Genomic DNA, 57,021 nt, shown 5'->3' on the forward strand with positions numbered 1-57,021 from the left:
TTAGCAGCCTTCGAGGAGCGCCTGAACAACGATGCGGCTACCGAGCGCCAAACGGCGATTGAGCAAATTATTCGCATTGCGCGCTTTCGGTTAAGGGCGCGGGCCGAGCAATAAAACGAAGCGTTGAAGACTATTCGTTGACCGGGCTATTGCATTTACTTCTTGTATACACTTTTATTAGCTAATGGATGCAAGAAGAAAACAATGTCACCCACAGCGAATAAAGGCTCTCTATGTCCACACCGCCCGATGCCAAAACGCGGCCTTCGCGTACCATTAATCAAAACCCCGATGCGATGCCGCCGTTATCAAAAGCGATCCCGCTAGGCCTCCAGCACATCATGGCCATGTTCGCTGGCAACGTGACACCGCCGATTATTATTGCTGGTGTGATCGGCGCTAACCCGGCGGAACAGATCTTTTTAATTCAGGTGGCATTGTTTGTTGCGGGGGTATCCACGCTGGTACAAACCATCGGCATCGGCCCGATAGGCGCACGCCTACCGATTGTGCAGGGCACTAGCTTTGGCTTCTTGCCGGTGGCGCTGCCACTGGCGAAAGCGTTTGGCCTGCCCGCCGTTCTGGGCGCTTCCTTTGTAGCAGGGCTGCTGCAAATTGTGCTCGGCGCGTTTTTAAAGAAGATTCGCCACTGGTTCTCTCCAGTAGTCACCGGCATTGTGGTGCTATTGATCGGGATTACATTGATGCCGGTCGGCCTCAATTACGCCGCGGGCGGTGTGGGGGCGGATGACTTTGCATCACCCAGCAACTTGTTGCTGGCGCTCTTTGTACTCAGCGTGACGATTGCCGTTCATCAATATGGGCGGGGCTTTATCAAAGCGTCCTCTATTCTATTTGGCTTATTGGCTGGCTACATAGTAGCCATTGCCCTTGGAATAGTTGATTTTACGTCACTGAGTAACGCTGCCTGGTTTGCACTCCCCAAGCCGCTGGAATACGGCATGACGTTTTCAGGCACCGCAATCATTGGCATGACGCTGATTATGTTCGTGGTTGGGTTAGAAACGATCGGCAATATCTCTGCGATTACGACCACAGGGGCTGGCCGTCCGGCGAAGGATCGCGAGCTTTCCGGCGGCGTGATGGCCGATGGTGTGGCCACTTCATTGGCAGCGGTTTTCAATACTCTACCCAACACCGCTTACGCTCAAAATGTTGGTTTGATTACCCTCACCGGCGTGGTGAGTCGCCATGTGGTTACCATCGGTGGGTTGCTATTAATTGCCATGGGGCTATTTCCCAAGTTGGGAGGGCTAGTGGCCGCCATGCCGCCTGCGGTTCTTGGCGGTGCGGGCGTCGTCATGTTCGGCATGATCGCATCGGCGGGTCTTAAAATTATCAAAGAGTGCGAGCTGGATCAGCGCAACATGCTGATAATTGCTGTCTCGCTAAGCCTGGGTATCGGTCTACCAGCCGTCGAGGCAATTTCAGAAACCATGCCGGGGCAGCTAGGGCTGCTGCTTAAGTCGGGCTTAGTGCCTGCCGCCCTCGCCGCTTTATTACTAGACGCCATTTTACCGGGCAAACCTGACAGGCGTGCCAAACTGGCCAAGGCCGAAGCGGAGTATCAAAACCGTTAATCATGCGGTGATAAGCGGGTGCAAATAAAAAACGCCGCACCCTCGGGGCGCGGCGTTTTAAAGCGGTGGTACAGTTAAATTACTGCTTGGCGGTCTCTACCGCTTTCTTAGTGGTCTCTTCTGCCATTTTTTGGCTGTCTTGAGCGAAGCTTTGGCCGATGGAAGTTACTTTTTCCGTGTCGCCCTTCACTCGTTCCATAAATTCGCCAGCCGTTTTTTGCTGGGTTTCCATGGCTTTTTTGAAGCTGTCGGGGTCTTTGACATCAAGCCAAGTGCGCGCTTGCGCAATCGCCATGTCCGAGTAGGCACGGGCTGCATCTAACTGTGCACTAACCAGCTGATCATAGTAATCGAGCGCTGTCAGCGTGTAAGAACGCATCGGTGAAACAAAAACGGACTCAAACTGCTGCGTGGTTTTCTCAGTCGCTTTGTTCATAATAGTACCTCCAAGAGTGAGCTAGCACATAAACACGCCTTGATTAGGCGGTTCTTAGCCAGGCTTTTGCCTCTGCTGTCCTTAAAGCTAGCAGTGCTTTTTGTGCAGCGCAACATGATTTTTCCTCATGCTGCGCCTGCTCACTCACAAATAGTTAGAACGGCTGACAGCAGCCTGCTACTAGCGGTTACCGAACAAGTGCTTACGCGCCTGCTCATCCATTTCCACGCCGGCTTGGGGATTGACGTCTTCGACCAATGCATAAGCTCGACGTACGGCCGGGCGTGCTTTGATCATGTCAAACCAGCGCTCCAAGTCGGGAAACTCGTCCAGGGTTTGACGCTGTTTTTCCCAGGGAACAATCCAGGGATAGATCGCCATGTCAGCAATCGAGTAGTCATCGCCACCGACATAAGTGTGATGCGCCAGGCGTTGGTCTAGCACGCTATAAAGCCGATTGGTTTCGCGCACGTAGCGCTCAATGGCGTAATCGATCTTTTGCGGCGCATAGTGGCAAAAGTGATGGTTTTGGCCTGCCATGGGCCCTAGCCCGCCCATTTGCCAGTGCAACCACTGCAATACGATATAGCGCTCGCGGCCTGCAGAGGGTAAGAAGAGGCCACTCTTATCGGCCAGGTACTCGAGGATAGCGCCCGACTCAAACATCGATAGCGGCTGGCCGCCATCCTGTGGGGAGTGATCGACAATGGCAGGAATTCGGTTATTGGGGGCGATAGTGAGAAATTCAGGATCAAACTGCTCGCCTCGGCCAATGTTAATCGGCTTCACTCGGTACGCCAGATTGGCTTCTTCGAGCATGATGGAGATTTTATGGCCGTTAGGTGTTGTCCAATAATACAGGTCAATCATTGCCATCTCCTTGATGAAAACCTTGATTCACTCGCAATGAGCCACCAAGCTTTCAAAATTTATCGAGCGGTACTTTAGCGTACCGCCCTGTTAGCCATATCGCGCCGTTGGCGTTATATATCGCGTACGGTCAGAGCATTACTGGCAGCCCCATTGTGCACGTTGAGCATACGCTTGAACCACTCATCCACCGGGTCGCCAGGCTCTACTACCGCCTGTGTCGATACAACGTGAGCCCACATCATGCTGCCAAACAGCAGGTAATCTGAGCCGCTGGGTGCGTCGCCGTCTAAAAAGGCGCTCTCCCGCAGCAGGTCACGTACCGGTGCCAGCGCCTGCTTGAGCTGCTGCTTACCCTGCTCGGGCTGATGGAACTCTTCCAGCGTGCAACCAAACCGCGCTTCGCGTGTTTCGCGGAAATAGCTACGGTCGTCTGGGTGGACGGCTGCAAATAAATCCATGGCGATAATGCGGAATAGCGCAGGGTTTATGCTGCGCTCAACAAAGTATTTGAACAGTAATACCCGCTGATAGCTGACGCCCTCACCCAACACGGGTGCCTCGGGATACGCCTTATCCAGGTAGCGCATAATCTCGAAACTGTCGGTAACGACCTGATCACCATCGCAGAGCACCGGCACTTTGTCGTAGTCGGCAAACGCCAGCGCTTTCTTATCGAGGAATCGCCACGCTACGGAGGTGAATTCCAGCCCTTTGTGGGCGAGGGCCATACGTACGCGCCAGCAGTAAGGTGAGAAGCGGAGCCGTTCGTCCCGGCCGCACAGATCATAAAGAGTCATTGCCACTGCCATAACCTCCGTGTGGTTGATCATAGTGAGTACACAGCATTTCAGCCGATAACAATGAGCGTAAGACAACTACGACGCAACTAGCGAGTTCTGTACTCATCCTTTCGCTGGCAACTGTACTGTCTATTAGTCTAATGACTCAGCGCCTTTAGACTTACCCCCGACTACCAAAAAACCATTTAAAAACATATATATAAGAAAATAAAAGCCGTGCAAAACCAGCTATCAAACAAGCACTTAAGTGGTAAGACCAATTTTCCAATGTAGTCATATGATTAGCCTAATCGTATCTTTCACCTACACCCGACTGGCGGTACGACTGCCAGACGGTTATTGCGGAGCATACCAAATCAATAACAAGGGGCAGTTCCTTCCATGAATGAAACGATACTTGCACTTCTGGCCTTCCTGCCGCTGTTGCTGGCCGGTATTTTGCTCATAGGGTTTAAAATACCTGCCAAGATAGCGATGCCGATTGTTTTCCTGACCGCGGCCATTATTGGCTTAACCGCTTGGGATATGTCCTTTAGCCGCGTGGCGGCGTCGACCATCCAAGGCCTGATTCAAACTGCGGGTCTCCTATGGATCATCTTTGGCGCCATACTGCTGCTTAATACGCTTAAGCACTCCGGCGGTATTACGGCTATCCGTAATGGTTTTTCAGGCATTAGCCCTGACCGCCGTGTACAGGCGTTGATTGTTGCCTGGCTGTTCGGCTGTTTTATCGAAGGGGCCTCAGGCTTCGGTACGCCCGCCGCGGTAGCTGCACCGCTAATGGTCGCTCTTGGCTTCCCGGCGCTTGCTGCTGTGGTCGTGGGTATGATGATTCAATCAACGCCTGTCTCGTTTGGCGCGGTGGGCACGCCTATTGTGGTCGGGGTTGGTAGTGGCCTGGATCGTGCTGGCATTAGCGCCGAACTCGACTCGGTAGGCTCAAGCTGGGATGTCTTCTTCCAACTAGTCACCAGCGAAGTGGCGATTACTCACGGCATCGTGGGCATTTTAATGCCGCTGATTCTCGTTACCGTGATGGTGCGTTTCTTCGGTGCCAACCGTTCCTGGAAAGAGGGACTGTCGATTACCCCCTTCGCCATCTTTACCGGTATCTGCTTCGTAGTGCCTTACATGCTGGTGGGCGTGCTGTTGGGCCCTGAATTCCCGTCAATGATCGGCGCGATGGTGGGCTTGGCGATTGTCGTACCCGCTGCCAAACGCGGCTTTCTGATGCCTAAAGATACCTGGGATTTCCCCGAGTCCTCTTCTTGGCCAGACGAGTGGATCGGCAACCTGCAGATCAAGCTTGACGACGTTGTCGGCAGAGCGCCGATGTCCACCTTTAAAGGCTGGGTACCCTATGTGCTGCTCGCACTGTTTTTGGTGGCCTCTCGCATTATTGAGCCCCTCAAAACAGCACTTACCTCTATTAACCTCAGTTGGAACAATATTCTTGGTGAAGCGGGCATCAGCGGTGGGGTTCAGCCGCTCTACTTGCCCGGCGGTATTATAATTGCCGTGGTCATTGTGACCTATTTCCTGCACCGCATGAATCCGCAAAAGATTAGCGCTGCGGTGTCTGAATCTACCAAAACGATTTTTGGGGCGGGTTTCGTTTTGATCTTTACCGTGCCGATGGTGCGCATCTTGATCAACTCCGGCGTTAATGGCGCGGATCTTGTCTCAATGCCGGTGATGATGGCCCAGGCGGTGGCCAGTAGCGTAGGCGGCATTTACCCCTTCTTTGCCCCAGCGGTAGGGGCGCTGGGCGCCTTTATTGCAGGTTCCAACACGGTATCCAATCTAATGCTGGCGGAGTTCCAGTTTAGTGTTGCTGAAACCCTGGGCCTCTCTACGGCCATGATGGTAGCGCTGCAGGCCGTGGGTGCGGCGGCAGGTAATATGATTGCCATCCATAACGTGGTCGCGGCGTCAGCAACGGTCGGGCTGTTAGGCCGTGAAGGCGCCACGCTGCGTAAGACGATTCTGCCCACCATCTACTACCTCATCTTTGCCGGTACCATCGCACTGATTGCGTTCTACGTTATTGGCGTCACAGATCCGTTGATGTGATGTAGTGTGAGCTAGCGCTCGTATACGCTACGCTAGAAACACAAACCCCCAGGCCTAAACCTGGGGGTTTTGTCGTTTTGGTGAGATCAATCTAGCCAGCTAGCGTCAGTCTATTCGCTTTAGCTCATGGCTGTGGCGTTTACCGCGCTCGACATAGCCCTGGGCATTCTTTTTCATACCCGCAACGGCCTCATCAGAAAGCTCCCGCACCACCCTGGCAGGCGAGCCAACGATTAACGAGTTAGGCGGAAACACCGCGCCCTCCTTAATAAAGGCACCGGCACCTACCAGGCTATTGTCACCAATCACCGCACCGTTGAGTACTACCGCCTGTATACCGATTAAGCAGCCATCGCCCACGGTGCAGCCATGCAGCATGGCCTGATGCCCGACCGTCACCCCTTTGCCTACTTTAAGCGGAAAGCCTGGGTCAGCATGGAGAACCGCACCATCCTGAACATTGCTCTCTTCGCCTATCTCCAGATGGTCACTGTCGCCGCGCAACACGGCCTGATACCAGACGCTTGAATGTGCCTTTAAGGTCACTTGGCCGATAACATCCGCCGTTTCCGCGATGTAGACCTCGTCGTGAATCTCTGGGCGATACTCACCGTATTGATAAATGGCCACATTGATCTCCTGGGTTGTTGTTGGTGTTCCGCATTCAGGCTAGCGCTTGCTCCAGCAATCGGGCAACGTGAATCGCTTCGCGGCCACTTCCATCGTGAATCTGATGGCGACAGCTCGTGCCATCGGCAATCAATACGGCGTTGCTATCCGCTTTTCGAATTGCAGGTAAAAGCGAGAGCTCCGCCATTTTCAGTGAGGCGTCGTAGTGCTCTGCTTCATAGCCGAAGCTGCCTGCCATACCACAGCATGAGGACTCGATAGTCTCGACGTTGAGGTCAGGAATCCAGCCCAGCACTTGCTCAACGGGGCGCAACGCATCAAACGCCTTTTGATGGCAGTGACCGTGCAGCAGCGCTCGATCGTAGTGCAGCGGCTTAAGTTCGAGGAGAAGCTGATCTTCGGCACGCGCCTTGACCAGAAACTCTTCAAACAGATAGGCCGATGACGACAGTGCTTTAGCCTCTTCGCCAAAGCCGTACTGAAGGAATTCATCGCGCATGGTGAGCAGGCAAGAGGGTTCCAAGCCCACTATCGCCACGCCGCGTTCGACAAACGGCATCAGGTGCTCAAGGGTGCGTTTGGCTTCCGCTTTGGCTTTATCAAACTGGCCCGACGATAAGTAGGTTCGACCACAGCAGAGTGGCCGTTGGCCTTTGGTAATATTGAGATGCACGCGGTACCCCGCGGCTTCCAGCACCCGCTTGGCTGCCTTGGCATTTTCGCCCTCCATATAGTTATTGAAGGTATCCACAAACAGCAGCACTTCGCGCTCCGAGGCAAATGACGATTGCGACGCCTCGGCACTGGCGAGAAAATTACCGTTAAACAGCGGCAACGAGCGTTGGGGCGCCAGCTTTAACGCCTGCTTGATCTGTTTGGCCAGAAACGGCACTCGCTCCACGCCATTTACCAGAGCAGAAAACTTGCTGGCCCAGGGCGCGTAGCGCGGCATCTCGCCGACCATGCGATCACGCAGTGATAACCCATTGGCACGAGCGCGTGCGGTGCGGGCTTCGATCTTGAACTTCGCCATATCGACCCCCGTGGGGCAATCCCGCTTGCAGCCCTTACAAGATACGCAGAGATCAAGCGCTTCTTTCACGTCGTCACTGGCGAGCCCTGACTTACCCAATTGGCCTGAGAGCACCAAGCGCAGCGTATTGGCTCGGCCGCGGGTCAGGTGCTGCTCGTCTCTCGTGATACGGAAGCTCGGACACATGGTGCCCGCATCAAACTTACGGCAGTGGCCGTTGTTGTTACACATCTCTACCGCCATGGCCAAGCCATGGGTCGCATCGCCGCCGCTGCCAGGCGGTGTTTGCTCACCGGTGAGTGGGACGCGCTTTACATTCCAGGCGGACCAGTCGAATACTGGGGTAAGCGGGATTGTGGTGTAGCTTTTAGGAAAACGAAAATAGCGCTCGTCGTCCATTTTGGGGGTATCGACGATTTTGCCCGGGTTGAAGAGGTTTTCCGGGTCGAACAGCTGCTTGATTTCGCGGAAGGCATTGTTGACCGTTTCGCCAAACTGCCACGCTACCCACTCGCCACGGCAAATTCCGTCGCCATGTTCCCCGGAGTAAGCGCCTTTGTATTCGCGGACTAACGCGGAGGCCAGCTCGGCGATTTCGCGCATTTTTTCTGCGCCGTCGCGGCGCATATCAAGAATCGGCCGTACGTGCAGTGTGCCAACGCCTGCATGGGCGTACCAGGTACCTTCGGTGCCGTAGCGGTTAAATACCTCGGTGAGCTTGTCGGTGTACTCGGCCAGGTGTTCAAGCGGCACCGCGCAATCTTCAATAAAGGAGACCGGCTTACCGTCGCCCTTCATGCTCATCATAATGTTGAGCCCGGCTTTGCGCACGTTCCACAGCGCTTTCTGCTTAGCCGCTTCGGGCATATCCACCACGCTGCCCGGCAGGCCTAAATCGCCCATCAATTCATTAAGCCCACTCAGCGCTTCAAGCTGCGTTACATGGTCGTGACCGGCAAACTCCACCAGCAAAATGGCTTCCGGCTTGCCAATCAGCGCCTTCTCAATGACCGGGCGGAACGCTGGGTTCTCCAGCGACAGCTCAATCATGGTGCGGTCAACCAGCTCGACCGCCGTGGGGCCGAGCTTGACGATATGCTGGGTGAAATCCATCGCCTGATAAAAGGTCGGGAAATTCACCACGCCCAGCACCTTCTGCTCGGGCAGCAGTGAAAGCCTGAGCTTAATACGCTGGCTTACTCCTAGCGTACCTTCCGAGCCTACCAGCAGATGGGCCAGGTTGGCGCGCCCATCAGGGTCGTAGGGCATAGGGTTTTGGCAATCAAATAGATCCAGGTTGTAGCCACCCACCCGACGCAGCACTTTGGGAAAGTGATCACGAATTTCAGGGCTCACACGCTCCGCAATCGCCTTCACCTGCTGGGCAAGGCGCTGCTCCTGCGAGCCTTCCGCGAATCTGTCAACGAAACCAAAACTCGCCGCGCTGCCGTCAGCCAATAGTGCTTCCACGCCCAGCACGTTGTGCACCATATTGCCGTAGAAGATTGACCGTGACCCACAGGAGTTATTGCCTGCCATGCCCCCAACGGTGCACTGTGCGCTGGTGGAAACATCTACCGGATACCAGAGCCCGTAGGGTTTGAGCCAAGCGTTGAGGTGGTCGAGAACGATGCCCGGCTCAACCACCACGGTGCGCGCCTCGGCGTCAAACTCAACCACCTGATTGAGCCAACGGGTGGTGTCGATTACCAGCGCTTCGCCGACGGTTTGGCCACATTGGCTAGTGCCCGCGCCCCGGGCCAAAATCGGCACTTTGGCATCACGGGCAATATCCAGGGCAATTTTCAGATCTTCCTGGTGGCGCGGAATGATCACACCTATCGGCGTCACCTGATAAATCGAAGCGTCGGTTGAATAGCGCCCCCGAGTGGCCCGGTCAAACAGCACCTCCCCGGCCATCTCTCGGGATAACCGCTCGGCTAGTTCGCCGAGCGGTTTAATCTTGGCATCACGGGACGGGTGTTGGTTCGTCAGAGACGTCATGTGGCTCTCCCCCGTCGTTTAGCGTTTGCCTGCGTTAAGCGGGTTGGCGGCAAAGTAGTCTAAAGCAGCCGTCACGCCACTGCCTTTAAGATCAACGCCCGCCAGCTTCATGCCTGCCTCACAGCCGCCGAGAGTGGCAATTAGGGTAAGGTCGTTGCAGTCGCCCAAATGGCCGATCCGGAACATCTTGCCCTTGGCCTTACCTAGCCCCATACCCAGTGAAAGATCAAAACGCTCATAGATAATCTTGCGTATCGCATCTGCATCGACACCTTCAGGCATCACAACGCCCGTGAGTACCGGCGAGTAAACCGAAGGATCTACACACTGAATCTCAAGCCCCCACGCTTCTACCGCCGCGCGCACCCCAGCGGCCCAGCGTTGGTGGCGAGCCAGCACGTTGTCCATGCCTTCATCCAACAGCATATCCAGCGCTTCATTCAGGCCATAAAGCAGGTTGGTGCTGGGCGTGTAGGGCCAGTAGCCGTTTTTGTTAGCCTCTAGAATTTCATCCCATGCCCAGAAGCTTTTGGGCAATTTCGCCTGCTTGCTGACCTCAATCGCTTTGGGTGAAAGCGCGTTAAAGCTGATGCCCGGCGGCAGCATCAGGCCTTTCTGGGAGCCGGAGACGGTAACATCAACACCCCATTCATCATGACGATAATCGGCACTGGCCAAACCGGAAATGGTATCGACAATCAACAGCGCGGGGTGGCCCGACGCGTCGATGGCTTTACGCACGGCGGCGATGTCACTAGTCACGCCGGTCGAAGTCTCGTTGTGTACTACACATACAGCCTTAAGCTCGTGGCCGGTATCCTCTTTCAGGCGTGCTTCGATCATGTCGGCCTGAACACCGTGGCGCCAGCCTTCGTAGCCCGGCAACCCCAGAAACTCAGGCTGTATGTCTAAACGCAGGGCCATTTTGTGCCACAGAGTGGCGAAGTGTCCGGTCTCGAACATTAGCACCTGATCGCCAGGTGATAAGGTATTGGCCAGTGCCGCTTCCCAGGCACCGGTGCCCGACGCCGGGTAAATAATCACCGGGTTCTCGGTTTTGAAGATTTTTTGAATCTTGCTCAACAGCTCAAGGCCCAGAGCGCCAAACTCAGGCCCGCGGTGATCAATCGTAGGCAGGCTCATCGCCCGTAAAATGCGGTCTGGCACCGGAGAGGGGCCAGGAATTTGCAAAAAGTGACGGCCGGATGGATGAAAATTAAGTTTTAACATGGTGACGTTCCTGTTTGTTGTTGTACGGCTCGTGGTTGGATCTGTCGATTAGCGTTATTGAAAATGGATAATGAATGCAATCACACACATCAAAAAAGCGTTATTTGATACATCCTTCAGCACGTAAAGCGTCAAGCTCCGCGCCAGAGAGCCCTAAACTATCGAGCACTTCGTCGGTGTGCTGGGCAAAGAGCGGTGCCGGGCTGCGAATTTGCGACGGAGTCTCTGAAAACTTGCTCGGAAACCCGATGGTTTTCATTTTGCCTATCACCGGGTGCTCCATCTCCTGCACCATGCCCCGCGCTAAATAGTGCTCATCCTGCATGGCCTGAGCGAAGTCATTAATAGGTCCGGCAGGCACGCCCGCGCTGTCACACAGTACTAGCCACTCATCAACGCTTTGATTCGCCATTAGTTCTTCAAGCAGCGCCTCCAGCTCTTCAACGTGCTGACCGCGATCCTGATTGGTAATAAAGCGGGGATCCTGCATTAGCTCATCGCGCTTTAGTACTTCCTGGCAGAAGCGCTCCCAGGTGCGTTGGTTGGCGCAGCCGAGCATTAAATAACCATCGCTGGCTTTAACGGCCTGATAAGGCGCGGAAACACGATGGCGCCAGCCCGTTGGCCCAGGCACGGTGCCTTCAGAGAAATAGGCCGCAGCTTCCCAGGTAAACCAGGGCAAACCACACTCGGTGATGGCGATATCGATATGCTGGCCGGCGCCGGTTTTCATCTTGTGGATACACGCCGCCAGAATCGAGTAGACCGCCGTCAGCCCACCGCCAATATCGTAAACCGCAATACCGGTTTTCAGCGGGCGTTTGCCCTCTTCCCCGGTCATCGACATCAGGCCTGTCATCCCTTGCGCCACCAGGTCAAAGCCCCCTTTGTGGCTATAGGGCCCGGTTTGACCATAGCCTGAAATGGAGCAGTAGACGATGCCAGGATTGATTGCCTTGATGGTGTCATAGTCGATCTCAAGCGACTTGGTCACCCCAGGCCGATAGTTCTCAACGATGACATCGGCATCAGCGGCTAAGCGGTAGAAGATCTGTCGCGCCCGTTCGTCTTTAAGATTCAGCGAGATACTTTTTTTGTTGCGGTTAATCTGTGAAAAGCAGGTCGATTCGCCATTCACGTAAGGGCCCATTTGGCGGCTGTCGTCTCCGCCATTAAGCTTCTCAACTTTGATAACTTCTGCGCCCATGTCGGCCAGTACCATGGTGCAGTATGGGCCGGCCATTATTTGCGACACGTCCAGTACTTTTATGTCTTGTAGGGGAAGCATGCGCTTTCCTCCCAATTAGTAGTTTTAGGCTATGTCCGAAACTAGTGGCCAGACCACTCAAACGGCGTTTTATTGACGAACTTATCCACCGCCGCGGCAAAATCTCGACTCATATAGCAAGAGGTTACCCAGTCGTCGCTGGCATCCGCTGGAAGGCGACGCTGCTCAATCGCACGGCCAATCAGGGCCTTGCTGGCCTGAAGCGTCAGTGGCGCTCGTTTAGCAAAGGCCTCAGCCAGCTCAGCCACTTCGGCGTAAATTGCATCAGCGTCAAACAGCTGATTTATCAGGCCTGCCGCATGGGCTTCTTCAGCACCAAACAGCCGCGCCATCATCAGCGCTTCCTTGGTACGTGCAACGCCAAGCATGTCGATCATGCGTGAGACGTTGCTAATCGAGAGTGTATTGCCCAGCGTTTTGGCAATCGGCACACCAAACTTCAGCGTTGGGGTCGCATAGCGAAAGTCGCACACCAGCGCAATCGCAGCACCGCCCCCCACGCAGGCCCCTTCAATCAGCGCCAGGGTTGGCTTGGGAAAGGTTTCCAGCTTGCCCACCACGCGATCAATGCGCCGTTCATAGCCAATCGCGTCTTCAGGCTGAGCAAAACCCGAAAACTGGCTGATATCGGTTCCTGCCACAAAGGCTTCACCACCGACACCGTGCAAAACCACGGCATACACAGTGTCATCCTCTGCCAATTGATCGCAGTACTTTTCCAGGGCGTCATACATCTCCCAGGTCATGGCATTGCGGCTCTGGGGCCGGTTAAAACCAATCCAGGCCACACCGTTGCGAACCTCATAAGTGACGCTGTCGATAGACGGTATTACGTTTGTGTTGCTCATCAGCTTCTCCTTTATGGTGCGCTATACCGGAGGACATCTTCCGACGAAAAACGCACACATCTCGCATACTTAGCCATAAACAAAGTTCACTAATGCCAGCGCAAACGCGGGAATATAGGTGTTAATCATTAACACGGCGAACAGAACGGCAATAAACCACAGGTTGGTTTTAGATGTGGCCCATACATCTGACTTAGCGATTGAGCAAGACGCAATGAGTACGCTGGCCACCGGTGGCGTTTGCTGACCGATTGCCAGGTTCAGGGTCACGATCAAACCGAAGTGAAGAGGGTCAATACCTACCTCTATAACCAGCGGCAACACAATGGGGACTACCAGAATAATCGCCGCTGCTGAATGCAGAAAAATACCCAAAATCAGGAAGATGACATTGAGGAGCGCCAAAATAAGATATTTATTGTTGGTTAGCTCACTGATCTGCATGGCGATTTCTTGAGGCACTCGGGTTTCAGTAAGGTAGCCACCTACCACTGCAGAGGCAGCCACCAGCAGCATAACCACCGCTGTTTGCACACCAGCACTTTTACAAGAATCAATAAAATTCCTGAGAGTGAATTCGCGATAAACCACCGCACTGATAAAGATAGCGACGCACACGGCCAGCGCCGCACCTTCGGTCGCCGTGACGAAACCACCAAAGATCCCGCCTAGAATAATGACTGGAATCAACAGCGCCCAGATCGCCTCTTTAAAGGCTACCCAAAGCTGCGATGCCCGGAAGCGCCCCTCTGAAGGGAAGTTGTGCTTGCGTGCTAGGTAGTAGCACATCGCGGCTAAACCCATCGCACCCAACAAGCCTGGCAAAATACCAGCCACAAACATCTGTACTACCGACTCACCCGACATCACCGCATAAAGAATCATCGGTATAGAGGGCGGGAGAATGATCGCAAGACTTGCCGCAGAGGATGAGATGGAGGCCGAAAACTCTTTTGAGTAGCCTTTCTTGCGCATAGCGGGGATCAGGATACTACCGATCGCCGATACACCCGCCACTGCCGACCCAGAGATTTCAGCAAAAAATACCGATGCACCAATCGTAACCATGGCGAGGCCACCCTTGATGAACCCCACCATTGCCATGGCCAGGTCGATCAAGCGCCGCGATATACTCGAGGCGTTCATTATGGCGCCAGCTAAAATAAACAGCGGTATGGCGATGAGCGGAAAATTAGTCGCCCCTTCAAACATGGTCATGCCCACCGTAGGCATTGCCATGTTGCCGTATGTCATAAAGGTGGCAATCGTTCCGACCAGCGCTAAGGCAACAGCTACCGGTACGTTAATCAGAATAAGCAGTATCAGCGCTAGAAATATGTAGAGTATGACCATGATATTTACTTATCCTCGCTGATGCGTGCTAACGGTGGCGACTTCTTCAGCGTCGATACCGGCTTCTTCAAGCTCATGGTCAATAAAGCCCCTACCCCGGGCGCTTTTGATAACGTCAGGGAGCCGCAACAGTTCAGCAATAATGAACAGTACGGAGGCAACAGGAATCGCAGAGTGAACAAGCTGCATGGAAACCTCTGGGAGGCTGACCATGCCAACGTCTTGGAGAATCAACATGACTTGGTAGCTGGCAAGCCCCAAGAAAACGAAGAACCCGATAGTGATAGCTTCAGCTAACAGTGCGAGCGGCACCCGAATAGTGGGAGGGCACATGTTCAATACACTTGGACAAGTAATGTGTGCCCCTTTGGCGGCGGCTAAAGCCGTTCCGTAGTAGGTCACCCAGGCGAGTAAAGCGGCGGCAAGCTCGTCATACCAGCTTAACGGTGAGCCCAAGTAGCGGGTCACAAAACCAAGTGTGACGACGACGGCAAGCGCGATGACCAGAAAGACCACGATGCCTTCAAGAAACGCGAAATACGCGTTCTTGAACTTTGTAAAAGTACTCATTGAGACCTCCGAAAGTCGAGGCGCCTCGCCATACAGCGACGCACCTCTGTTAGAGCGACGCTTTGCTTACTCGCGTAGAGCAGCCACGGCGTCAATCATTTCCTGGCCACCATCCACTTCGTCAGCGAACTTGTTATAAATGGTCTCAGAGGCCTCAACAAAGGCTTCGAAGTCGACTTCATTAACTTCCATGCCTTCATCGCGCATTTTCACGAGAGTTTCATCATCCAATCGCTGACCTTCTTCTAGCACGAAGTCCTCCATTTCGACGGCGACTTCTTCAAGTACCTGCTGCACTTCCTCGGGTAGGCGATTCCAGCTAGCACCTGCGGTCAGGTATGCCGGGGTATAAACGTGGTTGGAGATGGAGAGGTAGTCCTGCACTTCATGAAAACGTGAAGAGTAGGTTTGGATAAAGGGGTTTTCCTGGCCGTCCATTGCGCCTGTTTGCAGAGCAACAAACACTTCCGACAGCGACATTGGGGAAGGTGCCGCGCCATAGCTGCGGAACATATCAATGCGCCATGTGCCACCAGGAACGCGCAGTTTTATACCGTTGAGATCCTCAGGTGTGACAATGGGGCGTACGTTGTTGGTAATCTGGCGAAAGCCGTTTTCCCACACACCAATGATCTTAAAACCACGCGCTTCCGCGGCGTCATATAGGGGGCCACGAACGATTTCTTCACGCACGCGCTTCATATGCTCACGGTTTTCGATCAAATAAGGCATCTCGAACAGCGCAAACTGATCTGACTCAGAGCTCATCACCGTTGAAGGCAGCGAGAGGTCTAGAGACCCTAAGCGTAAGCGACGCATCATCGATTCATCGCCCCCCAGTTGACTATTTCCATAGACGTTAACTTCCGCCACGCCTTCCAGGCGTTCGTTGGCCAGCTCAGCAAAGCGGTTTGCACTAATTTCGAACAGTGAACCAGGACCACCCACATGGCCTAGTCGAATTTCAGTGTTTGCATTAGCAGCGGCGGCCTGCAAACCAAACGCCACAACGGCGGTTGCGAGTACTGTTTTGAGCAATTTCATAGTGAACTCCAGGTGAAGCATTTGTTGTTGTTAGCAATGTCACCACCGTGGCTCTGGCACCCGATGGCACCTGCAAAAGGAGCCGCTTGAGCAGGCCTACTTATTATTAACGGGCGCTTACTCTAGGGTTATCCTCCACTTCAATTTGAATTCAAAATTCAAAATTAGGTATTAAACTTTCGTCTCGTCGTACAAATTACTTTTCAAGCAACTGATTATTAAAGAAGTTATTAAAATTTTGCCGTAAATAAAAAACGGGCAGTGGCTGAATAAGCCAACTGCCCGCTTTTATCGGCACTTCCTGCTCATTACCTAGCTCGGCTCAAGCCCCCAGAGCAATCCAGCCAACTCAATACCAGCAATGGCTGCCTGCTGATCTTCTTCTGACGAAGCGCCGCTAACCCCCACTGCACCAATCAAGCAGCTTTGTTCATTAAGAATGGGCACCCCGCCTGCCACTGCCACAAAATGCCCTTGGGAGGCTGCTGCAACACTGGCAACAAACGCTGTACGTTCAGCGTTACGTGCGCCAATCACCCCACTGGCAATGCCTATGCCCAGTGCGGCGTAGGCCTTACCCTGGGCAACGGGGAAACGCAACGGAGCACAGCCATCTTCGCGTTCAGCGGCAACCAAGTTCCCACCGCCGTCCAGCACAACGATCGTCAGCGGAGGCAACTCCAAATCACGTGCTTGTTGCATGGCGCCATCGATTATCTTTCTGCTCTGCTCTCTGGCGAGCTGCACGCTGCAATGAAATACTTGTCCGGCCATCGGTGTTTCCTTTGTCATTGTTGTAGGCAGTGGTTGGCAAAAGTGCCACCAAAGGAATATTGAATTCATAATTACTTTTGCAGATCATATACACAATAGCCACTATACGAATACGGCATCGTGCTCAAATCGATCCAGGCGGTCTGGGTAGCTTGGCAGTAAACCGAGCGCACCACTGACAAGGAACTAACTAATGACAAAGATACTGCAACGCAATTTGTATCGTGAAGTGGCCGATAGAATTGGCGACCTGATTGAGCACGGAGAGCTTGCCCCCGGTGAACGCATTTCTGAAAAGCAGCTGTGTGACCGCTTTGGCGTATCGCGCACCCCGCTGCGCGAAGCACTGAAAGTGCTCGCCACCGAAGGGCTAATTGAGCTGCTTCCCAATCGTGGCGCACGCGTGGTACGGCTAACCCTGAAAAACGTTAAAGATACTTATGACCTGATGGCGGCACTGGAAGGCCTGTCGGGTGAGCTTGCCTGTCAGCATATTAGCGACGCTGAAATTGCTGCCATTCGGCAACTGCACAATACGATGCTAGAGCACTACCGCAACCGCGATTTAATGCCTTATTTCCAGGTTAACCGACAAATTCACGAAAGCATTCTGGCAGCCTCCAATAACGATGTACTGCAAGAAATGTATAGCAATTTAAGCCAGCGCGTTAAGCGCGTTCGTTACTCCAAGAAAATGACCGAGCGCTACTGGAGCCAGGCGGTAAAAGACCACGAAAATATGATGGCGGCACTGGAGAAGCGCGATAGCCAATTGCTCGGCCAAATTCTCCGTGACCATCTGTGCAACAAGATTGAAGCGGCCACCTTAGCGGGCGTGATTGACACAGAAGACGATAAGAGTGTGGCCAATAGCTAAAACTACTGCCACTCTTCAAGGCGCATGGAGGAGCGTTCTAGCCGTTCATGCTCCTCTTCTAAATCGCGCAGCAGTTGGCTAATGCTGGAGAGGTGCTCTAGTGCCACCTGTTCTGCCTGCTCCGCCTCGCCGTTGACTACGGCCTCATGCAACTGCGCATGCTGCTGATTGATCATCGTCCTGGGGGCTGGCAAGTGATAAAGGTGCTTGACCGAGGCAAACACCGAGCTGAGCAGTAAATCGGTCAGGCTCTGCAGTGTATGCACCAACACCGGGTTGTGGGACGCCTGGGAGACCGCCAGGTGAAAGGCGTGATCAAGTCGCGCTAGACGCTCGACATCAATGCTTTCTGCACTTTCCGCGTAGTCGGCCATTTCGCGATAGCGTCGAGTGATCAGCACCCGATCGGCGGATGTGCCGCGGCTCGCGGCTAACCGCGCCGACTCCCCTTCCAGCAGGGCGCGCACTTCTAACAGATCAAACAGCGTGCGCGGGTGATCTTTAAACAGATGCATCAATGGGCTTTGGTTACCCACCGGCAACAGCGTCGCGACCGTCGAGCCGTGGCCCTGGCGGGTATCGATAATTCCTTTACTGCGCAGAATTCTCAACCCCTCACGCAGCGAAGCACGTGAGACGCCCAGCCGATCACACAGCCGCCTCTCAGAAGGAAGCAGTTGGCCGGGCCGAAAAACGCCATCAAGAATTAAACGCTCAAGCCGGGTAGCCACCTGATCCGGCATTCGCAGCCCGGGTGACAAGGCTTGATTCTCCTCTGGCATGTTAGCTCTCCTGATGGGCTTTATGTCCAGCTTGCCAGTACTTAACCCAGTACTAAACAAAGAAGACAACACAGTCGACTAATTACTGGTCAGACCAATGCACCACAGCCTAGACAGGCGGGTAAAAAAAGCCCAAATTGAGGCCATGTTATCTACAGACCGTTTTAGCATTTACCTTTAACGATAATAAGCATGGGATGTCTTAATGAATATCCTCTTTGATGAGCGCCTGGACGGTGCACTGGTTCGGCGCGATAAAAGCGAAGTCTTAACCGACCTGCAGCAAGCCGTTCCTGATATGACGCTGCTGCATCGCGAAGAAGACCTGCGCCCCTTTGAGTGCGATGGGCTGGCGGCCTATCGCGTGCTGCCGATGCTGGTGGCGCTGCCTGAAACCTTTGATCAGGTGAAAGAGCTGCTCAAGCGCTGCCATGCGCTTGGCGTGCCTGTGGTCACTCGCGGCGCGGGTACTGGACTTTCCGGCGGTGCACTGCCGCTGGAACAGGGCGTACTTTTAGTAATGTCGCGTTTTAACCAAATTCTCAAAGTCGACCCTGAAGCCCGCTTGGCGCGGGTTCAACCCGGCGTGCGCAATCTGGCGATTTCCGAAGCCGCTGCGCCTTATGGCCTTTACTACGCGCCGGATCCCTCCTCTCAAATTGCCTGCTCTATCGGTGGTAACGTGGCCGAAAACGCTGGCGGCGTACACTGCTTAAAATATGGCCTAACGGTGCATAACGTGATGCGCGTGGATGTGCTCACAATCGAGGGCGAGCACATGACGCTGGGCGCTGAATCTTTTGATGCGCCAGGCTTTGATCTGCTGGCATTGATGAACGGCTCTGAGGGCATGCTCGGCGTGGTCACCGAAATTACCGTCAAGCTACTGCCCAAGCCGGAAACCGCCAAAGTACTGATGGCCAGCTTCGACGATGTCGAGAAAGCCGGTCGCGCCGTCGGCGATATCATTGCCGCAGGCATTATTCCTGGTGGCCTGGAGATGATGGACAAACTCGCCATCAAAGCCGCCGAGGATTTTGTCAAAGCTGGCTACCCCCTCGATGCCGAGGCGATTCTACTCTGCGAACTGGATGGCGTTGAAGCCGACGTGGACGACGACTGCGACACCGTTCGCCGCGTACTGGAAGCCGCCGGGGCCACCAATATCCAACAGGCCCGAGATGAAGCCGAGCGCGCCAAGTTCTGGGCTGGGCGTAAGAATGCCTTCCCTGCAGTGGGCCGTATGTCACCGGATTACTACTGCATGGATGGCACCATCCCCCGCCGAGAGCTCCCCCGCGTGCTGAAAGGCATTGCCGCACTTTCAGAAGAGAGTGGCCTGGCGGTGGCCAACGTGTTCCACGCCGGCGATGGCAATATGCACCCGCTGATCCTGTTTGATGCCAATAAAGAAGGCCAGTTGGCGCTTGCCGAAGAGGTGGGCGGCAAGATTCTTGAGCTATGCGTGGCCGCGGGCGGTTCGATCACCGGCGAACATGGCGTTGGGCGCGAAAAGATCAATCAAATGTGCAGCCAATTCCAGGCGGATGAAATCAGCGTTTTTCATGCCTTGAAGGCTGCCTTTGATCCACAGCGACTGCTTAACCCCGGAAAGAATATTCCGACGCTGGCCCGCTGCGCCGAGTTTGGTGCTATGCATGTGCATAACAACGAACTACCGCATCCGGAGCTACCGCGCTTCTAGCAGCGAGACAAGCCGAAGCTAAGACAATAATTAGCCAAAACGAATAATGGAAAAGACCAATAGTGGGAAAGACCATGACCGAACGAGCGATTGCTGACCGCGATATCGCTGATGCCCTGTGTGAACAGGTACGCAGCGCCTATGACGCACGCACACCGCTTCGCATTGTAGGCGGAGATACCCGCGCCTTTTATGGCCGACCGGTGGAAGGCCAAGCACTGCAGATGGCCGAACATAGTGGCATTGTGAGCTATGACCCAGTGGAACTGGTAGTGACCGTGCGCGCTGGCACTCGGCTTAGCGACCTGCAGGAAGTACTGGCAGAGAAACACCAAATGCTGGGCTTTGAGCCGCCCATGTTTGGTGAAGCGTCTACCATTGGTGGTGCCGTGGCCACCGGCCTCTCTGGCCCACGCCGTCCCTGGGCAGGCGCAGTCCGTGACTTTGTGCTGGGCACGCGAATAATCACCCAAGAGGGTAAACTCCTCCGCTTTGGCGGCGAAGTGATGAAAAATGTCGCCGGTTACGACCTGTCGCGCCTGATGGCAGGCGCTCAGGGCACGCTCGGCGTATTGACCGACATCTCCTTTAAAGTGCTGCCTATTCCCACCGCGACTCACAGCCTGCGCTTAACCATTGGGCTGGATGAGGCGCTTAAAAAACTCGCCGAACTGGGCCGAAAACCGCTACCGATTACCGCCGCCGCTTGGCACCACGGCGGACTGTTTTTGCGCTTGGAAGGCGGCAAAAGCTCTGTGGCCGCAACCCAGGCAAGTCTAGGTGGCGAGCCACTTGATGCCAGCTTCTGGCAAGAACTACGCGACCATACTCACGCATTTTTCACCTGTAGCGCCGACCAATCGCTGTGGCGGCTGTCACTACCGCCCAACACCGCGCCGCTGGCGCTGGATATTCCCGAGGCCGATATTTTTTACGACTGGGCGGGCAGCCAGCGCTGGCTGAAAACCACCTTGGATGCCAGTACCCTGCGCGATGCCTGTAGCGCAGTAGGCGGCCACGCCACTTGCTACACACCTCAGCTCCAGGGCGGCGCCGCAGATCCATTCACACCGCTCAATGCAGTGGTCGAGAAATATCATCGCAATCTAAAGGCGGAGCTGGATGCCCATGGCATTTTTAACCCCGGTCGTCTTTATGCGGCGTTTTAATCAGGAGAGCTGACATGCAGACGCACTTTACCGATGCCGACCTTCAGAAGCCGCATATTCAAGAAGCAGATCGCATACTGCGCACCTGCGTGCACTGCGGTTTTTGTAACGCCACCTGCCCGACGTACCAGTTGTTAGGCGATGAGCGCGATGGCCCTCGTGGGCGTATCTATCTAATGAAAGAGCTGCTGGAGAGCCGCGACGATGACGATCAGGTAACCGATGAGACGCGCCTTCATCTTGATCGCTGCCTTACCTGTCTTAACTGTGAAACCACCTGCCCTTCCGGCGTGGAGTACCACAAGCTGCTCAACATTGGCCGTGCCGAAATTGAGCGGCGCGTTCCTCGCCCGGCAGGTGAGCGGGCCCAGCGCTATGCGCTGCGAAAAATGATGGTCGAGCCCAAACGTTTCCAAGCGCTGCTAAAGCTGGGGCAAACCTTTAAACCACTGGTGCCTAGCAAGCTGCGTAATAAAATGCCCGCAGCGCCGATAGATGCAGGCGCACGCCCGGATGCCAACCGCCATACCCGGCGGGTATTGATACTGGAAGGCTGCGTTCAGCCGGGGCTATCACCCAATACCAATGCTGCCACCACGCGGATTCTTGATCGGCTTGGTATAAGCGTAACGCCGGTGGCTGAAGCGGGCTGCTGTGGCGCCGTTGATTTCCACCTTAATGCCCAGGACGATGGCCGTGCACGCATGCGCGCCAATATTGATGCCTGGTGGCCGTACATTGAGCAAGGCACCGAAGCCATCGTTCAAACCGCCAGTGGCTGCGGCGCCTTTGTCAAAGAGTATGGTTACATGCTCAAGGATGACCCTGACTACGCCGTTAAAGCGCAAAAGGTGAGCACTCTAGCCAAAGATATTGTCGAAATCCTACGCGATGAGCCGCTGGACGCCTTGAACGTTAACGCATCGCAACGACTGGCGTTCCACTGCCCCTGTACGCTGCAGCATGCCCAAAAACTTAACGGTGCGGTCGAAGGCGTGCTGGGCAAGCTTGGCTTCGCGCTAACTCCGGTGCAGGATGCGCATCTTTGCTGCGGTTCGGCGGGTACCTATTCAATCACCCAACCCGAACTGGCCACCCAACTGCGCGACAATAAGCTCAATGCGCTGGAGGCCGGAGACCCAGAGATGATCGTGACGGCTAATATCGGTTGCCAAACCCACTTAGCGGGCGCCAATCGCACTCCGGTACGCCACTGGGTTGAGATCGTCGATGCAGCGCTCACTTAACGCTTCACCACTAACCCTTAACCCCAAGCCGCGCAGGTTTTAACAGCGCGGCTATTTTCACTCCTCCCTTAACAAGGATTTAAACATGCAAACAAAAGCCATTCTCGCTCAGAGCGATGTGATCAACGTACTCGACGCCGCTCAGAAAGAGGCTGACAGCAACAGCTGGCCGGTGACCATCGCAGTAACCGACGACGGCGGCCACCTGTTAGCGCTGCGGCGTTTGGATGGCGCAGCCCCTTTCAGCGCCGAAGTCGCTACGCAAAAAGCGCGCAGTGCGGCTCTAGGTCGTAAAGAGACCCAGGTGTTTGAAGAGATGATTAATGGCGGCCGCACTGCGTTCGTCACCGCACCGCTGCAAGGCCTGCTTTCAGGTGGCGTGCCGATTACTGTTGACGGTCATGTGGTAGGTGCCGTGGGCATTTCCGGCGTAAAACCCGACCAGGATGTGCAGGTTGCCAAAGCAGGCGTTGCCGCGATTGCGGGCTAACAGCTGCAACTTAATATGCCGACATACGAAAAAGCCCGGATCAATGATCCGGGCTTTTTTTGAATTCGTTCGGCCAATGCCGATATATTGCTAATAACTCAAATGACTACAAAGACAAATGCTTAATGGCGGACCGGACGAGACTCGAACTCGCGACCTCCGGCGTGACAGGCCGGCATTCTAACCGACTGAACTACCGGTCCACGTTAAAGCACTTTTAAAACAACCATCGAAGCTAACATTTATAAGCGGTTCAGAGGCGCTTCCAAAGGGTAGACGATGGTGGGTGGTACTGGGTTCGAACCAGTGACCCCCAGCTTGTAAGGCTGGTGCTCTCCCAACTGAGCTAACCACCCAATCCATTGGTAAGTAATTGCTGTGCTTACCAACTTTTTCTTACCAGCTTAGCTTAGCAGTTATCGTGGCGGACCGGACGAGACTCGAACTCGCGACCTCCGGCGTGACAGGCCGGCATTCTAACCGACTGAACTACCGGTCCGAATTGCGATAACAACTATTAGCAGACGTTGATTTGATGATGGCGGACCGGACGAGACTCGAACTCGCGACCTCCGGCGTGACAGGCCGGCATTCTAACCGACTGAACTACCGGTCCGTTATGCACATCAAATACAGGTCGTACTAGGTACTACTTTCACACTTCCAGACCATCTTTCAAAAGCTTAAGATGGTGGGTGGTACTGGGTTCGAACCAGTGACCCCCAGCTTGTAAGGCTGGTGCTCTCCCAACTGAGCTAACCACCCGCTGGTCACGTGGCGCTGCATTCTACAGAAGGCTTACCGAATGTCAACATGCCGCGTTTAAAAATCGTATTCTAAACCAGCGCGTTACTCTCTTACGTAAGGCCTGTGCCATGAGCGCGGACGAAGGATGCCGCAACTTGGGTAGCCTCGTCAATCAAAACCGTTTGGGTCAGGCCAGAAAATCGCCGCGGCTTAAAGTCATGGTCGCCATCCGTCAGCCAAGCAAGCTGCGCGTTTGGCGGCAGTGTATAGCCGGCTACCTCGTCTCGAGTACCGAAAGGATCACGCTCACCCTGTAAAATCAGCATGGGGCAGGCAATCTTGGGCCAGTGATCCAAACGAAGCTTGTCAGGCGCTTTAGTAGGATGAAATGGGTAACCTGCTATCACTACACCCGGCGCAGTGCCCTTGCATGGCTGTTCACTGGCAAATAGGGTCGCCACTCGGCCGCCCATCGATTTGCCTCCAATCCATAGCGGTTCGTCAAATAGGTCAGCAAGTAGCGCATACCATTGGGCAAACTGATCAAGGGTCTGGGCGATAGGCGGCGGCGGTCGACGTTTGCCGGTTTCCTGCATCTGCTGCATATAGGGGAAATCAATACATAAAACCTGAACACCCTGAGCCGCCAGCGAGGTGACAAATTGACGCATGAAGGGTGACTGCTGACCAGCCCCTGCGCCATGGGCAAACAGCAACCGACCTAGCTTGGCGTGACCATGAACAGTTAACGGCCCCATGCCCTGCACCAGAAAGGCGCCATTTGGCTGGCGCTTAAGCGCCTCTTTTAACCCCTTGGGAGGCACCTCGATATACCCAGACAAAACGTAATGTGACACCTATCGCTCCTGATAATTCAGTCTTTAACCAATTGGTGTGTTCAGGTTAAGCCCTGGCTGCGCTAGAATCTTGGTCGGATCTTGACCTGCATCATCAAGCGGGTGGTCGCACCCGTGCAAAATGCCACGGGTTACCCCCTAACCGCGTTCGATGGGAACATGACATGAGCACAGCATTTGAACACCCGACCTACAACTACAAGGTGGTTCGGCAGTTCGCGATTATGACCGTTGTGTGGGGCATTGTGGGAATGACAGTGGGTGTCATCCTCGCCTCGCAACTGGTTTGGCCGCAACTGAACCTTGGCCTACCTTGGACTAGCTTTGGGCGCCTGCGTCCGTTACACACTAACGCCGTAATTTTCGCCTTTGGCGGTTCGGCGCTCTTTGCCACGTCGTACTACGTTGTCCAGCGTACCTGTCAGACACGGCTTTTCTCTGACAAGTTAGCGGCCTTTACCTTTTGGGGCTGGCAAGCGGTCATTATCTCAGCGGTAGTGTCCCTGCCCATGGGCTACACCACGACCAAGGAGTACGCTGAGCTTGAGTGGCCGATCAATATTTTGATCGCGGTCGTATGGATCAGCTACGCCATTGTGTTCCTAATGACGATCAAAAAACGCACCACGTCGCACATTTATGTAGCGAACTGGTTCTTCGCGGCGTTTATTTTGACCGTTGCGGTGCTGCATATCGTCAACAACGCGGCCATCCCAGTGACCCCCATGTACTCCACCTCGATCTATGCCGGAGCAGTGGACGCGATGGTGCAGTGGTGGTATGGACACAACGCGGTAGGCTTCTTCCTAACTGCAGGCTTCCTGGGCATGATGTACTACTTCGTGCCGAAGCAGGCTGAGCGTCCGATCTACTCCTACCGTCTTTCAATCGTCCACTTCTGGGCATTGATCATGATCTACATGTGGGCAGGCCCTCACCACCTGCACTACACAGCGCTGCCGAACTGGGCACAGTCGCTGGGTATGGTTATGTCGATCATCCTGCTGGCTCCCTCCTGGGGTGGCATGATCAACGGCATGATGACCCTGTCAGGAGCTTGGCATAAGCTGCGCACGGACCCCACGCTACGCTTCTTGGTGGTTGCTCTGTCGTTCTACGGCATGTCTACCTTTGAAGGCCCTATGATGGCGATTAAGACCGTCAACGCGCTTTCGCACTACACTGACTGGACCATTGGTCACGTTCACTCTGGTGCGCTCGGTTGGGTAGCGATGATCACCATCGGCTCGATGTATCACCTGATTCCGCGCGTCTTTGGTCGCACTGAAATGTACTCGATCAACCTGATCGCCGTGCACTTCTGGCTGGCCACGATCGGAACCGTGCTATACATCGCCTCCATGTGGGTTAACGGTATTCTGCAAGGCTTGATGTGGCGTGCGATCAACCCTGACGGCACCTTGATGTACACCTTTGTTGAAGCCGTTGAAGCCAGCGCACCGGGCTACTTTGTTCGCTTAATCGGCGGCCTCTTCTGGGTCACCGGCATGCTGATCATGGCGTTCAACGTTTACATGACCGTTAAGCGTCGTGAGGCCATCAGCCATTCAGCGCCACAAGCTGCTTAAACCGGGGAAGTTGAGACCAATGAAACACGAGATTGTCGAAAAGAACGTTGGCCTGCTTGCCGTGTTGATCCTTGTCGTGATCAGTTTCGGCGGCTTGGCGGAGGTGGTTCCACTGTTTTTCCAGAAGCAGACCACCGAGCCGGTTGAAGGCCTGGAGCCGCTGTCAGCCCTGGAGCTGGAAGGCCGTGACATCTATCGCCGCGAAGGTTGCGTGGGCTGTCACTCGCAAATGGTGCGCCCGTTCCGTGCGGAAACCGAGCGCTATGGCCACTACAATGTGGCGGGCGAGCAGGTATATGAGCACAACTTCCTATGGGGCTCCAAGCGCACCGGTCCAGACCTGGCGCGTGTTGGCGGCCGCTATAGCGATGACTGGCACCGTGCTCACCTCTACAACCCCCGGGATGTAGTCCCTGAATCGGTAATGCCGGCTTACCCCTGGCTGTTTGAAAACACCCTCGATGGTGATGCCACTCCCCAAAAGATGCGTACGCTGCGTCAACTGGGCGTGCCCTATACCGACGAAGATATCGCCAACGCTACTGACGACGTACGCGGCACCCAGGAAATCACGGCCCTGGTCGCGTACTTACAGCAGCTCGGAACCGTACTCGAGGGCACTCGCTAAGTTATGGATACGGGAACTTTTCGCGGTCTCATCACGCTGATCTTGATTTTCGCGTTTATCGGTATTGCCCTCTGGGCGTACTCCAAGCGACGCAAGCCAGATTTCGACGAAGCGGCTAATTTGCCCTTTGCAGACGACGATGAGCAACCGACCAGTGACAAGCACGCTTCGCGTGAACGCGACAGCGAAGCGCATTCCCGCGACGACAGGGGAGATAAGAATATATGAGTAATCTATGGGGTGACTCCCTATCCGGCTTCTGGAGCGCCTGGATCATTATCATTACGCTGGGCACGATTGCGCTGAGCGTATGGATACTGCTGGCCAACCGTCGTACCGATAAAACGCCTGACGCGGACGGTAACGTTGAAACCACCGGCCACGCCGCCGATGGCATCGAAGAGTATGACAACCCGCTGCCAAAGTGGTGGTTCCAGCTTTTCGTCATAACAGTAATTTTTGCACTGGTCTATTTGGTACTCTATCCCGGCCTGGGCAACTACGCAGGTATCTTTGGTTGGTCGCAAGAGGGTCAATGGGAAGAGGAAGTGGCTCAAGCCGAAGAGCGCTTCACACCTATTTTTGCCCAGTACCAGGAAGTACCCATTCCTGAGCTTGCCGAAGATCCGGAGGCGATGCAGGTTGCCGAGCGTGTTTACCAGAACAACTGTGCGGTGTGTCACGGCTCCAACGCTCAGGGCGGTTATGGCTTTCCCAACCTGACCGACGACGATTGGCTATACGGCGGTGAGCCAGAAAATATTTTGACCACTCTCAATAATGGCCGTAACGGCCTAATGCCCTCCTGGCAGCAACTGGGTCAGGAGAATATTGAGAACCTGACGCAATACGTACTTTCGCTGTCTAATGAAGAACATGACGAGGCGCAGGCTGAACAGGGCGAAAGCACCTTTATGGCGGTGTGTGCTGCCTGCCACGGCCCCAGCGGCACGGGTAACACGGCTCTCGGCGCACCCAACCTGACCGATAACACTTGGCTTTATTTGGCACCCGGCCAGGAAGTCGGGGACTCTATCCGTCAAACGCTGCGTAACGGCCGTAACGGTCATATGCCTGCGCAAGCGGCCTATATTGGTGAAGAGCGTGTTCATCTGGTTGCCGCCTATGTGTATAGCCTGCGCTTAGCGGACTGATTGACCGCTGACAGATAGCAGTTACCGTCAGCAACGCTAGCCAAGCAAGGGTGCGGCCCCAAACCGCACCCTTTCTTTATACCCAACCCGATACAATATTAACGAAACACCTAGACCGCGACTAAGCATCATATTTAACAAAGCACTTCCTTTAATTGAGCATTTCGTCTAGTTGAAGAAAGGTGCCACCTCTCCTGCCTTCTGAGCCGGGAATATCGCCATGGAAAAGATACCAAGCCAAGACGTCACGCCGAATCCGGTGGGACATCACGTTCCCTCTGAAACGGTTACCCAAGAAATGTACGCCAAGCGGCGACACATTTACGTGCGCGAAATTAAAGGCGTTTTCCAAAAGCTACGGCGCAGTGCCAACTGGGCGTTAATGCTGGCATTTTTTCTTTTACCGTGGATTAACATCGGTGGTCGGCCGTTAATTCTATTCGACCTGCCTAACCGTGAATTCCATATTTTTAGCGCCACCTTTTACCCGCAGGAGTTCATCCTGCTGTCATGGCTGCTGATTATCTGCGCCTTTGGGCTATTTTTTATTACCGTTTTTGCGGGTCGGGTCTGGTGTGGCTACACCTGTCCGCAAAGCGTTTGGACATTTCTATTCATTTGGCTTGAACACCGTATCGAGGGCTCGCGCAATCGGCGCATCAAACTCGATAACCAACCGATGACCGCCGACAAAGCTTGGCGCAAGGGGGCTAAACACACGGCCTGGCTGCTCATTGCCCTCGCCACCGGCATTACCTTTGTGGGTTACTTCACGCCGATTCGTGATTTAGTGACAGAGCTCCCCACCCTTGAAGCTCACGGCTGGTCCTACTTCTGGGTTGGTTTTTTCCTGGTATTTACTTACCTCAACGCGGGCTGGCTGCGCGAACAGGTGTGCATCTACATGTGCCCCTATGCGCGTTTCCAATCGGTCATGTTTGACCGCGACACATTGATCGTCTCCTACGATGAATCACGTGGCGAACCCCGTGGTCATCGCAAAAAAAACCTAAGCCATTTAGAAGCCCGCGAGGCAGGCTATGGCGACTGTATCGATTGTGACCTTTGCGTGCAGGTCTGTCCTACCGGCATCGATATCCGCGATGGACTGCAGTACGAGTGTATTACCTGCGCCGCCTGTATCGATGCCTGCGATAGCGTGATGGATAAAATGGGCTACCCGCGGGGCTTGGTGCGCTACACCACCGAAAATGCCCTGAAGGGCAAAAAGAGCCATATCATGCGCCCACGCCTGCTCGGTTATTTCGCCGCCCTGGTGCTGATGGTGGGCACCTTTGCCTGGGCCATTAACGACCGTATGCCGCTCAATTTTGATGCTGAGCGCGAGCGCACCCAGCTCTACCAAATGACCCGCGACGGTCAGATTAGCAATGTATTTAGCCTGACCATTCGCAACCTGGATGATCAAGACCACACCTACCAGCTAAGCGTTGCTGGATTGCCCAGCCTCACTCTAGACAGCAGTACTATTAGCGTACCCGCGGGGGAGTCGCGCTTCGAAGCCGTCACCGTGACCGCCGATCCCGACGATTTACAGCAACCCAGCCACCCCATTGTATTCACGCTGCAGGCTCAACAGGATGCGGATATTCGTATCGAGCGCGAAACCAGCTTCCTGGGCAATATTAGGAGATAAGCAACTATGTCATCCCTACCCTCTGGCGATAAGGTGACGCCTTGGTATAAGCAGTTTTGGCCGTGGTTTTTAATCGGCATTCTGCTCTCATCCATTATGTTTAGTATTACCTTTGCCGTTATGTCGGTTAAAAGCTTCGATGGCATGGTTGTTCAGGAGGATTATTACAAGCATGGCAAAGCCATCAATATGGTGCTTGCCAAGCAAGACCGTGCCAGAGAGTTAAACCTAAGCGCAGATTTACGCCTTGATCCGCTTACCAGCGATATCGTGATTGATTTAAGCGGCGATGCGCGTCCCGACAAACTCTATTTGGATTTTATCTTCCCTACCGAAGATGATCGTGATCAATCCTTCGTACTTGAGCATGTCCGTGACGGCCGCTATATCACACAAGGCCCTGACAACCTGCGTTACCGCTGGTATCTGCAGATTCAGCCCGCGCTGGAAAATGCCGATTGGCGCCTTACCGGTGAAGCCACATTCCCCGATGAAGACAGCGTCACACTACTGCCGGGAGGACGCAAAGCAAGCGAATGAGCAACGCCGCGCCCTGCTATCACTGTGGTAACCCGGCGCCTGCTGGGGCTCCCTGGTCGATTACCCTTGATGATCATGCCCATCCGCTCTGCTGCCCTGGCTGCGAAGCGGTGGCCCATGCCATCGTGGATGGGGGCCTTGAAAGCTACTACCGCTACCGTACCGAACTGCCCGAACGCCCTGATGAACATCAGGCTGCCAAAGCCGATACCTGGTCGGTGTTTGACGACCCCGGACTTCAGGCACAGTTTGTTCACCCCGACGGCGATGAGGGCAACGTCAAAGCGACCCTCGCCATCGAAGGCATTACCTGTGCTGCCTGCGCCTGGCTGATCGAGCACCGCCTGAATGCCTTAACGGGAATTGCCACCAGCGCAGTGAACTTAACTCACCACCGCCTGCGGGTGAGCTGGGATCCTCAGCAGCTGGAGCTTTCGCAACTGCTGGCCGAACTGGCCGCGATTGGCTACGAGGCCCAGCCCTACGAGCCAGACCAGGCCCAGGCGCGCCTGCAGCATGAAGAGCGCATGAACGTACGTCGGCTGATTATTGCCGCCGTCGGCATGATGCAGGTGATGATGTTCTCGATCCCGATCTATGTCTCCGGCCCCGGTGAAATCAGCGAAGACTTCTACGCACTGTTCCACTGGCTCTCCTTTGCCCTGGCCACGCCAGTGGTGTTTTTCTCCGCCCAGCCGTTTTTCCGCAACGCCCTGCGCGACTTGCGCACCGGCGTACTGGGCATGGATGTGCCGGTGTCAATGGCAATCGGCGGGGCGTATCTTGCCAGCAGCTATGCGGTGCTGTTTGACGTGGGCGAGGTCTATTTTGACTCAGTGACCATGTTCACCTTCTTTTTGCTGTTTGGCCGCTACGTGGAGAGTCGCGCCAGGCGCCGCAGCGGGCATAGCGGCAATGCGCTGAGCGGCGTGCTGCCGATTTCGGCCACACGGCTGGAAAGTGACGGCAGCGAGCGCATTCTGCCCGCCAGCGAACTCACTCCCGGCGATCGCGTATTGATCAAGCCCGGCCATGGCGTGCCTGCCGATGGCATCATCGAGGAGGGTGAATCGAGCCTGGACGAATCAATGCTGACCGGCGAATACCTACCAGTCACCCGCCGAGTGGGCGACCGCATTACCGGCGGTAGCCAAAACATGGAAAACCCGCTGGTGATAAGGGTTACCCACGCAGGGCGCGATGCCCGTGTAGCGGGTATCGTCGATCTTACCGACCGTGCCTTTGCCAGCCGCCCACGGCTGGCCCAGATGGCTGCGCGCATGGCGCACCTATTCGTGCTGCGCCTGCTGGTAGTAACGGCTTGCGTGACCCTCGCCTGGTGGTTTATCGACCCTTCACGGATGCTCTGGGTACTACTTTCGGTGCTAGTGGTGACCTGCCCCTGTGCCTTGGCGCTGGCCACTCCCGCGGCACTGGCAGCTGGCCATGGCCAACTGCGAAAGCGCGGTGTCTTGATCACCCGCGCCGATGCCATGGAGACGCTCTCTAACGTTACCCGGGTGATTTTTGATAAAACCGGCACCCTGACCCGCGGCGAAATGCACCTTACCCAAACCCAGCCCTTTGGTGAATTAACCGCCGAGCATGCACGGGCCATTGCCGCCGCCCTTGAGGCCCACTCGGAACACCCGATCGCCCGCGCCTTTAGGCCGTTCCGGGATGCGACCCTGCAAGCCAAAGATATTCACAGCCACACCGGGCAAGGGCTCGAAGGGAGCCTAAACGGCGCTCGTTGGCGGTTGGGCAAGCCCAGGTTTGCAATGGATAGCGCAATAGATGGCGCCGTGGATGACGTCATAGCGGCGCCTGCCAAAGGCCAGTGGCTGCTGCTTAGCGAAAACGGTGCGCCCCGCGCCTGGTTTGGCCTGCACGACGGCGTCCGCGATGATGCTGCGGCAACGATCAAAGCCCTCCAGGCCCTGGGGTTAAGCGTTGAACTGCTCTCTGGCGATACCCAGGATGCCGTGGAAAGCTTGGCCAACCAACTTGATATTACCACCTGGCATGCGGGCACCAGCCCGGAAGGCAAGCTAGCCCGGATGAAAGAGCTCCAAGCCGCAGGCGAAACCGTGGTGATGATTGGTGACGGCATTAACGACGTGCCGGTGTTAGCCGGTGCCGATGTGGCGATTGCCATGAATGGCGCAACGGATCTAGCCCGCACCCGCGCCGACGCAGTGCTGCTCAGCCCACGTCTGATGCGGATTTTTGAGGCCATCGAGATTTCCCGCGCCACCCGGCGTATCATGCGCCAGAACATGATTTGGTCAGTGTGCTACAACTTTTCGGCGCTGCCGCTGGCGGCAATGGGTCTGGTGCCGCCCTGGCTAGCTGCAATTGGAATGTCGCTTAGCTCGCTAGTAGTGGTGGGTAATGCCCTGCGACTGTCGCGCTGGCGACCTCAGCCCGCGCCAACGCTCGACACCTCAACACCGGTGGCCGCATGACGATTCTTTATCTGCTGATCCCGCTTTCCCTGATTTTGCTGGGCCTCGCCGTCTGGGCGTTTTTCTGGGCGGTGAAAAATGATCAGTTCGATGACCTAGAAGGCCCAGCGCACCGCATTCTATTTGATGAGGATGAAAACGATCTTAGCCCTGAGCAGCGCCGCCAGCATCAGCAGGCAAAGCAAAAATCTTCCGAACCATCAGCGGCAGACACACCCGACGACCAAGAGCCTCGGCCATGAATCCAACGGGGCTTGATCTGCCGCCGCTAATGGCGGCGTTTGTGTTTGGCTTGATGGGCGGCGCCCACTGCATTGGTATGTGTGGCGGCATTATGAGCGCGCTCACCTTTGCAGTCCCCCCCAGCATGCGTCATCCGGCGCGCATGGGAGGCCTGCTGCTCAGCTACAACACAGGCCGCATTGTTAGCTATATGAGCGCAGGCGCGCTGGTGGCACTGCTAGGCACGCTGTTTTCCCTTTCTGCTACGGCACGCCTGCTACTCCAGGTATTTGCCGCACTGATGCTGATCTTAATGGCACTGTATATCGCCAACTGGTGGAAAGGGCTGCTCAAAGTGGAGGCCGTTGGCCGGCGACTATGGCGCTTTATCGAACCCGTGGGGCGTCGCTTGATGCCCGTAGTGCATATTCCCCAAGCCTTCGCCCTGGGAGCGCTCTGGGGCTGGCTCCCCTGCGGGTTGGTCTACTCCATGTTGGCCTGGAGCTTAGCGATTGCCGACCCGCTTCAGGGCGCTCTACTCATGGGCGCCTTTGGGCTTGGCACCCTACCTGCGCTGCTTGCCACTGGCCTGGCTGCCCGCCAGCTCAGCCATTTGATACGTCACCCCGCGACCCGCAGCGTGGCAGCGCTGACAATTATCGCTTTTGCACTGTGGCAACTGTGGACGCTTTCGGTACACAACCTCTAATAGCATGACGTGGCTCAACATTTACCTCCTAACCACGGGTTAGGCTAGCGGCATTTCCTAACGTCGGAGCGCCCCTTCATGCCCGTTCATACCCCTGCTGCCTTACCTCTTGCACCCGCTGCTGCCGCAGCCCCTATGCAGCCGGTGTGGGACGAAGCGTTACTGCGTCGCTACGACACCAACGGCCCACGCTACACCTCCTACCCCACGGCGCTGTCGTTTCACGACCAATTTACCCCTGGCGACCTGACCCAGGCATTGGAGCGTAGCAATGCCAGTAAGCGTCCGCTCTCTCTGTACGTTCATGTGCCCTTCTGCCGCAAGATCTGCTTCTACTGCGCGTGTAATAAAATCGCTACCAAAAACACTGCCCTTGCCGAGCCCTATATAGCCCGGCTTGACCGTGAAATGGTGCTGACCGCACGCCACTTGGATACATCACGACCGGTGGAGCAGTTGCATTGGGGCGGCGGCACGCCGACATTTCTCAGTTTGAACCAGATGGGCGACCTGATTGATCGACTGGATGCACGTTTTGGTCTTTCATCGTCTGCTGATCGCGATTACGCAATTGAAATAGATCCTCGCGAAGCGGATGTGTTTACGCTGCGCCATCTCGAATCCCTCGGCTTTAATCGCATCAGCCTGGGCGTGCAGGATTTAAGCCCGCTGGTGCAGAAAGCGATTAACCGTATTCAGCCTCGGGTACTTACCGAAACGCTGATGGAGGAGGCGCATCGCCTGGGCTTTCGCTCGCTCAATCTCGACCTAATTTATGGCTTGCCATTTCAGACTGAAAAGAGCTTTGCCAACACCCTACGCCAGGTGATCGAGCTCAACCCGGCGCGCCTTTCTGTGTTTAATTACGCGCATATGCCCGAGCGTTTTGCCCCGCAGCGGCGCATTAATGTCGATGACTTGCCAGGCGGAGAAGAGAAGCTAGCGATTCTGCGCACCACCATCGAAATGCTCACCGCAGCTGGCTATGTGCATATCGGTATGGATCACTTTGCCCGCCCTGACGATAGCCTGGCTATTGCCCAGCGCGAAGGCTCGCTGCAGCGCAACTTCCAGGGCTACTCCAGCCATGCTCAGTGCGACTTAATCGGGCTTGGCGTATCGGCGATTTCCCGTATTGATGACGTCTATGCGCAGAATCCTAGCGATCTGGCCCGCTACGAAGCGGCGCTGGATCAGGGGCAGCTTGCCACCGTGCGTGGCATACGCTTAAGTGATGACGACCTGATCCGCCGGGATGTGATTGAGCGGCTGATGTGCGATATGGGCATTGATCTGACCGCCGTTAGCCAGCGCTGGAACATTGATGCCCCCCGCTACTTTGCGCCTGCGCTTGAGCGCCTGCAAAGCGCCGAGCAAGATGGCCTGCTGGCACGCAGCGGCGACCAGCTTAACGCAACGCCAATGGGTCGACTGCTGATTCGCCATATAGCAATGGCGTTTGATACCCATCTTTCCGGGCAAACGGGACAACAGTATTCTAAGATTGTTTAATCACCTTATTGCAGGCATGCTAAAGCGACTATAATAAGTAAGGATTTTCTAATTGATAAGCGGGACCCTCTCAAGGAGCAAAGCATGTTGGAACCCATGAGCCGTCGGCGCTCGCTACTCCATGAAGCTCGCTGCCAAACCTGCAGTTTGAGCTCACTGTGCCTGCCACTTGCCCTTGAGCTGGACGACGTGGGGCAGTTTGACGCCATTATTCGTCGTCGCGCGCCGCTGAAAAAAGGCGAACCGCTGTTTCGTCAGGGCGACACCTTTACCAGCGTTTACGCAGTCCGTTCGGGCAGTTTGAAACAGATCACCGCCGAAGGTAACGGCAGCGAGCAGTTGACCAATTTCTACCTGCCCAGTGAATTGGTGGGGTTGGATGGCATTGACGAAGAGCATTACCCCGGTAGCGTTATCGCCCTGGAAACGACCACCGTCTGCGAGATTCCTTTTGACCGCCTGGACTTACTCTCGGAGGAGCTGCCCGAACTGCGTGGCCAGCTTTATCGCAGCATGAGCAAAGAGTTGCGCGATGACCGGCGTATGATGCGGCTACTTTCGCGTAAAACCGCCGATCAGCGGCTGGCAAGTTTTTTGATTACCCTCTCAGATCGTTTTCGTCGCCGGGGCTACTCGCCTTACAGCTTTCGCCTCTCAATGCCCAGGGCTGATATCGGCAACTACCTGGGCTTAGCGGTGGAAACGGTCAGCCGCATACTAAGCCGCTTTCAGCAGCAGAGTGTGGTGGCGGTCTCAGGGCGAGAGGTCAACATTCTCGATATGCCGCGCTTGATTACCCTCGCCGAAGAGGAAGAGCAAACAGTTAGCTGACGTTAAAGGCTTGGATACGCCCCGCCAGTAGCTCTGCTTGCTTGGCCTCAAGGCCTTCAAAATCGAACAGGCTGCGGTCGGCCAACTGGGAAGGGGCAATGTTGGTGACGGCCTTGAACATGCTCTCCAGACGGCCAGGAAACTTTTTGTCCCACTCGGCAAGCATCTCTTTGACCACCTGACGCTGCATATTAGGCTGTGAACCGCACAGGTTGCAGGGAATAATCGGAAACGCCATCAGCCGCGAAAACTCGGCGATATCCGCCTCTTTGCAGTAGGCCAACGGCCGAATAACGATATTCTTCCCATCATCGGATAGCAGCTTTGGCGGCATCGCTTTCAGGTTGCCGCCAAAGAACATATTGAGAAACAGCGTTTCGAGAATATCTTCCCGGTGATGGCCCAGGGCTATCTTATTGGCGCCAATCTCTTCGGCAAAGCCATACAACGAGCCGCGCCGCAGCCGTGAACAAAGCGCGCAGGTGGTTTTACCTTCCGGGGTTTTCTCTTTTACCACCGAGTAAGTATCGCGCTCGACAATGTGGTACTCCACGCCCTGCTTATCCAGATACGCAGGCAATACGTGCTCGGGAAAACCCGGCTGTTTTTGATCCAGATTGACCGCTACCAGCGAAAAATTGACCGGCGCATTGCGCTGCAAATTGCGCAAAATCTCCAGCATCGTGTAGCTGTCCTTTCCACCGGAGAGGCAGACCATTACGCGATCACCTTCATTGATCATTTGGTAATCAATGATCGCATTGCCCACTTCTCGGCGCAGACGCTTTTGCAGCTTGTTAAATTCACGCTTCTGCTTCGCATCAGCCAGCTCAGGCTGGTCGTGCTCAGCGTTAGCTGGGGTGGCTCCAACCGTATCAAGGTGAGCAGGATCAAAGTGATCAAGAGTTTGCATGGTATAAGCACTGCCGAGGGTAGAAGGCGTGAGAGAAAAAAGTAATAACTATTCTAACAACACTCACCGCCTGACCCAACTAATCAGACGTAGCCACACAAGATATCGCAATTGGAAGTGACTATTTTGACCGCTGCACCATACCTCGGTGCGAGGGCAGCTTGGAGCGAGGGTCTTTTGTCATGGATGACAAAAGTAGCGCCCAGGGAGGGGTTCACAGCGCCCTCGCGGAAAGCTGTCCTCGCCACGACGAAAGAGACTACTATGCCACCTGCGCCATAATACGCTGCAGGCGCATATACAGCAGTGCGCTGGCGGTGGCCTCTCCAAGCACACTCTGCATGCCCATGACGGGTACTTGCCAGCATGCCAACGCCTGGGCGAAGCTGCTGGGCGCTTCGACCTCCGGGTGCAAACGGCGCAGTTGGCGCTGATGCAGTTTTGCCACATCGACCTGGGCGTTGGGCAGGGCAAAATTCAGCCGCTTACTGAGTAGTGCATTCAATGCTCCAATGCGCTTCTCTAACTGCCAGCCAACGATGGGCCGATTGCCGATAAATTCTACTAGCGCGCTCAAGTTATCACTGTTTGGTGGCAGTATCTCCCCCGCCTCGCACAGCAAGTGATGACGGCGCAGCGTTGCGCTCGCGGGCTGCTTCGCGCTGCCAAGGGTGATCACAAAAGCGCGGCTGGTATGCACCTGCTGATGGCTCAGCACCACTGCCGCCACGCTGATCACAGGTGATGATTGCGTGGGCGTTGCGGTGCAGGCGAGCGCCACCAGCTCTTCGCCCATATAGGGCTGAAACAGCCAGGCATAGGGGGAGTCTGCACAACGACGCCGGTCACTTTCACGCCTTAACAAGGTGCGCAGCGAGCCGCTAAATAGCGTCACATGTCGATCTAACAGCCGCATTCCGCTCACGAATACTCCAAATGGTAACGGTGGGAAAGCCGCTGCTTAAAGTCTTTGACAATATGCATCGCTTCGCGCAGTAGGTCGCGCTCCAGGGAAGAGAGGTTCTGCACCACGACACGGTTAGCGCGTCTGCTGCTTTGGGCGTTAGTTTCTTTCGCATCCGCAGAAGTTTCCAGCGTACTTAGCTGCTGCTTGAGGCGCAGCTCAGAAAAAAGCGCCAACGCTTCGCCCAGGTCATCGGCAAAACGGCGATCCAACCGGCCGTCAGTAACCAGGGCATCCAAGCGATCAAACGTCGAGGTGGCTTTGATGCGCCGCTCAAGCGCCATGGCGCGGACACCGTGCACGATAGGGAAAATACCGCCTTTCTTGATATCGATACCGTGCTGAGGCTTTTTCAGCGAACCAAACAGCGTCAGCGGCGTCGAAAAGCGCAGCGCCGTGCGGGCAAAATAGGAAAGCAGCAGCTCATCGCCCGAGCAGCGTTCAAACAGCTCATCGCGCACGCTCTCAAGCAAGCTCGGGTTGCCCGCCACGCCATGAGCATCGAGCATAATGGCCAGCTTCATCAGGCTATCGCCATCACGCTCCCTGGCCCACTTGGCAATATTACCTTTCCATTGGGATACCGTGGCCACCCACGCGGGGTTAGACACCATAATGTTGCCGGGGCACGGCGGGTAACCAAGCTGAATCAGGGTATCGGTGAGCGTTTGCATATGGCTGGCAAGATCAGGCCACTGGGTTTCATCGGCAAGAATCAAGCCGTTATCCTGATCCGTTTTTAGAATCTGCTCACCGCGCCCTTCGCTGCCCATCACCATCATGCAGCTCTGCTCGTGATAGCGCTTATCGACAGTGAACTCCCAGGCCTTGCTAATAATACGGCCGTTTAGTGCCGCAAGCAGATCCATCGCAAAGCGCAGCTTAACGCCCTGGGCCATCAGCGCTTTGACCAGCTCCGGGGTGCGCTGACTGGCAGCTGAAAGCGACTCTAAGTTGGTCGCCTGCTCGATCTGCAGGCTCACCACATAGCTGCGGCTTGAGAAGTAGCTAAGCACGTCGGTGAGCTCTACAACGCCTTTCAAGACGTTTTGCTCCATCACTACCACCCGCGCCACTTTATGGCGGGTCATCAGCACCAATACTTCAAATAAGTACTGATCCGGTGCGACGGTCACCAAGTTAAAATGGGCGATCTTATCCACCGATGATGTTACCGCGCTGCCCTTTAGCACTAAGGCGTTGAGCAGATCGGTTTTGGTCACCATGCCGAGGGTGTCGTCCTGGGTCGACACCAGCAGGCTGTCGGCGTGACTTTCGTTGAGCTGTTTTACAGCGCTAGCGATATCGGTCGTCGCTGCCATCAGCAGTGGCGCACGCATGCACTCGCTTACCTTGGCCAGCATAAAGCCTGCCATGGTGACGCCACCTTCGGCGCGCTTTTCGGTCATCAGGCGCGCCTTATGGGTCAGCGATTGGCGAAAAAAACTGCTGAAATCAGGATAGTGGCGACACAGCTGCTGAAACAGTGCTTTAGGCATTAGGTAACACAGGCACTCCTGTTCAGCCTTAAAGCGGTAGCGGCTTTTACCGTTGAGAATACTGATCGCGCCAAACAGGTCCCCTGCCGTGTAGTGACCAATACGCGCGGTAGATGAGGGCAATGTAGGATCGATTTCCGCCACTTCGCCTTTATGGATCAGATAAACGAACTCACCCGCTTGGCCAGTCTCTAAAATGATTTCGTCACGATCAAAATAGGCCAGGTCAATGCCACGACGAATATGGTCACGCCCCTCATCGTCAAGGAGCGTAAACGGCAGTTGGGATAGATCCACATCGACCATGGGGTATAACCTCATTAAACAGGCTGCGACTAACCGGGTTGTGTCTTAAGGCGCGCTAGCAGACATAAGCAAAAATAAATAAACGTCGTGACTCGATACTGGCCCACATAAATTGGCCCACACCAGCGCTTCAAAAAAACTGTTATCGATTATTATATGAAGGTGGCTGTACGGGTATAAAGGATTCACTTCCCAAGTAGCAAGTATAACCTTGTTATACCTTTAGCTATCACGCTAAAGTCGAAGCGACTTTTGATACACGACCAAAGTATCGACACTTACTAACCGTGCTTCCGGCAAAACCCAGGACATGTATTTAAAGTAGCCAATAACTGCTTTTATTTGCTCACTAGACTATCGTCCTATAGCTCTTCAAACGCCTACAAAATTCGCTTAAACAGCCTCTAAAAACTCGTATTTTCAATAACATGCATCTTACAAAAAGCCAATTCGTCGTTTATTGATACCAAAGTCTGGGATTTATTTTTTGACGTTTATTGCCCAGTATTAACAATGAGTCATGCAGGGTAATCGCACGTCACTAACTAACTCGACATTTCATATCGAATAATAAGGTGATGTGCTAACAGAAGCTGACTCACCACTCCTATCGATAGGGTGGCTTTAGACGTGCGATTGCCCTGATGGGTCACACGCTATTCCTCGTGAACTTTCCCAACCTTAAAAATCACAAGTGGAGAGCAACACAATGGCAGATGACAAAACCAACGCTGCTGAATACTGGAAAGCAAACGTCCGCTTAATTTTCGGATGCCTGGCTGTTTGGGCATTTGTTTCTTACGGATGCGCTATCCTTTTTCGCCCGCTGCTCGCCGGTATTCCGGTTGGCGGTACCGATCTTGGCTTCTGGTTTGCACAACAGGGCTCAATCCTAACGTTTATCGTGCTGATCTTCTTCTATGCCTGGAAGATGAACAAGCTCGATCAAAAATTTGGCCTTGGGGAGTAAGCCGGTATGAGCCAGTTTGCAATTAACTTACTGTTCGTCGGCGCCTCTTTTGCCTTGTATATAGGCATTGCGATTTGGGCGCGCGCCGGCTCAACGAAAGACTTCTATGTCGCGGGGGGCGGGGTTCACCCGATCACCAATGGCATGGCCACCGCAGCGGACTGGATGTCAGCTGCATCGTTCATTTCCATGGCGGGCCTGCTAGCCTCAGGCGGCTACGCCAACTCTACTTTCCTGATGGGCTGGACTGGTGGCTACGTTATCCTCGCGATGCTGCTAGCACCTTACCTGCGTAAGTTTGGTAAGTTCACCGTGCCTGACTTTATCGGCGACCGCTTCTACAGCAACACCGCTCGCTTAGTGGCTATCGTCTGCTTGATTGTGGCGTCGGTTACCTACGTTATCGGTCAAATGACCGGTGCGGGCGTAGCGTTCTCTCGCTTCCTTGAAGTCAGCAACACCTGGGGTATTTGGTTAGCCGCACTGATCGTTTTCCTCTACGCCGTATTTGGTGGTATGAAAGGCATTACCTATACCCAGGTAGCCCAGTACATCGTGCTAATCATCGCTTACACCATTCCTGCGGTGTTTATTGCCTTCCAACTAACCGGCAACCCGATTCCGATGTTCGGTATGTTCAGCACGCATACTGAATCCGGCATTCCGCTGCTGGCTAAATTGGATGACGTGGTTAGCGCACTTGGCTTCCGCGACTACACCGCCGATGTGGACAACAAACTCAACATGGTGCTGTTTACCCTGTCGCTGATGGTCGGTACTGCCGGTCTACCCCACGTTATCATTCGCTTCTTCACCGTCCCGAAAGTAGCCGATGCTCGCTGGTCTGCTGGCTGGGCGCTGGTGTTCATTGCCCTGCTTTACCTCACGGCTCCTGCGGTCGGTTCAATGGCACGTCTGAATCTGGCGACCACCGTGTACCCAGAGATGGCGGGGCAGGTTGAAAACTACGAAGAGGCTGCGCAAAACCCGATTCTGTACGAAGAACGCCCTGATTGGGTTCGTACATGGGAAGAAACAGGCCTTATCACCTTCAACGATCTCAACAATGACGGCCGTATCCAAATGTATAATGATGCTGCCGACTACTCTGATCGTGGCTGGGAAGGCAACGAGCTAACCGTCAATAATGACATACTGGTACTCGCCAACCCGGAAATTGCCAATCTTCCCGGCTGGGTTATTGGTTTGATTGCAGCGGGTGGTATCGCCGCAGCACTCTCGACAGCTGCAGGCTTGCTGCTGGCGATCTCGTCGGCGATCAGCCACGACTTGATCAAGACCATGATCAATCCCAAGATCACCGAGAAAGGCGAGATGTTGGCAGCGCGAATCTCCATGGGTGGTGCCATCCTGTTGGCCACTTACCTGGGGCTTAATCCGCCGGGGTTTGCAGCACAAACGGTGGCATTAGCCTTTGGTATCGCCGGTGCATCACTGTTCCCCGCGCTGATGATGGGTATCTTCTCCACGCGGATGAACAGCTCAGGCGCGGTCGCCGGTATGCTGGCGGGCTTGATTTGCACCCTGCTTTACATCTTTACCTACCTGGGCTGGTTCTTCGTGCCGGATACCAATATGCTGGCAAACACGCCGGATAACTGGATCTTTGGCATCTCGCCGCTCTCCTTCGGTGCCGTAGGCGCGATGATCAACTTCGCCGTTGCCTTTGCGGTTTCCAGAGTGACAGCTGCACCGCCGCAGGAAATTCAGGATCTGGTGGAAAGCGTTCGCTATCCGAAAGGTGCTGGCATGGCGATAGACCACTAAGTCATACTCCTTCCTGATGCGTTATCGCCATACGGCGATAACGCTTTGGAATCGACCTCATCATCGGGCTTCCTTAGGGAGGCCCGATGGCTTTTATAGATAGCTTTTATAGACGGCTTTTTGAAAGGATAAATTATGATTTGGCACTTGATCGCCGCCGTTTTTGCAGGCCTTGCGGCCGCCGGGATTGGCCTGATACTGCGCAATTTGAGCGGCAAACGTTTACCCAAATGGATAGTCCCGGTGTGTGGCGGACTGGGTATGCTGGGTTATCAAGTTCAGGTGGAGTACAGCTGGTTTGACCACAAGCAGGCACAACTGCCCGAGACCGCCACGGTCATTTCAACCGAAAGCAGCACGGCGGTATGGCGCCCATGGACTTTTGCCATTCCGATGATCACCAAATTCAGCATGGTGGATAGCGAGAACATCCGTATTACCGAGCAGGATGACACCCGTTTAGCGGAATTTATCCTTTATCAGTTTGAGCGCCATCACACCGATATTTTGATCACCCAGCCCTATCTACTCAACTGCGAGAGCCGTGAGCTAGTGCCCCTGGATAAAGACTCCCGCGACCCTATCCTCGAAGAGATACGCACGCTGCGCGAAACATCACCGCTACTCAACAACGTATGCGCCTAGACAAATAAACAGCCCGTGGTACAAACGGTCGTACACGACCCGTTGTTTCGCCTAGAATGAAGCCTTTTGACTGGCGCACGTTAAACACTCTGGCGGGGAGAAAGGCATGTTTCACGGCGGGCTACTGGTAGCGGTTTCGTTACTCTACATTGCCGTTCTATTTGGTATCGCTTGGTACGGTGATCGCCGCGCGCGTACCCACGGCGCCACCCGTCGGCGTCCGATCATCTATAGCTTGGCACTGGCCATTTACTGCACCTCGTGGACGTTTTACGGCGCGGTTGGCCAGGCAGCCACCGCGGGATGGTCGTTTGCGAGCATCTTCGTCGGACCGATTTTAACGTTTTTACTCTTCTGGCCGGTGCTGGCCAAAATGATCCGCGTTGCCAAACATCAAAACGTCACCTCGATTGCCGATTTTATTGCCTCCCGTTACGGCAAAACCCAGTCGCTGGCCGCCTTTGCCAGTCTGGTTGCCCTGGTCGGTACCCTGCCCTACATTGCCCTGCAGCTAAAAGCAGTTTCCACTACTTTTAGCGTTCTTACCGATGCCACCGATGTGACCCATACGCCGTTGTTTGGCGACACGGCCTTCTATGTGGCCATTGTGATGGCAATTTTCGCGATTCTATTCGGCACCCGCCACACCGATGCCACCGAACACCACGAAGGCTTAATCCACGCCGTGGCATTCGAATCGCTGGTCAAGCTGCTCGCCTTCGTGGTGCTTGGCGCCTTTGTTACCTGGGGTATGTTTGATGGCCTGGGTGAGCTGATGGGGCATGCCGAAAGCCAGCTCGAACTCCAGCGCCAGCTGGCCAACCAGGATTTTGGCCAAAGTTTCTGGGCCCAAACGCTGCTCGCGATGCTGGCGATTCTGTGTCTTCCCCGCCAGTTCCATGTGGCAGTGGTGGAAAACATTCACCCTGACGACGCCACGAAAGCGCGCTGGCTGTTTCCACTTTACCTGTTGGCCATTGCCTTTTTTGTGGTGCCCTTAGCCGCCGCTGGTCTGCTGCTGTTTTCCGAAAGCGGCGTAGAGCCCGATACCTACGTACTGGCTCTATCCATGGCCTCGGGCCACCAATGGTTAACGCTACTCACCTTTATCGGCGGTTTCTCGGCGGCCACGGGCATGGTGATTGTCGCCGCTGTGGCCGTGTCGATCATGATCTCCAACGAAATCGTTATCCCGGCGCTGTTCCGGCTGCGCTGGTTTGATACCAAGGCACGGGATTATGGGCGCTTGGTGCTACGTGCGCGGCGTTTAACCATTGTTGCCGTACTGGCCATGGCCTACGGCTTCTACCAGCTAATTGCCGAATTTACCTCGCTGGCCTCGATTGGCATGCTCTCGTTTGCCGCTGCCTCGCAATTTGCCCCAGCGCTGATTGGCGGCCTCTACTGGAAGCGCGGCAACCGGCTTGGGGTGATTGTCGGTATGAATGCGGGCTTCGCCATCTGGGCCTATAGCCTGCTTATGCCCGCGATGATCAATGCTGGTGTGCTGCCGACTGGCTGGCTTGACGGAGGCCCGTTGGGGCTCAATTGGCTATCGCCCACGACGCTGTTCGGCCTCAACTTAGGTGACAGCTTTACCCACGGCGTGATGCTGTCACTCGGGGTAAACCTGTTCTGCTACATTTTCGTTTCCCAAGTTACCTCACAGCGAGTGGTCGAGCGTATTCAGGCCTCACTGTTCGTGGATAGCGTGGAAACACGCCAGACCTCGGTCAACCGCCCCTGGACCGGGGCGACCACCGTGGGCGATTTAAAAGTCCTTTGTGAACGTTTTCTAGGCGCGGGACAGGTCGATCGCGCCTTTGAAGACTACGCCCGCCGGGTGGGTAAACCACTGGACGACGGCACTCGTGCCTCAATCGATATTATTCAGTTCACCGAACGCTTTCTGGCCTCGGTGCTAGGCGCTTCATCGGCACGCATTGTAGTCAACTCGGCACTTCAGGGGCGCGGTATCGGCATATCGGATGTGATTTCGATTGTCGATGAAGCCTCCCAAGTGCTGGAGTTCAACCGGGCGCTGCTTCAGGCCACCATTGAAAACATTAACCAGGGCATCAGCGTGGTCGATCAGAACCTTCGCCTGGTGGTGTGGAACCAGCGCTATCTTGAGCTCTTCCGCTTCCCTGACCACCTGATTCGTGTTGGCGCCCCCATAGACCGTATCTTCCGCTACAACGCCCACAACGGCGAGTATGGCCCGGGTGACCCGGAAGAGCACGTGCAGCTACTGCTCGACAATATTCGCGAAGGCCAACCCCACCGCTATGTGCGCTACCGCCAGGATGGCAGCGTGCTGGAAGTGCAGGGCAACCCAATGCCTGGCGGCGGTTTTGTGTATACCTACCAGGATATTACCCAGCAAAAGCGCATCGAAGAGGCGCTGATTCGCTCGGAAAACAATATCCGTATCTATACCGATAACGTGCCCGCGTTGATTGCCTACTTCGACAAAGAGTGCCGCTACCTATTTACCAACCGAGCCTACGAGCAGGCGTTCAATATTGACCGCAACGCAGTCATTGGTCGCCGCTTTGAAGACGTGCTGCCAATTAAGCAGGCGGAGGAGCGCGCGCCATGGGTCGCACGAGCCTTGAACGGCGAACGGGTCAGCTTTGAAGTCTCGCTGCGGGTGAATGAAGCCATGCGCTATATGCTGGTCACTTACACGCCGCACTTTGGTGACAGCCAGGCGATCCTGGGCTTCTTTGCGCTCTATCAGGATATTACCGAACGCCGTCAGGCTGAAATTGCCCTTAAAGAGACCAATGAAACCCTGGAAGAGCGCGTGCGTGAGCGTACCCAGGCGCTCTCTGAAGCCAACGCGGCGTTGCGCCAGGAGAACCGGGTACGCGCCGAGGCAGAGCTCGCCCTGCGCCAGGCTAAGCAGCTCGCAGAAGATGCCAACGCTTCCAAAACGCGCTTTTTGGCCGCGGCCAGCCACGACTTGCTGCAGCCGCTTAACGCGGCACGGCTATTTACCTCCGCGCTGATGCAGAACGTGACTACGACCGACACCCAGCGCATCGTTGGCCATATCGATAACTCGCTGCAGGCCGCCGAGGAACTGCTAAGCACCCTGCTGGATATCTCCAAGCTGGACGCAGGCGCCCTAACGCCCCGCCGCAGTCACTTTGCCCTAGCGGATATCTTCCGCCCGTTACGCGCCGAATTTGAGGTGATGGCGGACGATCGCGGATTAGATTTAGAAGTCGTGCCTACCCAGCTTTGGGTCGACTCAGATCCTCAAATGCTGCGCCGTATCGTGCAAAACTTCTTATCCAATGCGATTCGCTACACTCAAGAGGGGCGCGTGCTGTTGGGCTGCCGTCGCCAAAATGGCTGGCTCTCTATTGAAGTGTGGGACAGCGGCCCCGGCATTCCCGAGTCTAAATTGAGCGAAATTTTTCAGGAATTCCGCCGATTGGATCAGGTCTCCCGCCACAAAGAGAGCGAGAAAGGGCTGGGGCTAGGGCTCTCCATTGCCGACCGTATGAGCCGGGTGCTGGATCATCCTATCAAGGTACGCTCGACGGTAGGCAAAGGCGCGGTTTTCTCGGTTAGCGTACCGATTGTCACCGCCCACGAGTCAACCAGCACCGAGCTTGAGCCGCATGCACGGCGCGGCAGCCATAAGCTGAGCGGTACGCGGATTGTATGCATCGACAACGAGACGCTGATTCTGGAAGGCATGACCGCCATGCTTAGCGGCTGGGGCTGCGAGGTGTTTACCGCCACCAGTATCGGCGGGGCCAAATCGATCCTACGCAATATGGATGGCGACCCTGACGCTATTCTGGCGGACTACCACCTGGATAACGAAGTCACCGGCTTAATGGCGCTGGAAGCACTCAGCGAACGTTTTGAGGGGGCGGTACCGGGGATTGTGATTACCGCTGACCGTACCGAAGCGGTAGCTGAAGAGATCAAGCGGGCGGGCTATCAACTGCTGCTGAAGCCCGTTAAACCGGCGGCACTACGGGCGCTACTAACGCGCACGCTGCAGGCCAATCGTGCGGCGCGCTAAGCGCGCCGCGGTTAACACAGTCGTTGTTTGCTACTTGCTTAGGAAACGACTTTCGGCGGCTCGACTTCAAGCTTCTGAGCCGCGATAACCGCCTGGGTACGTGAGTGTACGCCCAGCTTGCGTAGAATCGCAGTCACGTGGGCTTTGATCGTGGCTTCAGAGACGCTCAGTTCATAAGCGATCTGTTTATTCAGCAGGCCTTCGGTCAGCATATTCAAGACGCGGAATTGCTGGGGCGTTAGCGAAGCAATCGCCTCGGCAAAACGCGACTCCTCTTCGCTGGTCTCTTCCAGCACGTTGGCCAACGCCTCAGGTAACCACACCTCGCCCTGCAGAATTTCGCCGACGGCTTCAGCAATTAGTTGTAGAGACGATGATTTAGGGATAAAACCCGACGCGCCGTAGTCAATAGCACGACGAACCACGTAGGGTTCATCACTACCAGACACTACCGCAACGGGGATATCAGGCATTTGACCACGCAGTTGGATCAAACCAGAGAAGCCATGGGCTCCCGGCATATGCAGATCCAGCAGAATCAAATCGGCATCTGGGTGGCGATTCACCACGTCAGTGGTGGCTTCCATGGTGTCCGCTTCGACAATTTCCGCCTGGGGGGCCAACTGGCGTAACGCTTGGGTCAGCGCTGCACGAAACAGCGGGTGATCGTCAGCGACGATAAACTTATGAGCTACTGCCATGGATATTCCTCCGGTTCCTCGAGCAGCGGGGTTGTCTGCCGCCGCGACGCTAGGCTCTTACGGTTGTGAAGCATGGTACCCCATGGGCTTCATCATGCCCAAGCATCACATGCACAATTTATAATAGATCGTTCACACAAGCGAAACACGTGTCCATAAACGCTTATCTATAAACGCGCCTCTATAAACACAACCGTGCCGACCTACTCAGGTCGGCACGGCTTTGAGTCGGCACACAAGCTCTATTGGGCTAAACAGCCTATCGCGTTGTCGCCATTATTGGTTGGCGCGATGCTCAATCAGCTCATCGACCACCGACGGGTCGGCCAGCGTACTGGTATCACCCAAACCATCACACTCATTGGCGGCAATCTTGCGCAAAATGCGGCGCATGATTTTACCCGAGCGGGTTTTCGGCAAACCTGGCGCCCACTGGATGACATCCGGCGAAGCAATCGGGCCAATATCTTTGCGCACCCACTGGGTCAGCTCTTTTTTGAGTTCGTCTGTCGCCTCGATACCGTCACTCAGGGTGACATAGATATAGATGCCTTGTCCCTTAATATCGTGCGGGAAACCAACAACGGCTGCTTCTGCAACGGCGCTGTGCGCTACCAGAGAGGACTCTATCTCGGCGGTGCCCATGCGGTGACCCGAAACGTTCAGCACGTCGTCCACACGCCCGGTGATCCAGTAGTAGCCATCCTCATCGCGGCGACAGCCGTCACCCGTGAAGTACATACCGTCGTAGGTCGAGAAATAAGTCTGAACATAGCGCTCGTGGTCACCCCAAATAGAGCGCGCCTGTCCCGGCCAGGCGTCAAGGATCACCAGGTTGCCTTCAGTGGCGCCTTCCAGTTGATTGCCTTCGTTATCGACCAGCGCGGGCTTCACACCGAAGAACGGTACGGTCGCAGAGCCAGGTTTAAGCGGCGTAGCGCCCGGCAGCGGCGCAATCATGATGCCGCCGGTTTCGGTTTGCCACCAGGTATCCACAATCGGGCATTTTTCGTTGCCGATAACGCGGTAGAACCACTCCCAGGCTTCCGGGTTAATCGGTTCGCCCACGGAGCCCAACAGCCGCAGGCTATCGCGCTTGCTGGAGTCCATGACGTTTTCGCCATGGGCCATCAGAGCACGCACCGCGGTGGGCGCAGTATAGAGAATATTAACGTTGTGCTTATCAACGATATCACCCATACGGCCATGGGTGGGATAGCTGGGAACACCCTCAAACATCAGGGTAGTCGCACCGTTGGCCAAGGGGCCATAAACGATATAGCTGTGCCCGGTAACCCAGCCAACGTCCGCGGTGCACCAGTAGATTTCACCCTCTTGATAGTCAAACACGTACTGGTGGGTCATGGCGGCGTAGGTCAGGTAGCCGCCGGTGGTGTGCTTCAAGCCTTTAGGCGCACCGGTAGAACCCGAGGTGTAGAGAATGAATAGCGGGTCTTCGGCGCCCATGGCTTCCGGTTCACACTCGTTGGACTGCTTGTCGACCAGCTCGTCAAACCAGACATCGCGACCCTCTTTCCACTCGATCTCACCGCCGGTGCGCTTCACCACCAGGACGTTTTTGCACACATCAGTGCCGTCACGGGTCAGCGCGGCGTCCACGTTCTCTTTCAGCGGTACGTGCTTACCACCGCGCACCGACTCATCAGCGGTAATCACCAGCTTGGAGTCGGCGCCAATAACCCGCTGGGCAACGGCGTCCGGCGAGAAGCCACCAAAGACAACCGAGTGAACGGCCCCGATGCGCGAACAGGCCAACATAGCCATGGCGGCTTCGGGAATCATCGGCATATACAGCGTAACGGTATCGCCTTTACCGATACCCAGCTCTTTCAGCGCGTTGGCTAGCTGGTTCGTGCGTGCATAGAGTTCGCGATAAGTAATGTGTTTGGACTCATCGGGGTTGTCGCCTTCCCAAATGATCGCTGTCTGGTCACCGCGCTTATCCAGATGGCGGTCAAGGCAGTTGGCGCTGACGTTAAGCAGGCCATCCTCAAACCAACGAATATCGACATTGTCACGCGCAAAGGAGGTGTTTTTGATTTTGCTGGGCGCTTTAATCCAGTCGAGGCGTTTGGCTTGCTCAGCCCAGAAGCCTTCCGGGTCGTCTATCGACTGCTGATACATGGCCTCATATTTGGCTTTATCGGCCCAGGCATTGGCGGCGAAATCGTCGCGCACCGGATAGACCTTCTGTTGATCGCTCATAAAATTGCCTCTGTCCGTGAAAATGCACTCTCTAAGAAACTGTAGTCGATACGATTATTTATGGGCTTATTGACCATTATCGGGCGTATCGGCTGCCATTAATGTTCCCCTAGCATAAACCTCCTCGCGCAGGCTTCCCTTTAGACATTGGTATTATCATTTTTTATTTAAAAAACAAACATTTATAAACAAATCACGAGACGACTTCCGGCCTGTAGACCAAGGTCTTAGCGCAGTGTCGGCAACGATAATGACGCCCGTTTACCACTAAAGCATGACGTCTTGGGGTAAATTGATGAAAGCGGCAATCGCATTGGTAACGATAAGGTGCGGACTGCGCCTGCTTAATATCAAACCGATGGGTAACACTGGGAACTAAACCAAAAAGGTCGCGCATGACCGTTTTCCACTCGCGGCCGTGGGGTTTTAAACGCGGGCCGTTGTCCAAATGAAACACCAGCCAGTGAGCCATTTCGTGGGGAATCACCTCATCAAAAAACGCCGTGCGGTTCTCTCTCAGTAACACCGGGTTTAAGCGTAACCCGCCGTGACCAAGATGCGCCTGGCCGGCCGAAGCGCCGCGCAGGTTAAACCACACATTTGGGGCTGGCAGCGCTGGGCACACTTCACAGCAGCGCTGCCACGCTTGTTCGACGCGAACTCGCGCGGCCTGATGCAACTCTGTTTCCGACATAGCCGCCAATTCAGTGGCAGGCCAAGGAGGCAGTGGTGACGTCTTCATTAGTGATAAACTAGCCGTTATAGGTAACCATTGATGAACGTTTGTATTAACGAGGCTTTACTCATGGCAGAGCGCAGCGATACGCCTGAAACGAACACGCCACCGCAGCCACTGCTCGAGGATGAGCAGTTGGATAGATTGGACGACTTCCTTGACTCGGATCAAGTGGATGAAGACGCCCTGGATCTTATTTCCACCCATGGCTTTTTAGTGGCCCTTGCCGTGGCACCCAGCGAAGTACCGGCGACCCAGTGGCTGACTGAGCTGTTTCAGGGTGAGCCTCGCTACGCCGATGACGCCGAGCGTGATGAGATTATTACCCTGCTCACACTGTTACGCGACAACGCGGTGGCGGTACTCGAGCAAGGCGGCTTACCGGAACTGCCGTTTGAACTAACGTTGGGAGGAGAACCCGCCGAGGAAACCCCTATAGGCGACTGGTGTGCGGGCTTTATGGAAGGCGTCTTCAGCGACGAGAGCGCTTGGTTCCAGGACGATGAAGAGGCCGCCGCCGCCCTGCTGCTGCCGTTTATGCTGCTCTCCGGGCTGTTCGACGATGAGCCGGACTTGGCCGAGCTGGCTAAAGATCAAGAACGCCAGGAGTCGCTGGTAGTGCAGTTGCCGGAACTGGTTTTGGATCTTTACCTGCATTACCGCGTGCCACCGGAAACGCCCAAACCCAAACCGCGTAAAAAAACGCCTGCAAAAGGTAAAAAGCGCTAGGTGCTTAGGCTAAATACTTAGCGTAGACACTATTTAAGCCGCGTTACCATGGCATCCAGCACGCCATAGATCCACTCACGGGCGCGCTGCCTCCAGGGGCGCGCCGCCCAAGCCGCGGCGTCTACCTCCTGGCTGGCGGCAAAGTTTCGCTCGAACAGTTCGCGCACGTCCGCCGCGAGCTTCGGATCCATTGCTTCCTGGTTTGCCTCTAGGTTCCAGTGCAGATTCCAGTGGTCAAAGTTACACGAACCAATGCTCACCCACTCATCGGCGAGCACAAATTTGGCGTGGATAAAGGTCGGCTGAAACTCAAAAATGCGCACCCCAGCCTTGAGCATGGTGTGATAAAAGCGCTGACCGGCAAAGCGAACGCTGGGATGATCATGCTTTGCCCCCGGTAGCAGTAAGCGTACGTCTATCCCTCTGCGAGCCGCCCGAACCAAACGCCGACGCAGGGCAAAGGTGGGCACAAAATAGGGTGTGCATAACCAGAGTCGTTCATTTACCTGGCTGACCCGATAATGCAATGAGTGGCGAATCGCTTGATAACGATAGCCACGCGCCGACATCGCCCGTCCAGGCACGCCATTGGCAAGCGCCTGAGGCTCACGACGCTCTGGGAGAGCCGCCGCGCGTCTATCGCCCTTCTCGACGCGGGTCAGCCGCGAATGCCATAGGCGCCGAAACAGCAGTTCCCAATCGGCCACCACCGGCCCTTCAATACGCAGGGCAATTTCGTACCAGGCATTCAAAAACTCATCCACCGCGCCAAAGCCACCGGTGAACGCCAGCTCGCCGTCAATAACCATTATTTTGCGATGGTCACGACTCAGGTTCAGCGCTAAAGAGTGGAAACCAATGGGGTTAAAAAAGCGCAGCTGAACATCGCCCTGCTTCAGGCGCTGGCGATCACTCCCGGAGAGGCCCATCGAGCCATAGCCATCCAGCAGTAAACAGACGCGAACACCGCGCTGCGCTGCATCAGTCAATACCTCAATGACTTGATCTGCAAGCTCCCCTGATTCCATCAAGTAGAGCTCTACCAGCACATAGTGCCGCGCATTATGCACCGCTTCAAACATAGCGGGCAGAAAGCGTGAGGCCTCCGGCAGCAGCGTAAATCGATTACCTTCTCGCCACGCGTTCTGCATGGGTGCTCCTTGCTTAGCCACTGATAAGTACACTAACGAGCTACCGTGCTAATGAGCGATGTACATACAGATCGTAGCGGCTGGTTTTACCCTCAAGGGTATGTTGCGGCACTGGCCCCGCAATAGGCGGCGCCTTACGGGGGCGCTTAACCACCACGCGATGAGTGGCCACATCCAACGCCGCTTCTAGTAATCGCGGGGCATCGTTATCATCACCAGCCAACTCGCGGAACAGACGCATCTCTTTTTTCACCAACGCTGATTTCTCACGATGGGGAAACATCGGATCCAGGTGTATCACCTGCGGTGAAAAGTGAGCACTGGCAACCAATTCAGCCAGGGATTGAGCCGCATCCCCATGACGCAGTGTCATGCGGGCAACAATATCCACTGTATCGCTATGCCTGGAGGCACGTTTCAGGCCATCCTCCAGCAGCGCTGCAATCGCTGCAACCCGCTCAATTAACAACACCTGGGCACCTAGGCTGGCCAATACAAACGCATCCCGCCCCAACCCTGCCGTAGCATCAACGATGCAGGGCGTCACGCCCTTGGAAAGCCCACAGGCCTTTGCGACCAGCTGACCACGCCCACCACCAAAGCGGCGCCGATGGGCCGCTTTGCCCGCCACAAAATCAACGCTGAGCGGCTTGCCGTAGCGTTTTTCATCACCGACCAGCGCCAACCCCTCATCGCCCTGCACCAAGCGCAGGCCGTCAGGCAGAACGATGCTCTCAACATCGGCCTCAACATCGCTCATGCGGGCTTTTTCCAGGCAACGTCGTTGCGCAGATAAACCGGCTGAACCAAGTGCGCGGCCTGCCCCAACCCAGCGGCAAAATCACGCGCCGCCAGCCACGCCATCTCTTCGGCGCGGGGCTCTAAATCATCCAAATGTTGGGGCATGCTGAGCTGTACATCGACAGTGAAGCGCTCCCACAGCGTAAAGCCGCTGCCTACACCTACCCAGTCGGTTTCGTCGCCTGGCAGGCGAAGTGCTTCAGGGGCCAGCACCGCCTCGGCGCTCATCGGTGTGATGGTATCTTTAAGGCAGTGCCACGTCGCGGCGTATACCTCGCCCATGCGGGCATCTAAGGCAGTCACCACGTGGCGGAGGTGATAGCGACGATGGGCCTGAAGGGCCAGCGCCTCCAAAGTAGACACCCCCAGCAACGGGCAATCCAAACCAAACGCCAACCCCTGGGCTGCCCCCGCCGCGATACGCAGTCCGGTAAACGAACCCGGCCCTCGGCCAAACGCTACGGCATCAAGCTGGGAAGGGGTTACCTGCGCTTCGGCAAGCACTTCGTCCACCATAGGTAACAACCGACGGGTATGGGCGCGAGGCGTCATCTCGAAGCGCGCCAGGCACTCAGTGCCCGAATCGCCCTGGCGCAGTAAGGCTGCAGAACAGGCGCTTGAAGAGGCGTCCAGGGCAAGCAGATGTAACGGCATAGCAAGTGGCCACTCGAAAGAAAGGTTGCGGCATTATACCTTTGTCACGCTAATACGACGATGACCCGCATTAGGCGGGCCATCGGCAAAGGCGTAAAATCAGTTAAGGGTTATTATCAACTGAGGGCCCTTATCAGCTAAGGGCTTCTTTAACCTGGCGGGTAATATCCGTCACACTGCCAACACCTTCAATGCGGTGGTACTGGGGCGCGCTCTGGGGATCCTGCTCGGCCCACTGCTGATAGTAATCAACCAGAGGGGCCGTTTGATCGTGGTAAACGGATAGGCGATTACGCACCGTGGACTCTTGGTCGTCTTCACGCTGAATAAGTGTTTCACCGGTCACATCATCTTTGCCTGGTTCTTTGGGCGGATTGTGCTCAACGTGATAAACCCGACCCGATGCCTGATGCACACGGCGTCCCGCCAAGCGACTAACGATCTCTTCATCGGGTACGGCAATTTCCACCACGTGATCCAGCTTAACGCCGCCCTCTTTCATGGCGTCGGCCTGGGGGATCGTGCGTGGGAAACCATCGAACAGAAAGCCGTTCTCGCAGTCGGGCTGACTGATGCGCTCTTTGACCAAGTCAATGATGATGTCATCAGACACCAGGCCACCACTGTTCATGATCTCTTTTACTTTCAAGCCCAGCTCTGTGCCATCTTTAATGGCCGTGCGCAGCATATCCCCGGTGGAAATCTGAGGAATCTTAAATTGCTCACAAATAAACTGAGCTTGAGTCCCCTTCCCCGCGCCGGGGGCACCCAACAGGATTAAACGCATGGCACTGCTCCTTGAAGTTCTTGGTATGAAAAAAGAGTTCGAAAAATGAGTATGTGAATTCTGTTAACTGACAATAACCGCGCCTCTCAAGCGACACAACTCCCCAAAAGCCTGAGAAACCCGCTTTTGTTTCAATTTTTTTAAATTAAAACAGCCAAATGCCCTAAATCTACCACTTTGGTCGCCCTGCGAGAGGTTTAGGCAGCATTTACGTTTAGTAAACACAAGCGGCGCCCCTAGGGGCGCCGCTTGTGAAAGCACATCGCTACCAATTACAGCAGTAAGCGACGAATGTCGGTGAGCACATCGGCCAGGAAGGCGGTAAAGCGTGCCGCATCGGCGCCGTTGATCGCACGGTGATCGTAGGAGAGCGACAGCGGCATCATCAGGCGCGGCTGGAAGGCGCTGCCATCCCAAACCGGCTTCATCTGTGCTTTGGACACGCCCAGAATGGCCACTTCCGGCGCGTTAACGATCGGTGTAAACGCCGTGCCACCAATCGAACCGAGGCTCGAAATGGTGAAGCAGCCACCGGTCATCTCGTCGCGCTTGAGCTTTTTGGTCTGGGCTTTCTTGCCTAGCTCCGCCATCTCCTTGGCAATCTCGATCAAGGATTTGTTATCGGCGTCATCTCGTCGCGCTTGAGCTTTTTGGTCTGGGCTTTCTTGCCTAGCTCCGCCATCTCCTTGGCAATCTCGATCAAGGATTTGTTATCGGCGTTGCGCACTACTGGCACCATCAGACCGTCAGGCGTATCCACGGCAATACCGATATGGACGTAGTTCTTCCATACCAGGGTTTCACCGTCACCCTTCAGACTGACATTGAACTGCGGGAATTTACGCAGCGCAAAGGCGCAGGCCTTGACCATAAACGGCAGCGGCGTCAGTTTGGCGCCCTGGGCTTCAGCCTCTGCTTTCATCGCCTTACGGAAAGCTTCCAGCTCGGTGATGTCCGCTTCATCGAACTGCGTGACATGGGGCACATTGAGCCAACTGCGGTGCAGGTTGGTCGCGCCCATCTTGAGCAGACGCCCCATCGGCTTCTCTTCCACTTCACCAAACTGGCTGAAGTCGACTTCCGGAATGGGCGGANGCGGTGCAGGTTGGTCGCGCCCATCTTGAGCAGACGCCCCATCGGCTTCTCTTCCACTTCACCAAACTGGCTGAAGTCGACTTCCGGAATGGGCGGAATCCCCGCGCCGCCAGTAGCCGCGGCTGCCGCGCCGGGCTGGGCTTTGCCCTGATTGGCAATCGCCTGCTTCACGTAGGACTGTACGTCCTCTTTGAGCACGCGATCTTTCGGGCCGCTGGGTTTAACGAGTCCCAAGTCGACGCCTAGTTCACGAGCCAGCATGCGTACCGCAGGGCCGGCGTGCACCAGCTTGCCATCCCGGGGCTTATGGGCAGCCATCTGTGCTTCCGGGCTGGGGGTACCGGCCGGAGATTCAGACGGTTTAGCGCTGTCCTTGCTGTCACTGCTCTGCGAGGCTTTTTCTGGTGCGGCCTTTTTCGGTGCCGCTTTTTTGGCACCCGCCACTTCCATATAGCCGATCACATCGCCTTCAGAGACGGTGTCGCCCTCTTTAACGGTCAGCTCAAGAAGCTTGCCTTTGTAGGGGCTGGGCACGTCCATAGAGGCTTTATCAGACTCTAGGGTAACCAACGGGTCTTCTTCATTGACTTCGTCACCCGCCGCTACGCCGATCTCGATAATCGGCACGTCAGAGGAGCCAGAAAGATCCGGTACGCGAATCTCTTTGCGCTCCGGCTCGCCACTGGCGGCCTCTTCCTGATCATCTTCAGCCATTTCTTCCGGCTCGCTACTGGCTTGGCTAGAGGACGGTTCTGGAGAAGAGCTCTCTTCCGATGCGTCTTCGCTGTCGCCGCCTTCGCCGACGATCTCCATCTGGCCGATCACATCGCCTTCAGACACCGTGTCGCCCTCTTTCACGGTAAAGCTGACGATCTTACCGCTATAGGGGCTAGGTACGTCCATGGAGGCTTTGTCAGACTCCAACGTGATCAAGGTGTCTTCGGCCTCAACCTCATCGCCTTCGCTGACCGCGACGTCGATAATTTCGACGCTGTCCGAGCCGCCGAGATCGGGCACTTTGATATCCACCGTCTGCTTACCGCCGGCTGACTTTTTAGCCGCAGGCTTCTGCTCTTGAGACGGCTCTTTGGGTTTTTCTTGCTTCGCTGGGGCCTCTTCAGGCTGGCTGTCAGACGAGCTCTCTTGTTTCTCGTCGCCGCCACCTTCGACTTCCAGCTCAACGATATCGTCCCCTTCCGAGACGCTATCGCCTTCTTTGACCAGCACTTTGAGTACCTTGCCGCCTTTCGGGGCCGGTACGTCCATG

General features: G+C 55.3%; 49 protein-coding genes, 5 tRNA genes and 1 pseudogene (1 of these 55 running past the window's edge). 25 read left to right on the forward strand and 30 right to left on the reverse strand.

Going from position 1 to position 57,021, the window contains the following annotated elements; translation table 11 throughout:
- Both uraD and RO22_RS16755 read left to right on the forward strand, forming a co-directional pair.
- Positions 1-114: the 3' portion of a 2-oxo-4-hydroxy-4-carboxy-5-ureidoimidazoline decarboxylase gene (uraD, locus tag RO22_RS16750; RefSeq protein WP_027958117.1), read on the forward strand. The gene continues 423 nt to the left of window position 1, outside the view; the window shows 114 of its 537 coding nt (coding positions 424-537); the start codon falls outside the window, past its left edge; the stop codon is at positions 112-114.
- A 119-nt stretch (positions 115-233) separates the two neighbouring features.
- Entirely contained in the window at positions 234-1,601 is a 1,368-nt protein-coding gene (locus tag RO22_RS16755) for a uracil-xanthine permease family protein (protein ID WP_009287403.1), read from the forward strand.
- Between the two features lie 79 nt (positions 1,602-1,680).
- On the opposite strand, the gene RO22_RS16760 is transcribed toward RO22_RS16755, so the two are convergent.
- From RO22_RS16760 to RO22_RS16770, 3 genes are all read right to left on the reverse strand, one after another.
- A complete protein-coding gene (locus RO22_RS16760; RefSeq protein ID WP_027958119.1) occupies positions 1,681-2,037 on the reverse strand; it encodes a phasin family protein in 357 nt (118 codons plus the stop codon).
- A gap of 180 nt (positions 2,038-2,217) precedes the next feature.
- Positions 2,218-2,907: a glutathione binding-like protein gene (locus RO22_RS16765; protein WP_027958120.1), complete on the reverse strand. Its 690-nt coding sequence runs from the start codon at positions 2,905-2,907 to the stop codon at positions 2,218-2,220.
- Positions 2,908-3,020: 113 nt separating this feature from the next.
- A complete protein-coding gene (locus RO22_RS16770; protein WP_039859469.1) occupies positions 3,021-3,713 on the reverse strand; it encodes a glutathione S-transferase family protein in 693 nt (230 codons plus the stop codon).
- Between the two features lie 378 nt (positions 3,714-4,091).
- Between RO22_RS16770 and RO22_RS16775 the strand changes: the two genes are divergently transcribed.
- Complete coding sequence (locus RO22_RS16775) at positions 4,092-5,783, forward strand: L-lactate permease (protein WP_009287404.1); 1,692 nt, start codon at positions 4,092-4,094, stop codon at positions 5,781-5,783.
- Positions 5,784-5,888: 105 nt separating this feature from the next.
- Here the strand turns inward: RO22_RS16775 and RO22_RS16780 are convergent, their stop codons facing one another.
- The 9 genes from RO22_RS16780 to RO22_RS16820 all read right to left on the reverse strand — a co-directional run bounded on the left by RO22_RS16780 (position 5,889) and on the right by RO22_RS16820 (position 16,557).
- Positions 5,889-6,413: a gamma carbonic anhydrase family protein gene (locus RO22_RS16780; RefSeq protein ID WP_041158882.1), complete on the reverse strand. Its 525-nt coding sequence runs from the start codon at positions 6,411-6,413 to the stop codon at positions 5,889-5,891.
- Between the two features lie 34 nt (positions 6,414-6,447).
- The gene (locus RO22_RS16785; protein ID WP_041158883.1) at positions 6,448-9,450 is read right to left on the reverse strand and encodes an FAD-binding and (Fe-S)-binding domain-containing protein; all 3,003 of its coding nucleotides are present in this window, start codon (positions 9,448-9,450) and stop codon (positions 6,448-6,450) included.
- An 18-nt stretch (positions 9,451-9,468) separates the two neighbouring features.
- The gene (locus RO22_RS16790) at positions 9,469-10,680 is read right to left on the reverse strand and encodes a pyridoxal-phosphate-dependent aminotransferase family protein (RefSeq protein ID WP_027958124.1); all 1,212 of its coding nucleotides are present in this window, start codon (positions 10,678-10,680) and stop codon (positions 9,469-9,471) included.
- A 100-nt stretch (positions 10,681-10,780) separates the two neighbouring features.
- On the reverse strand, positions 10,781-11,968 hold the full coding sequence (locus RO22_RS16795) for a CaiB/BaiF CoA transferase family protein (protein WP_027958125.1): 1,188 nt from the start codon (positions 11,966-11,968) through the stop codon (positions 10,781-10,783).
- Between the two features lie 41 nt (positions 11,969-12,009).
- Positions 12,010-12,816, reverse strand: a complete 807-nt coding sequence (locus tag RO22_RS16800) for an enoyl-CoA hydratase/isomerase family protein (protein ID WP_041158884.1) — start codon at positions 12,814-12,816, stop codon at positions 12,010-12,012.
- Positions 12,817-12,885: 69 nt separating this feature from the next.
- Positions 12,886-14,169, reverse strand: a complete 1,284-nt coding sequence (locus RO22_RS16805; RefSeq protein WP_027958127.1) for a TRAP transporter large permease — start codon at positions 14,167-14,169, stop codon at positions 12,886-12,888.
- Between the two features lie 9 nt (positions 14,170-14,178).
- Positions 14,179-14,739, reverse strand: a complete 561-nt coding sequence (locus RO22_RS16810; protein ID WP_027958128.1) for a TRAP transporter small permease — start codon at positions 14,737-14,739, stop codon at positions 14,179-14,181.
- A gap of 66 nt (positions 14,740-14,805) precedes the next feature.
- Positions 14,806-15,783 (reverse strand): TRAP transporter substrate-binding protein, encoded by a 978-nt coding sequence (locus RO22_RS16815; protein ID WP_027958129.1) that lies wholly within the window; start codon positions 15,781-15,783, stop codon positions 14,806-14,808.
- 312 nt (positions 15,784-16,095) lie between these two features.
- Positions 16,096-16,557, reverse strand: a complete 462-nt coding sequence (locus tag RO22_RS16820) for a GlcG/HbpS family heme-binding protein (RefSeq protein ID WP_027958130.1) — start codon at positions 16,555-16,557, stop codon at positions 16,096-16,098.
- Positions 16,558-16,750: 193 nt separating this feature from the next.
- Here RO22_RS16820 and RO22_RS16825 point away from each other — a divergent pair, with 193 nt between their 5' ends.
- Entirely contained in the window at positions 16,751-17,434 is a 684-nt protein-coding gene (locus tag RO22_RS16825) for a GntR family transcriptional regulator (protein ID WP_027958131.1), read from the forward strand.
- Between the two features lie 2 nt (positions 17,435-17,436).
- On the opposite strand, the gene glcC is transcribed toward RO22_RS16825, so the two are convergent.
- Positions 17,437-18,216, reverse strand: coding sequence for a transcriptional regulator GlcC (gene glcC / locus RO22_RS16830; protein WP_035537821.1), 780 nt, complete (start codon positions 18,214-18,216; stop codon positions 17,437-17,439).
- Between the two features lie 205 nt (positions 18,217-18,421).
- Here glcC and glcD point away from each other — a divergent pair, with 205 nt between their 5' ends.
- The 4 genes from glcD (at position 18,422) to RO22_RS16850 (ending at position 22,827) form a co-directional block, all read left to right on the forward strand.
- The gene (gene glcD, locus RO22_RS16835) at positions 18,422-19,921 is read left to right on the forward strand and encodes a glycolate oxidase subunit GlcD (RefSeq protein ID WP_027958133.1); all 1,500 of its coding nucleotides are present in this window, start codon (positions 18,422-18,424) and stop codon (positions 19,919-19,921) included.
- A 74-nt stretch (positions 19,922-19,995) separates the two neighbouring features.
- Positions 19,996-21,090 carry a glycolate oxidase subunit GlcE gene (gene glcE, locus RO22_RS16840; RefSeq protein WP_041158885.1) on the forward strand — a complete coding sequence of 365 codons (1,095 nt, stop codon included), beginning with the start codon at positions 19,996-19,998 and terminating at the stop codon, positions 21,088-21,090.
- Between the two features lie 14 nt (positions 21,091-21,104).
- Positions 21,105-22,337, forward strand: a complete 1,233-nt coding sequence (glcF, locus tag RO22_RS16845) for a glycolate oxidase subunit GlcF (protein ID WP_041158886.1) — start codon at positions 21,105-21,107, stop codon at positions 22,335-22,337.
- A gap of 85 nt (positions 22,338-22,422) precedes the next feature.
- Positions 22,423-22,827, forward strand: coding sequence for a heme-binding protein (locus RO22_RS16850; RefSeq protein WP_041158887.1), 405 nt, complete (start codon positions 22,423-22,425; stop codon positions 22,825-22,827).
- A 126-nt stretch (positions 22,828-22,953) separates the two neighbouring features.
- On the opposite strand, the gene RO22_RS16855 is transcribed toward RO22_RS16850, so the two are convergent.
- From RO22_RS16855 to RO22_RS16880, 6 genes are all read right to left on the reverse strand, one after another.
- A tRNA-Asp gene (locus tag RO22_RS16855) sits at positions 22,954-23,030 on the reverse strand.
- A gap of 77 nt (positions 23,031-23,107) precedes the next feature.
- Positions 23,108-23,183: transfer RNA gene (locus tag RO22_RS16860), tRNA-Val, on the reverse strand.
- 66 nt (positions 23,184-23,249) lie between these two features.
- A tRNA-Asp gene (locus RO22_RS16865) sits at positions 23,250-23,326 on the reverse strand.
- 40 nt (positions 23,327-23,366) lie between these two features.
- A tRNA-Asp gene (locus RO22_RS16870) sits at positions 23,367-23,443 on the reverse strand.
- Positions 23,444-23,516: 73 nt separating this feature from the next.
- A tRNA-Val gene (locus RO22_RS16875) sits at positions 23,517-23,592 on the reverse strand.
- A gap of 92 nt (positions 23,593-23,684) precedes the next feature.
- On the reverse strand, positions 23,685-24,431 hold the full coding sequence (locus RO22_RS16880) for an alpha/beta fold hydrolase (protein ID WP_022522230.1): 747 nt from the start codon (positions 24,429-24,431) through the stop codon (positions 23,685-23,687).
- Between the two features lie 164 nt (positions 24,432-24,595).
- On the opposite strand from RO22_RS16880, the gene ccoN reads away from it, so the two are divergent.
- The 11 genes from ccoN to fnr all read left to right on the forward strand — a co-directional run bounded on the left by ccoN (position 24,596) and on the right by fnr (position 35,741).
- Positions 24,596-26,020: a cytochrome-c oxidase, cbb3-type subunit I gene (gene ccoN / locus RO22_RS16885; protein ID WP_022522229.1), complete on the forward strand. Its 1,425-nt coding sequence runs from the start codon at positions 24,596-24,598 to the stop codon at positions 26,018-26,020.
- 19 nt (positions 26,021-26,039) lie between these two features.
- The gene (gene ccoO / locus RO22_RS16890) at positions 26,040-26,648 is read left to right on the forward strand and encodes a cytochrome-c oxidase, cbb3-type subunit II (RefSeq protein ID WP_022522228.1); all 609 of its coding nucleotides are present in this window, start codon (positions 26,040-26,042) and stop codon (positions 26,646-26,648) included.
- Between the two features lie 3 nt (positions 26,649-26,651).
- Complete coding sequence (locus tag RO22_RS16895) at positions 26,652-26,876, forward strand: CcoQ/FixQ family Cbb3-type cytochrome c oxidase assembly chaperone (RefSeq protein ID WP_022522227.1); 225 nt, start codon at positions 26,652-26,654, stop codon at positions 26,874-26,876.
- A complete protein-coding gene (ccoP, locus tag RO22_RS16900) occupies positions 26,873-27,802 on the forward strand; it encodes a cytochrome-c oxidase, cbb3-type subunit III (RefSeq protein ID WP_041158888.1) in 930 nt (309 codons plus the stop codon). The genes RO22_RS16895 and ccoP overlap by 4 nt, the downstream gene beginning before the upstream one ends.
- 220 nt (positions 27,803-28,022) lie before the next feature.
- A complete protein-coding gene (gene ccoG, locus RO22_RS16905; protein WP_041158889.1) occupies positions 28,023-29,459 on the forward strand; it encodes a cytochrome c oxidase accessory protein CcoG in 1,437 nt (478 codons plus the stop codon).
- A 6-nt stretch (positions 29,460-29,465) separates the two neighbouring features.
- Entirely contained in the window at positions 29,466-29,999 is a 534-nt protein-coding gene (locus RO22_RS16910) for a FixH family protein (protein WP_009287410.1), read from the forward strand.
- On the forward strand, positions 29,996-32,467 hold the full coding sequence (locus RO22_RS16915; protein WP_041158890.1) for a heavy metal translocating P-type ATPase: 2,472 nt from the start codon (positions 29,996-29,998) through the stop codon (positions 32,465-32,467). Before RO22_RS16910 ends, RO22_RS16915 begins: the two co-directional genes overlap by 4 nt.
- Positions 32,464-32,709 carry a cbb3-type cytochrome oxidase assembly protein CcoS gene (gene ccoS, locus RO22_RS16920; RefSeq protein ID WP_022522224.1) on the forward strand — a complete coding sequence of 82 codons (246 nt, stop codon included), beginning with the start codon at positions 32,464-32,466 and terminating at the stop codon, positions 32,707-32,709. The genes RO22_RS16915 and ccoS overlap by 4 nt, the downstream gene beginning before the upstream one ends.
- Positions 32,706-33,398: a sulfite exporter TauE/SafE family protein gene (locus tag RO22_RS16925; protein WP_022522223.1), complete on the forward strand. Its 693-nt coding sequence runs from the start codon at positions 32,706-32,708 to the stop codon at positions 33,396-33,398. Before ccoS ends, RO22_RS16925 begins: the two co-directional genes overlap by 4 nt.
- A 78-nt stretch (positions 33,399-33,476) precedes the next feature.
- A complete protein-coding gene (gene hemN / locus RO22_RS16930; protein WP_041158891.1) occupies positions 33,477-34,910 on the forward strand; it encodes an oxygen-independent coproporphyrinogen III oxidase in 1,434 nt (477 codons plus the stop codon).
- 84 nt (positions 34,911-34,994) lie between these two features.
- On the forward strand, positions 34,995-35,741 hold the full coding sequence (fnr, locus tag RO22_RS16935; RefSeq protein WP_022522221.1) for a fumarate/nitrate reduction transcriptional regulator Fnr: 747 nt from the start codon (positions 34,995-34,997) through the stop codon (positions 35,739-35,741).
- Here the strand turns inward: fnr and ttcA are convergent.
- The 3 genes from ttcA to RO22_RS16950 form a co-directional block, all read right to left on the reverse strand.
- The gene (ttcA, locus tag RO22_RS16940) at positions 35,734-36,654 is read right to left on the reverse strand and encodes a tRNA 2-thiocytidine(32) synthetase TtcA (protein ID WP_041158892.1); all 921 of its coding nucleotides are present in this window, start codon (positions 36,652-36,654) and stop codon (positions 35,734-35,736) included. The two genes, fnr and ttcA, sit on opposite strands and share 8 nt — an antisense overlap.
- 262 nt (positions 36,655-36,916) lie before the next feature.
- The gene (locus RO22_RS16945) at positions 36,917-37,570 is read right to left on the reverse strand and encodes a DNA polymerase III subunit epsilon (RefSeq protein WP_041158893.1); all 654 of its coding nucleotides are present in this window, start codon (positions 37,568-37,570) and stop codon (positions 36,917-36,919) included.
- Between the two features lie 5 nt (positions 37,571-37,575).
- The gene (locus RO22_RS16950) at positions 37,576-39,423 is read right to left on the reverse strand and encodes a DUF294 nucleotidyltransferase-like domain-containing protein (protein ID WP_041158894.1); all 1,848 of its coding nucleotides are present in this window, start codon (positions 39,421-39,423) and stop codon (positions 37,576-37,578) included.
- 709 nt (positions 39,424-40,132) lie between these two features.
- Between RO22_RS16950 and RO22_RS16955 the strand changes: the two genes are divergently transcribed.
- The 4 genes from RO22_RS16955 to RO22_RS16970 all read left to right on the forward strand — a co-directional run bounded on the left by RO22_RS16955 (position 40,133) and on the right by RO22_RS16970 (position 46,874).
- Positions 40,133-40,393: a DUF4212 domain-containing protein gene (locus tag RO22_RS16955; protein WP_007113808.1), complete on the forward strand. Its 261-nt coding sequence runs from the start codon at positions 40,133-40,135 to the stop codon at positions 40,391-40,393.
- Between the two features lie 6 nt (positions 40,394-40,399).
- The gene (locus tag RO22_RS16960; protein WP_009287414.1) at positions 40,400-42,181 is read left to right on the forward strand and encodes a sodium:solute symporter family protein; all 1,782 of its coding nucleotides are present in this window, start codon (positions 40,400-40,402) and stop codon (positions 42,179-42,181) included.
- Positions 42,182-42,316: 135 nt separating this feature from the next.
- Positions 42,317-42,826: a hypothetical protein gene (locus RO22_RS16965; RefSeq protein ID WP_022522135.1), complete on the forward strand. Its 510-nt coding sequence runs from the start codon at positions 42,317-42,319 to the stop codon at positions 42,824-42,826.
- 106 nt (positions 42,827-42,932) lie between these two features.
- Positions 42,933-46,874, forward strand: coding sequence for a NahK/ErcS family hybrid sensor histidine kinase/response regulator (locus RO22_RS16970; RefSeq protein WP_027958145.1), 3,942 nt, complete (start codon positions 42,933-42,935; stop codon positions 46,872-46,874).
- 38 nt (positions 46,875-46,912) lie between these two features.
- Here RO22_RS16970 and RO22_RS16975 read toward each other — a convergent pair whose 3' ends face one another.
- Positions 46,913-47,575, reverse strand: a complete 663-nt coding sequence (locus RO22_RS16975; protein WP_007113812.1) for a response regulator — start codon at positions 47,573-47,575, stop codon at positions 46,913-46,915.
- Here RO22_RS16975 and RO22_RS25215 point away from each other — a divergent pair.
- Positions 47,574-47,699, forward strand: coding sequence for a hypothetical protein (locus RO22_RS25215; protein WP_022522133.1), 126 nt, complete (start codon positions 47,574-47,576; stop codon positions 47,697-47,699). The genes RO22_RS16975 and RO22_RS25215 overlap by 2 nt on opposite strands.
- Before the next feature lie 152 nt (positions 47,700-47,851).
- Here the strand turns inward: RO22_RS25215 and acs are convergent, their stop codons facing one another.
- Complete coding sequence (gene acs / locus RO22_RS16980) at positions 47,852-49,801, reverse strand: acetate--CoA ligase (protein ID WP_041158895.1); 1,950 nt, start codon at positions 49,799-49,801, stop codon at positions 47,852-47,854.
- A gap of 193 nt (positions 49,802-49,994) precedes the next feature.
- Complete coding sequence (locus RO22_RS16985; protein ID WP_027958146.1) at positions 49,995-50,543, reverse strand: SprT-like domain-containing protein; 549 nt, start codon at positions 50,541-50,543, stop codon at positions 49,995-49,997.
- Between the two features lie 63 nt (positions 50,544-50,606).
- Here RO22_RS16985 and RO22_RS16990 point away from each other — a divergent pair, with 63 nt between their 5' ends.
- Entirely contained in the window at positions 50,607-51,266 is a 660-nt protein-coding gene (locus RO22_RS16990) for a YecA family protein (protein ID WP_022522130.1), read from the forward strand.
- 29 nt (positions 51,267-51,295) lie between these two features.
- Here RO22_RS16990 and RO22_RS16995 read toward each other — a convergent pair whose 3' ends face one another.
- From RO22_RS16995 to RO22_RS24230, 5 genes and pseudogenes are all read right to left on the reverse strand, one after another.
- Positions 51,296-52,417 carry a phospholipase D-like domain-containing protein gene (locus RO22_RS16995; protein WP_027958147.1) on the reverse strand — a complete coding sequence of 374 codons (1,122 nt, stop codon included), beginning with the start codon at positions 52,415-52,417 and terminating at the stop codon, positions 51,296-51,298.
- Between the two features lie 40 nt (positions 52,418-52,457).
- Complete coding sequence (locus RO22_RS17000) at positions 52,458-53,177, reverse strand: class I SAM-dependent methyltransferase (RefSeq protein ID WP_022522128.1); 720 nt, start codon at positions 53,175-53,177, stop codon at positions 52,458-52,460.
- On the reverse strand, positions 53,174-53,872 hold the full coding sequence (tsaB, locus tag RO22_RS17005) for a tRNA (adenosine(37)-N6)-threonylcarbamoyltransferase complex dimerization subunit type 1 TsaB (protein ID WP_022522127.1): 699 nt from the start codon (positions 53,870-53,872) through the stop codon (positions 53,174-53,176). The genes RO22_RS17000 and tsaB overlap by 4 nt, the downstream gene beginning before the upstream one ends.
- 133 nt (positions 53,873-54,005) lie before the next feature.
- Positions 54,006-54,659, reverse strand: coding sequence for an adenylate kinase (gene adk / locus RO22_RS17010; RefSeq protein WP_022522126.1), 654 nt, complete (start codon positions 54,657-54,659; stop codon positions 54,006-54,008).
- Between the two features lie 272 nt (positions 54,660-54,931).
- A pseudogene (locus RO22_RS24230) lies at positions 54,932-57,020 on the reverse strand (2-oxo acid dehydrogenase subunit E2).
- Position 57,021: the final 1 nt, after the last annotated feature.

This window comes from Halomonas sp. KHS3, from assembly GCF_000830495.1.
Lineage (GTDB): Bacteria > Pseudomonadota > Gammaproteobacteria > Pseudomonadales > Halomonadaceae > Vreelandella > Vreelandella titanicae.

What these genes read in the sequence shown, in the direction of transcription:
- RO22_RS16820 (WP_027958130.1), bottom strand. Translation starts at nt 16,557, where the DNA reads ATGGCCGGACAAGTATTTCATTGCAGCGTGCAGCTCGCCAGAGAGCAG.
- RO22_RS16810 (WP_027958128.1), bottom strand. Translation starts at nt 14,739, where the DNA reads ATGAGTACTTTTACAAAGTTCAAGAACGCGTATTTCGCGTTTCTTGAA.
- RO22_RS16825 (WP_027958131.1), top strand. Translation starts at nt 16,751, where the DNA reads ATGACAAAGATACTGCAACGCAATTTGTATCGTGAAGTGGCCGATAGA.
- RO22_RS16755 (WP_009287403.1), top strand. Translation starts at nt 234, where the DNA reads ATGTCCACACCGCCCGATGCCAAAACGCGGCCTTCGCGTACCATTAAT.
- ccoG (WP_041158889.1), top strand. Translation starts at nt 28,023, where the DNA reads ATGGAAAAGATACCAAGCCAAGACGTCACGCCGAATCCGGTGGGACAT.
- RO22_RS25215 (WP_022522133.1), top strand. Translation starts at nt 47,574, where the DNA reads ATGGATATTCCTCCGGTTCCTCGAGCAGCGGGGTTGTCTGCCGCCGCG.
- adk (WP_022522126.1), bottom strand. Translation starts at nt 54,659, where the DNA reads ATGCGTTTAATCCTGTTGGGTGCCCCCGGCGCGGGGAAGGGGACTCAA.
- RO22_RS16925 (WP_022522223.1), top strand. Translation starts at nt 32,706, where the DNA reads ATGAATCCAACGGGGCTTGATCTGCCGCCGCTAATGGCGGCGTTTGTG.
- ccoP (WP_041158888.1), top strand. Translation starts at nt 26,873, where the DNA reads ATGAGTAATCTATGGGGTGACTCCCTATCCGGCTTCTGGAGCGCCTGG.
- RO22_RS16815 (WP_027958129.1), bottom strand. Translation starts at nt 15,783, where the DNA reads ATGAAATTGCTCAAAACAGTACTCGCAACCGCCGTTGTGGCGTTTGGT.
- ccoO (WP_022522228.1), top strand. Translation starts at nt 26,040, where the DNA reads ATGAAACACGAGATTGTCGAAAAGAACGTTGGCCTGCTTGCCGTGTTG.
- glcE (WP_041158885.1), top strand. Translation starts at nt 19,996, where the DNA reads ATGACCGAACGAGCGATTGCTGACCGCGATATCGCTGATGCCCTGTGT.
- ccoN (WP_022522229.1), top strand. Translation starts at nt 24,596, where the DNA reads ATGAGCACAGCATTTGAACACCCGACCTACAACTACAAGGTGGTTCGG.
- RO22_RS16805 (WP_027958127.1), bottom strand. Translation starts at nt 14,169, where the DNA reads ATGGTCATACTCTACATATTTCTAGCGCTGATACTGCTTATTCTGATT.
- ccoS (WP_022522224.1), top strand. Translation starts at nt 32,464, where the DNA reads ATGACGATTCTTTATCTGCTGATCCCGCTTTCCCTGATTTTGCTGGGC.
- RO22_RS16790 (WP_027958124.1), bottom strand. Translation starts at nt 10,680, where the DNA reads ATGTTAAAACTTAATTTTCATCCATCCGGCCGTCACTTTTTGCAAATT.
- RO22_RS16910 (WP_009287410.1), top strand. Translation starts at nt 29,466, where the DNA reads ATGTCATCCCTACCCTCTGGCGATAAGGTGACGCCTTGGTATAAGCAG.
- RO22_RS16960 (WP_009287414.1), top strand. Translation starts at nt 40,400, where the DNA reads ATGAGCCAGTTTGCAATTAACTTACTGTTCGTCGGCGCCTCTTTTGCC.
- RO22_RS16915 (WP_041158890.1), top strand. Translation starts at nt 29,996, where the DNA reads ATGAGCAACGCCGCGCCCTGCTATCACTGTGGTAACCCGGCGCCTGCT.
- RO22_RS17000 (WP_022522128.1), bottom strand. Translation starts at nt 53,177, where the DNA reads ATGAGCGATGTTGAGGCCGATGTTGAGAGCATCGTTCTGCCTGACGGC.
- RO22_RS16895 (WP_022522227.1), top strand. Translation starts at nt 26,652, where the DNA reads ATGGATACGGGAACTTTTCGCGGTCTCATCACGCTGATCTTGATTTTC.
- glcD (WP_027958133.1), top strand. Translation starts at nt 18,422, where the DNA reads ATGAATATCCTCTTTGATGAGCGCCTGGACGGTGCACTGGTTCGGCGC.
- glcC (WP_035537821.1), bottom strand. Translation starts at nt 18,216, where the DNA reads ATGCCAGAGGAGAATCAAGCCTTGTCACCCGGGCTGCGAATGCCGGAT.
- glcF (WP_041158886.1), top strand. Translation starts at nt 21,105, where the DNA reads ATGCAGACGCACTTTACCGATGCCGACCTTCAGAAGCCGCATATTCAA.
- acs (WP_041158895.1), bottom strand. Translation starts at nt 49,801, where the DNA reads ATGAGCGATCAACAGAAGGTCTATCCGGTGCGCGACGATTTCGCCGCC.
- RO22_RS16965 (WP_022522135.1), top strand. Translation starts at nt 42,317, where the DNA reads ATGATTTGGCACTTGATCGCCGCCGTTTTTGCAGGCCTTGCGGCCGCC.
- RO22_RS16995 (WP_027958147.1), bottom strand. Translation starts at nt 52,417, where the DNA reads ATGCAGAACGCGTGGCGAGAAGGTAATCGATTTACGCTGCTGCCGGAG.
- RO22_RS16945 (WP_041158893.1), bottom strand. Translation starts at nt 37,570, where the DNA reads ATGCGGCTGTTAGATCGACATGTGACGCTATTTAGCGGCTCGCTGCGC.
- RO22_RS16785 (WP_041158883.1), bottom strand. Translation starts at nt 9,450, where the DNA reads ATGACGTCTCTGACGAACCAACACCCGTCCCGTGATGCCAAGATTAAA.
- RO22_RS16760 (WP_027958119.1), bottom strand. Translation starts at nt 2,037, where the DNA reads ATGAACAAAGCGACTGAGAAAACCACGCAGCAGTTTGAGTCCGTTTTT.
- RO22_RS16955 (WP_007113808.1), top strand. Translation starts at nt 40,133, where the DNA reads ATGGCAGATGACAAAACCAACGCTGCTGAATACTGGAAAGCAAACGTC.
- RO22_RS16775 (WP_009287404.1), top strand. Translation starts at nt 4,092, where the DNA reads ATGAATGAAACGATACTTGCACTTCTGGCCTTCCTGCCGCTGTTGCTG.
- RO22_RS16970 (WP_027958145.1), top strand. Translation starts at nt 42,933, where the DNA reads ATGTTTCACGGCGGGCTACTGGTAGCGGTTTCGTTACTCTACATTGCC.
- RO22_RS16950 (WP_041158894.1), bottom strand. Translation starts at nt 39,423, where the DNA reads ATGGTCGATGTGGATCTATCCCAACTGCCGTTTACGCTCCTTGACGAT.
- RO22_RS16985 (WP_027958146.1), bottom strand. Translation starts at nt 50,543, where the DNA reads ATGAAGACGTCACCACTGCCTCCTTGGCCTGCCACTGAATTGGCGGCT.
- RO22_RS16850 (WP_041158887.1), top strand. Translation starts at nt 22,423, where the DNA reads ATGCAAACAAAAGCCATTCTCGCTCAGAGCGATGTGATCAACGTACTC.
- RO22_RS16990 (WP_022522130.1), top strand. Translation starts at nt 50,607, where the DNA reads ATGGCAGAGCGCAGCGATACGCCTGAAACGAACACGCCACCGCAGCCA.
- RO22_RS16800 (WP_041158884.1), bottom strand. Translation starts at nt 12,816, where the DNA reads ATGAGCAACACAAACGTAATACCGTCTATCGACAGCGTCACTTATGAG.
- ttcA (WP_041158892.1), bottom strand. Translation starts at nt 36,654, where the DNA reads ATGCAAACTCTTGATCACTTTGATCCTGCTCACCTTGATACGGTTGGA.
- RO22_RS16795 (WP_027958125.1), bottom strand. Translation starts at nt 11,968, where the DNA reads ATGCTTCCCCTACAAGACATAAAAGTACTGGACGTGTCGCAAATAATG.
- RO22_RS16975 (WP_007113812.1), bottom strand. Translation starts at nt 47,575, where the DNA reads ATGGCAGTAGCTCATAAGTTTATCGTCGCTGACGATCACCCGCTGTTT.
- tsaB (WP_022522127.1), bottom strand. Translation starts at nt 53,872, where the DNA reads ATGCCGTTACATCTGCTTGCCCTGGACGCCTCTTCAAGCGCCTGTTCT.
- hemN (WP_041158891.1), top strand. Translation starts at nt 33,477, where the DNA reads ATGCCCGTTCATACCCCTGCTGCCTTACCTCTTGCACCCGCTGCTGCC.
- fnr (WP_022522221.1), top strand. Translation starts at nt 34,995, where the DNA reads ATGTTGGAACCCATGAGCCGTCGGCGCTCGCTACTCCATGAAGCTCGC.
- RO22_RS16765 (WP_027958120.1), bottom strand. Translation starts at nt 2,907, where the DNA reads ATGATTGACCTGTATTATTGGACAACACCTAACGGCCATAAAATCTCC.